The 54,406-nt window shown below is 74.5% G+C and carries 53 protein-coding genes; 23 read left to right on the forward strand and 30 right to left on the reverse strand.

The features are described from left to right. Positions 1-54: 54 nt before the first annotated feature. The gene (locus ACI795_RS12890) at positions 55-546 is read left to right on the forward strand and encodes a bifunctional nuclease family protein (protein ID WP_457075917.1); all 492 of its coding nucleotides are present in this window, start codon (positions 55-57) and stop codon (positions 544-546) included. Between the two features lie 235 nt (positions 547-781). Further along, complete coding sequence (locus ACI795_RS12895) at positions 782-1,381, forward strand: MerR family transcriptional regulator (RefSeq protein WP_457075918.1); 600 nt, start codon at positions 782-784, stop codon at positions 1,379-1,381. Between the two features lie 60 nt (positions 1,382-1,441). On the opposite strand, the gene coaA is transcribed toward ACI795_RS12895, so the two are convergent. Next, entirely contained in the window at positions 1,442-2,407 is a 966-nt protein-coding gene (coaA, locus tag ACI795_RS12900) for a type I pantothenate kinase (RefSeq protein ID WP_457075969.1), read from the reverse strand. A gap of 91 nt (positions 2,408-2,498) precedes the next feature. Between coaA and ACI795_RS12905 the strand changes: the two genes are divergently transcribed. Beyond that, on the forward strand, positions 2,499-3,338 hold the full coding sequence (locus ACI795_RS12905; protein ID WP_457075919.1) for a GNAT family N-acetyltransferase: 840 nt from the start codon (positions 2,499-2,501) through the stop codon (positions 3,336-3,338). Between the two features lie 36 nt (positions 3,339-3,374). Here the strand turns inward: ACI795_RS12905 and ACI795_RS12910 are convergent, their stop codons facing one another. Continuing rightward, positions 3,375-3,920 carry a YbhB/YbcL family Raf kinase inhibitor-like protein gene (locus ACI795_RS12910; RefSeq protein WP_457075920.1) on the reverse strand — a complete coding sequence of 182 codons (546 nt, stop codon included), beginning with the start codon at positions 3,918-3,920 and terminating at the stop codon, positions 3,375-3,377. A 246-nt stretch (positions 3,921-4,166) separates the two neighbouring features. Here ACI795_RS12910 and ACI795_RS12915 point away from each other — a divergent pair, with 246 nt between their 5' ends. From ACI795_RS12915 to ACI795_RS12925, 3 genes are read left to right on the forward strand one after another with little or no spacing between them, the layout of a single operon-like run. Next, a complete protein-coding gene (locus ACI795_RS12915) occupies positions 4,167-4,898 on the forward strand; it encodes an HAD family hydrolase (RefSeq protein WP_457075921.1) in 732 nt (243 codons plus the stop codon). Further along, a complete protein-coding gene (locus ACI795_RS12920; protein ID WP_457075922.1) occupies positions 4,895-7,267 on the forward strand; it encodes a glycoside hydrolase family 65 protein in 2,373 nt (790 codons plus the stop codon). Before ACI795_RS12915 ends, ACI795_RS12920 begins: the two co-directional genes overlap by 4 nt. Before the next feature lie 22 nt (positions 7,268-7,289). Continuing rightward, complete coding sequence (locus ACI795_RS12925) at positions 7,290-8,003, forward strand: hypothetical protein (protein WP_457075923.1); 714 nt, start codon at positions 7,290-7,292, stop codon at positions 8,001-8,003. Between the two features lie 10 nt (positions 8,004-8,013). On the opposite strand, the gene ACI795_RS12930 is transcribed toward ACI795_RS12925, so the two are convergent. Then, entirely contained in the window at positions 8,014-8,736 is a 723-nt protein-coding gene (locus ACI795_RS12930) for a M50 family metallopeptidase (protein WP_457075924.1), read from the reverse strand. Between the two features lie 94 nt (positions 8,737-8,830). Here ACI795_RS12930 and ACI795_RS12935 point away from each other — a divergent pair, with 94 nt between their 5' ends. After that, entirely contained in the window at positions 8,831-9,442 is a 612-nt protein-coding gene (locus ACI795_RS12935; RefSeq protein ID WP_457075925.1) for an antibiotic biosynthesis monooxygenase, read from the forward strand. Positions 9,443-9,536: 94 nt separating this feature from the next. On the opposite strand, the gene ACI795_RS12940 is transcribed toward ACI795_RS12935, so the two are convergent. Together ACI795_RS12940 and ACI795_RS12945 are read right to left on the reverse strand one after the other, a co-directional pair. After that, positions 9,537-10,205, reverse strand: a complete 669-nt coding sequence (locus ACI795_RS12940; RefSeq protein WP_457075926.1) for a response regulator — start codon at positions 10,203-10,205, stop codon at positions 9,537-9,539. Beyond that, positions 10,202-11,533: a sensor histidine kinase gene (locus ACI795_RS12945; protein ID WP_457075927.1), complete on the reverse strand. Its 1,332-nt coding sequence runs from the start codon at positions 11,531-11,533 to the stop codon at positions 10,202-10,204. Before ACI795_RS12945 ends, ACI795_RS12940 begins: the two co-directional genes overlap by 4 nt. 139 nt (positions 11,534-11,672) lie before the next feature. Here ACI795_RS12945 and ACI795_RS12950 point away from each other — a divergent pair, with 139 nt between their 5' ends. After that, positions 11,673-12,578, forward strand: a complete 906-nt coding sequence (locus ACI795_RS12950) for an ABC transporter ATP-binding protein (protein WP_457075928.1) — start codon at positions 11,673-11,675, stop codon at positions 12,576-12,578. After that, positions 12,575-13,360, forward strand: a complete 786-nt coding sequence (locus tag ACI795_RS12955; RefSeq protein WP_457075929.1) for a hypothetical protein — start codon at positions 12,575-12,577, stop codon at positions 13,358-13,360. Before ACI795_RS12950 ends, ACI795_RS12955 begins: the two co-directional genes overlap by 4 nt. A gap of 41 nt (positions 13,361-13,401) precedes the next feature. Here the strand turns inward: ACI795_RS12955 and ACI795_RS12960 are convergent, their stop codons facing one another. Then, complete coding sequence (locus ACI795_RS12960) at positions 13,402-15,192, reverse strand: glycoside hydrolase family 15 protein (protein ID WP_457075930.1); 1,791 nt, start codon at positions 15,190-15,192, stop codon at positions 13,402-13,404. A 232-nt stretch (positions 15,193-15,424) separates the two neighbouring features. Further along, positions 15,425-16,684, reverse strand: a complete 1,260-nt coding sequence (locus tag ACI795_RS12965; protein ID WP_457075931.1) for a cation:proton antiporter — start codon at positions 16,682-16,684, stop codon at positions 15,425-15,427. A gap of 177 nt (positions 16,685-16,861) precedes the next feature. Between ACI795_RS12965 and ACI795_RS12970 the strand changes: the two genes are divergently transcribed. Further along, positions 16,862-17,422 (forward strand): isochorismatase family protein, encoded by a 561-nt coding sequence (locus ACI795_RS12970; RefSeq protein ID WP_457075932.1) that lies wholly within the window; start codon positions 16,862-16,864, stop codon positions 17,420-17,422. On the opposite strand, the gene ACI795_RS12975 is transcribed toward ACI795_RS12970, so the two are convergent. Next, positions 17,406-18,206 (reverse strand): NAD(P)H-dependent oxidoreductase, encoded by an 801-nt coding sequence (locus ACI795_RS12975; protein WP_457075933.1) that lies wholly within the window; start codon positions 18,204-18,206, stop codon positions 17,406-17,408. The genes ACI795_RS12970 and ACI795_RS12975 overlap by 17 nt on opposite strands. Before the next feature lie 242 nt (positions 18,207-18,448). Here ACI795_RS12975 and ACI795_RS12980 point away from each other — a divergent pair, with 242 nt between their 5' ends. Then, entirely contained in the window at positions 18,449-19,471 is a 1,023-nt protein-coding gene (locus ACI795_RS12980) for a cupin domain-containing protein (protein ID WP_457075934.1), read from the forward strand. A 405-nt stretch (positions 19,472-19,876) separates the two neighbouring features. Next, the gene (locus tag ACI795_RS12985) at positions 19,877-20,131 is read left to right on the forward strand and encodes a hypothetical protein (protein ID WP_457075935.1); all 255 of its coding nucleotides are present in this window, start codon (positions 19,877-19,879) and stop codon (positions 20,129-20,131) included. A 94-nt stretch (positions 20,132-20,225) separates the two neighbouring features. Here the strand turns inward: ACI795_RS12985 and ACI795_RS12990 are convergent, their stop codons facing one another. Beyond that, complete coding sequence (locus ACI795_RS12990) at positions 20,226-20,621, reverse strand: hypothetical protein (RefSeq protein ID WP_457075936.1); 396 nt, start codon at positions 20,619-20,621, stop codon at positions 20,226-20,228. 115 nt (positions 20,622-20,736) lie between these two features. Here ACI795_RS12990 and ACI795_RS12995 point away from each other — a divergent pair, with 115 nt between their 5' ends. From ACI795_RS12995 to ACI795_RS13015, 5 genes are all read left to right on the forward strand, one after another. Then, the gene (locus ACI795_RS12995) at positions 20,737-21,513 is read left to right on the forward strand and encodes a glycerophosphodiester phosphodiesterase (RefSeq protein ID WP_457075937.1); all 777 of its coding nucleotides are present in this window, start codon (positions 20,737-20,739) and stop codon (positions 21,511-21,513) included. Further along, entirely contained in the window at positions 21,510-22,418 is a 909-nt protein-coding gene (locus ACI795_RS13000; RefSeq protein WP_457075938.1) for a lysophospholipid acyltransferase family protein, read from the forward strand. The genes ACI795_RS12995 and ACI795_RS13000 overlap by 4 nt, the downstream gene beginning before the upstream one ends. A 46-nt stretch (positions 22,419-22,464) precedes the next feature. Continuing rightward, entirely contained in the window at positions 22,465-23,841 is a 1,377-nt protein-coding gene (locus tag ACI795_RS13005) for an MFS transporter (protein WP_457075939.1), read from the forward strand. Further along, a complete protein-coding gene (locus ACI795_RS13010) occupies positions 23,838-24,575 on the forward strand; it encodes a thymidine kinase (protein WP_457075940.1) in 738 nt (245 codons plus the stop codon). The genes ACI795_RS13005 and ACI795_RS13010 overlap by 4 nt, the downstream gene beginning before the upstream one ends. Before the next feature lie 195 nt (positions 24,576-24,770). Beyond that, positions 24,771-25,115, forward strand: a complete 345-nt coding sequence (locus ACI795_RS13015; RefSeq protein WP_457075941.1) for an RNA polymerase-binding protein RbpA — start codon at positions 24,771-24,773, stop codon at positions 25,113-25,115. A 64-nt stretch (positions 25,116-25,179) separates the two neighbouring features. Here ACI795_RS13015 and ACI795_RS13020 read toward each other — a convergent pair whose 3' ends face one another. From ACI795_RS13020 to kdd, 8 genes are all read right to left on the reverse strand, one after another. Next, positions 25,180-25,746 (reverse strand): FxsA family protein, encoded by a 567-nt coding sequence (locus ACI795_RS13020; RefSeq protein WP_457075942.1) that lies wholly within the window; start codon positions 25,744-25,746, stop codon positions 25,180-25,182. Positions 25,747-25,787: 41 nt separating this feature from the next. Further along, positions 25,788-26,588: a polyprenol monophosphomannose synthase gene (locus ACI795_RS13025; RefSeq protein ID WP_457075943.1), complete on the reverse strand. Its 801-nt coding sequence runs from the start codon at positions 26,586-26,588 to the stop codon at positions 25,788-25,790. Beyond that, positions 26,585-28,189 carry an apolipoprotein N-acyltransferase gene (lnt, locus tag ACI795_RS13030; protein ID WP_457075944.1) on the reverse strand — a complete coding sequence of 535 codons (1,605 nt, stop codon included), beginning with the start codon at positions 28,187-28,189 and terminating at the stop codon, positions 26,585-26,587. The genes ACI795_RS13025 and lnt overlap by 4 nt, the downstream gene beginning before the upstream one ends. A 451-nt stretch (positions 28,190-28,640) precedes the next feature. Beyond that, complete coding sequence (gene kal, locus ACI795_RS13035) at positions 28,641-29,036, reverse strand: 3-aminobutyryl-CoA ammonia lyase (protein ID WP_457075946.1); 396 nt, start codon at positions 29,034-29,036, stop codon at positions 28,641-28,643. After that, positions 29,033-29,776: a lysine 5,6-aminomutase subunit beta gene (gene kamE, locus ACI795_RS13040; protein WP_457075947.1), complete on the reverse strand. Its 744-nt coding sequence runs from the start codon at positions 29,774-29,776 to the stop codon at positions 29,033-29,035. The genes kal and kamE overlap by 4 nt, the downstream gene beginning before the upstream one ends. Then, a complete protein-coding gene (gene kamD, locus ACI795_RS13045; RefSeq protein ID WP_457075948.1) occupies positions 29,769-31,355 on the reverse strand; it encodes a lysine 5,6-aminomutase subunit alpha in 1,587 nt (528 codons plus the stop codon). The genes kamE and kamD overlap by 8 nt, the downstream gene beginning before the upstream one ends. Positions 31,356-31,422: 67 nt before the next feature. Then, positions 31,423-32,937: an amidohydrolase gene (locus ACI795_RS13050; protein WP_457075949.1), complete on the reverse strand. Its 1,515-nt coding sequence runs from the start codon at positions 32,935-32,937 to the stop codon at positions 31,423-31,425. After that, a complete protein-coding gene (kdd, locus tag ACI795_RS13055) occupies positions 32,934-33,974 on the reverse strand; it encodes an L-erythro-3,5-diaminohexanoate dehydrogenase (protein ID WP_457075950.1) in 1,041 nt (346 codons plus the stop codon). The genes ACI795_RS13050 and kdd overlap by 4 nt, the downstream gene beginning before the upstream one ends. Positions 33,975-34,115: 141 nt before the next feature. On the opposite strand from kdd, the gene ACI795_RS13060 reads away from it, so the two are divergent. The 3 genes from ACI795_RS13060 to ACI795_RS13070 all read left to right on the forward strand — a co-directional run bounded on the left by ACI795_RS13060 (position 34,116) and on the right by ACI795_RS13070 (position 37,573). Next, the gene (locus ACI795_RS13060; protein ID WP_457075951.1) at positions 34,116-35,480 is read left to right on the forward strand and encodes a KamA family radical SAM protein; all 1,365 of its coding nucleotides are present in this window, start codon (positions 34,116-34,118) and stop codon (positions 35,478-35,480) included. 139 nt (positions 35,481-35,619) lie between these two features. Beyond that, complete coding sequence (locus tag ACI795_RS13065; RefSeq protein ID WP_457075952.1) at positions 35,620-36,132, forward strand: GNAT family N-acetyltransferase; 513 nt, start codon at positions 35,620-35,622, stop codon at positions 36,130-36,132. A 7-nt stretch (positions 36,133-36,139) separates the two neighbouring features. Beyond that, positions 36,140-37,573, forward strand: a complete 1,434-nt coding sequence (locus tag ACI795_RS13070) for a lipase maturation factor family protein (protein WP_457075953.1) — start codon at positions 36,140-36,142, stop codon at positions 37,571-37,573. Position 37,574: 1 nt separating this feature from the next. Here the strand turns inward: ACI795_RS13070 and ACI795_RS13075 are convergent, their stop codons facing one another. Together ACI795_RS13075 and ACI795_RS13080 are read right to left on the reverse strand one after the other, a co-directional pair. Further along, complete coding sequence (locus ACI795_RS13075; RefSeq protein ID WP_457075954.1) at positions 37,575-38,441, reverse strand: lysophospholipid acyltransferase family protein; 867 nt, start codon at positions 38,439-38,441, stop codon at positions 37,575-37,577. A gap of 38 nt (positions 38,442-38,479) precedes the next feature. Beyond that, complete coding sequence (locus ACI795_RS13080; RefSeq protein ID WP_457075955.1) at positions 38,480-39,622, reverse strand: glutamate--cysteine ligase; 1,143 nt, start codon at positions 39,620-39,622, stop codon at positions 38,480-38,482. Positions 39,623-39,825: 203 nt separating this feature from the next. Here ACI795_RS13080 and ACI795_RS13085 point away from each other — a divergent pair, with 203 nt between their 5' ends. Beyond that, positions 39,826-40,638 carry a hypothetical protein gene (locus ACI795_RS13085; RefSeq protein WP_457075956.1) on the forward strand — a complete coding sequence of 271 codons (813 nt, stop codon included), beginning with the start codon at positions 39,826-39,828 and terminating at the stop codon, positions 40,636-40,638. A gap of 5 nt (positions 40,639-40,643) precedes the next feature. Here the strand turns inward: ACI795_RS13085 and ACI795_RS13090 are convergent, their stop codons facing one another. The 3 genes from ACI795_RS13090 to ACI795_RS13100 form a co-directional block, all read right to left on the reverse strand. Further along, positions 40,644-41,756 carry an Rv2578c family radical SAM protein gene (locus ACI795_RS13090; RefSeq protein WP_457075957.1) on the reverse strand — a complete coding sequence of 371 codons (1,113 nt, stop codon included), beginning with the start codon at positions 41,754-41,756 and terminating at the stop codon, positions 40,644-40,646. An 88-nt stretch (positions 41,757-41,844) separates the two neighbouring features. After that, positions 41,845-42,318: an Lrp/AsnC family transcriptional regulator gene (locus ACI795_RS13095; RefSeq protein WP_457075958.1), complete on the reverse strand. Its 474-nt coding sequence runs from the start codon at positions 42,316-42,318 to the stop codon at positions 41,845-41,847. After that, positions 42,293-43,438: a M24 family metallopeptidase gene (locus tag ACI795_RS13100; protein ID WP_457075959.1), complete on the reverse strand. Its 1,146-nt coding sequence runs from the start codon at positions 43,436-43,438 to the stop codon at positions 42,293-42,295. Before ACI795_RS13100 ends, ACI795_RS13095 begins: the two co-directional genes overlap by 26 nt. Positions 43,439-43,513: 75 nt before the next feature. Here ACI795_RS13100 and ACI795_RS13105 point away from each other — a divergent pair, with 75 nt between their 5' ends. After that, positions 43,514-44,431 (forward strand): 5'-3' exonuclease, encoded by a 918-nt coding sequence (locus tag ACI795_RS13105; protein ID WP_457075970.1) that lies wholly within the window; start codon positions 43,514-43,516, stop codon positions 44,429-44,431. Positions 44,432-44,437: 6 nt separating this feature from the next. Here ACI795_RS13105 and ACI795_RS13110 read toward each other — a convergent pair whose 3' ends face one another. From ACI795_RS13110 to ACI795_RS13140, 7 genes are all read right to left on the reverse strand, one after another. Further along, positions 44,438-44,707 carry a DUF4333 domain-containing protein gene (locus ACI795_RS13110; protein WP_457075960.1) on the reverse strand — a complete coding sequence of 90 codons (270 nt, stop codon included), beginning with the start codon at positions 44,705-44,707 and terminating at the stop codon, positions 44,438-44,440. Positions 44,708-45,094: 387 nt separating this feature from the next. Further along, the gene (locus ACI795_RS13115) at positions 45,095-47,926 is read right to left on the reverse strand and encodes a DEAD/DEAH box helicase (protein ID WP_457075961.1); all 2,832 of its coding nucleotides are present in this window, start codon (positions 47,924-47,926) and stop codon (positions 45,095-45,097) included. 75 nt (positions 47,927-48,001) lie between these two features. Further along, a complete protein-coding gene (tatC, locus tag ACI795_RS13120) occupies positions 48,002-48,886 on the reverse strand; it encodes a twin-arginine translocase subunit TatC (protein WP_457075962.1) in 885 nt (294 codons plus the stop codon). Positions 48,887-48,979: 93 nt separating this feature from the next. Then, a complete protein-coding gene (gene tatA / locus ACI795_RS13125) occupies positions 48,980-49,306 on the reverse strand; it encodes a Sec-independent protein translocase subunit TatA (RefSeq protein ID WP_457075963.1) in 327 nt (108 codons plus the stop codon). Positions 49,307-49,415: 109 nt separating this feature from the next. Further along, positions 49,416-49,634, reverse strand: coding sequence for a hypothetical protein (locus ACI795_RS13130; protein WP_457075964.1), 219 nt, complete (start codon positions 49,632-49,634; stop codon positions 49,416-49,418). A 9-nt stretch (positions 49,635-49,643) separates the two neighbouring features. Then, positions 49,644-50,636 (reverse strand): helix-turn-helix transcriptional regulator, encoded by a 993-nt coding sequence (locus tag ACI795_RS13135; RefSeq protein WP_457075965.1) that lies wholly within the window; start codon positions 50,634-50,636, stop codon positions 49,644-49,646. After that, positions 50,633-51,610 (reverse strand): helix-turn-helix transcriptional regulator, encoded by a 978-nt coding sequence (locus tag ACI795_RS13140; protein WP_457075966.1) that lies wholly within the window; start codon positions 51,608-51,610, stop codon positions 50,633-50,635. Before ACI795_RS13140 ends, ACI795_RS13135 begins: the two co-directional genes overlap by 4 nt. Before the next feature lie 56 nt (positions 51,611-51,666). Between ACI795_RS13140 and ACI795_RS13145 the strand changes: the two genes are divergently transcribed. Further along, positions 51,667-52,785 (forward strand): DUF3866 family protein, encoded by a 1,119-nt coding sequence (locus ACI795_RS13145; RefSeq protein WP_457075967.1) that lies wholly within the window; start codon positions 51,667-51,669, stop codon positions 52,783-52,785. A gap of 129 nt (positions 52,786-52,914) precedes the next feature. On the opposite strand, the gene pafA is transcribed toward ACI795_RS13145, so the two are convergent. Next, positions 52,915-54,273 (reverse strand): Pup--protein ligase, encoded by a 1,359-nt coding sequence (pafA, locus tag ACI795_RS13150; protein ID WP_457075968.1) that lies wholly within the window; start codon positions 54,271-54,273, stop codon positions 52,915-52,917. Between the last annotated feature and the right edge of the window lie 133 nt (positions 54,274-54,406).

A 54,406-nucleotide genomic window follows, 5' to 3' on the forward strand; every position in this document is an offset into this window, starting at 1 on the left:
GGGTCGTCGTCGGTGCGGTCCGGGAGGGTCAGCGGAGCGGGAGGGGAGCCAGCCGTGCAGGAGCTCAGAGTCGTCGGCGTCCGGGTCGAACTGCCCGGCAACCAGCCGATCCTGCTGCTGAAGGAGACCTCGGGGGAGCGCTACCTCCCGATCTGGATCGGCGCGGTCGAGGCCGCCGCGATCGCCTACGAGCAGCAGGGCGTGCGCCCGGCCCGGCCGATGACGCACGACCTGCTCAAGGACGTCGTCGCCGCACTGGGGGCCGCCGTCGAGGCGGTGCACATCACCGAGATGCGCGACGGGATCTACATCGCCGAGCTGCAGCTGGGGGAGGGGCGGACCGTCAGCGCCCGGCCGTCCGACGCCGTCGCCCTGGCCGTCCGCACCGGGGCGCCGATCTTCGGGGCCGAGACCCTGCTCGACGAGGTCGGCATCGAGATCCCCGACGAGCAGGAGGACGAGGTGGAGAAGTTCCGCGAGTTCCTCGACAACATCAGCCCCGAGGACTTCGGCGCCGGGTCCGGCTCCGGCGGGGGCCCCGCCTGAGACGGTGCCGCCTGAGGCGGTCCCGTTCGCGCGTGGGACTGCCGAGGACGGTGGGGGCCACCCCTCCGGGTGAGCGGGGCGACACGCCGCCCCCCGCGGTTGACCGGTGTCCTGCCCCGGCCTACCGTCAGTCCAAATCACCCAGCTGTGACTCCACGGTCGCGCCCGGGTGGCCGTCCCGGCACGAGCGGGCGACGGCCCTCGTGCTGGGTGCTGATCTGGAGGAGGCGCTGACGTGAGCGACCTGGACAACGGTTCCGGCCGCCGGCCGTTCAGCGGGGGTCAGCAGGGCCAGCTCTTCAGCGACTCCGCGGTCGGCGCACCCGCCTACGACGAGGTCGACACCGACGAGGTCGGCTACCGCGGCCCGACCGCGTGTGCCGCCGCCGGGATCACCTACCGCCAGCTCGACTACTGGGCCCGCACCGGCCTGGTCGCCCCCTCGGTGCGCACCGCCACCGGGTCGGGCACCCAGCGGCTGTACTCCTTCCGCGACATCCTCGTGCTCAAGGTGGTCAAGCGGCTGCTGGACACCGGCGTCTCGCTGCAGAACATCCGCAAGGCCGTCGACCACCTGCGCACCCGCGGGGTCAAGGACCTCGCCAACATCACGCTCCTCTCCGACGGCGCGACCGTGTACGAGTGCACCTCGGCCGAGGAGGTCGTCGACCTGCTCGCCGGCGGGCAGGGCGTGTTCGGCATCGCCGTCTCCGGGGCGCTGCGTGAGCTCTCCGGCGAGCTGGCCGAACTGCCGGCCGAGCGGCTCGACGGCAACGGCCAGCAGGTGGACGACGAGCTCTCCGCCCGCCGCCGGCGCCGCGCCGCCTCCGCCTGAGCACGGCCGCAGCCGCAGTGCTGCGGGAACGGGTGGACCACCTCCGCAGGTGACCGGCGCCTAGATCTTGCGCAGCAGCACCCTGCGCACCGAGTGGTCGGCCGACTTCTGCAGCACCAGCCGGGCCCGTGAGCGGGTCGGGGCGATGTTCAGCCGCAGGTTCGGCTCGTTGACCGCCGCCCAGATGCCGCGGGCGGTGGTCCGGGCCTCGTCGTCGGTGAGCTCGGCGAAGCGGTGGAAGTAGGCGGCGCTGTCGGCGAAGGCGGTGCGCCGCAGCGCCAGGAACCGCTCGACGTACCACTGCTGGATGTCCGCCTCGGTGGCGTCGACGTAGACCGAGAAGTCGAAGAAGTCCGACAGGAAGACCTCCGGCACCCGCCCGTCGCCCCGGCCACCGCGGGCCTGCAGCACGTTGAGGCCCTCCAGCACCAGGACGTCGGGGCGGTCGACCACCTGCCGGCTGCCGGGGACGATGTCGTAGGCGTGGTGGGAGTACGTCGGCGCGCTCACCGCCGGCTTGCCGGACTTCACGTCGGCCAGGAACCGCAGCAGCGCCCGCCGGTCGTAGCTCTCCGGGAAGCCCTTGCGCCCCAGCAGCCCGCGGGCCTCGAGCTCGGCGTTGGGCAGCAGGAACCCGTCGGTGGTCACCAGGTCGACCCGCGGGGTGTCCGGGGCGGCGGCGAGCAGCGCCTGCAGCAGCCGGGCGGTGGTGCTCTTCCCGACGGCGACGCTCCCGGCCACCGCGATCACGAACGGCACCTTCTCCGTGGGCGTGCCGAGGAACTCGGTCTGCGCGGCCCAGAGCCGGCGGCTGGCGGTCACGTGCAGGTGCAGCAGCCGGGCCAGCGGGAGGTAGACCGTGGCCACCTCGTCGCGGTCGATGCGGTCCCCGAGCGTGGCCAGGGAGCGTACGTCGGCGTCGTCGAGCGGCAGCTCGCCGCCGGCCGCCAGCGCCCGCCAGGAGTCGCGGTCGAAGGCGGTGAAGGGCGAGACCTGGGCTCGCGTTCCGGCCGTCACGCCGCCCATCGTGCCGTCCGGCCCGGCCCGGCCCCCCGACGGGGTGGTCCGTGCCGCCTGCGCGCCCACCCGGGGCAGCGGGGCGTCTAGGGTCCACGACGTGTCGTCCACCGGGCTCCTCGACCGGATCGAGCGCTACTTCACCCTCGCGCCGGAGGCTGACGGCCTGACGCGCATCGAGTCCGTCGGCGGGCTCGTCGTGCCGATCGGGTCGCCGGAGTGGCCCTACCCGGCCCGGCCGCGGCCGGGGCAGGAGGACGCCGTGGCCGTGGCGGACGTGCGTGCTGCGGTGGAGCTGCAGGAGTCGGCGGGGCTGCCGGCGTCGGTCGAGTGGCTGGGCGACCGCTGCCGCGGTCTGGCCGGCGTCGCCCGCGCGGCCGGGCTGCACGTCGAGGAGCTGCCGCTGCTCGTCGTCGACGACCCGGTGGAGATCCTGCTGCCGGACGAGGTCCGGCTGTACCTCGTCGGGGCCGACGACCCGCAGCTCGGGCTCTACCAGCGGCTGGCCGCCCTCGCCTTCGCCACGCCGGCGGCCCGGCCGGACGTCGGCGACCACCCTCCGGGCGTCCCCGAGGTGGCCGCGGCCGATCCCGGCCCGGCGGAGCTCCCGCCGACGGAGCTGCTGCGCGAGCGGGTGGCCTCCGGCCGCACCGTGATGATGGTCGCCGTCGACGACGGCGAACCGGTGGCCATCGGCTCCCACCAGCCGGTCGACGTCGACGGCACCGAGGTCAGCGAGGTGGTCGGGGTGGCGACACTGCCGCGCTTCCGCGGCCGTGGCCTCGGCGCCGGGCTCACCTCGGCGCTGGTCGACCACGCCCGGCAGACCGCCGACCTGGTGTTCCTCTCCGCCGGGGACGACGACGTCGCCCGGGTGTACGAGCGGGCCGGCTTCGCCCGGGTGGGCACCACCTGCGTGGCGGAGCGGCCGTCCCGCTGAGCCCGCCGACGGGCGACCCCAGCGGGACGGCGCCGGTCACTCGACGTCGTAGGTGGCGACGATCTCGCCGCGGGCGAGGGTGTGGCTGAACAGGGTGAAGCCGAGGAACGCCGGGGTCGCGTCGGCCGGGACGCCGAGGTCGTCGGTGTCCAGCGCGTGCACCACGACGTGGTAGTGGTGCGTGCCGTGTCCGGCCGGCGGGGCGGCGCCGACGAACCGGGCGAGGCCGGCGTCGTTGCGCAGCTGCACGGCGCCCTCGGGCAGCCCGGAGCCGGCGTCGTCGCCGGCTCCGCGGGGCAGCTCGGTGACCGAGGCGGGGATGCCGAACACCGCCCAGTGCCAGAAGCCGCTGCCGGTCGGGGCGTCGGGGTCCAAGACGGTCACCGCGAAGCCCCGGGTCCCGGCGGGGAAGCCCGACCAGGACAGCTGGGGGGAGACGTCCTCGCCGCCGGCGCCCATCAGCCCGCTGACGTGCGGCTGGCCCAGCCGCTCGCCGTGGGCGACGTCGGTGCTGGTGACGGTGAACGAGGGCACCTGGGGGAGGAAGTCGTAGGGGCTCGGAGGCGACGGGCGGTCGGCCATGCGGTCTCTCCTGGGCTGGTAGCTGCCCGGCCGGGTGCCGGGGGAGCAGCGGGTGCCGCGCCGGGACCGACCCTAGGCAGCCCGGCGGAGACCCTGCTCGCCGACTGCGCCCGCGCGCGTTCCACGCCCGTTATCCCCAACAGGCCTGCGCCGATGGCCGGTGGTCACCCGGAGCGGCGCCCTGCGGGCGAGGAGCAGTTGCCGCCCGAGAGGTCACGAGGTCGATCTCCCCGTAGCGTGATCACCGTGCTGGGACTCCCCGACGACATCCAGGCCTGCCTCTTCGACCTCGACGGCGTGCTGACCCGGACCGCGACGGTGCACCAGGCCGCGTGGAAGCGCACCTTCGACGAGTTCCTCCTGCGCCGCGACCCGGCGGCGGGGGAGTTCACCCTCGACGACTACAACCGCTACGTCGACGGCAAGCCGCGCGAGGACGGCGTCCGCGACTTCCTGGCCAGCCGGGGCATCACCCTGCCCCAGGGCGCCACGGGCGACCCGGCCGACGCGGCGACCGTCGTGGCGGTCGCCACCCGCAAGAACGAACTGCTGATGCGCGAGCTCGAGGAGCACGGCGTGGAGGTCTACGAGGGGTCCATGCGGTACCTGCGGGCGGTCAAGGACGCCGGCCTGGCGACCGCGGTGGTCACCGCGTCGGCGAACGGCGAGCACGTCGTCGCCGCCGGTGGGTTCGCCGACCTGATCGACGCGCGGGTCGACGGCCTGGTGGCCAAGCGCGAGGGGCTGCGCGGCAAGCCGGCGCCGGACACCTTCCTCGCCGGGGCCCGCCTGCTGGGCGTCGAGCCGGCGCGTGCGGTCGTCTTCGAGGACGCGCAGTCCGGGGTGGCCGCGGGGCGGGCGGGAGAGTTCGGGTACGTCGTCGGCGTGGACCGGGTGGGCCAGGCGGAGGAGCTGCGTGCGCGTGGCGCCGACGTCGTCGTCACCGACCTGGCGCAGCTGCTGGACGGGCAGCCGTGACGGAGGGGCGCGCGCACTTCCTGGTCGAGCCCTGGTCGTTGACCGAGGTCGGTGTCGACATGGCCTCCCTGGCGGTCAACGAGTCGGTCTTCGCCCTGGCCAACGGGCACATCGGCATGCGCGGCACGTTCGACGAGGGCGAGCCGATCGTGGTGCCCGGCACCTACCTCAACGGCTTCTTCGAGGAGCGTCCGCAGCCCTACGCCGAGGCGGGCTACGGCTTCCCGGAGATGGGCCAGACCGTCGTCAACGTGACCGACGGCAAGCTCATCCGGCTGCTCGTCGGCGACTCCCCGCTGGACCTGCAGTACGGCGACGTGATCGCCCACCGGCGGACCCTCGACCTGCGGGCCGGGGTGCTGCGCCGGGTCACCGACTGGCGGTCCCCGGCCGGCCGGGAGGTGCGGGTCACCAGCACCCGGCTGGTGTCGCTGGTCCGCCGGTCGATCGCGGCGGTCGAGTTCCAGGTCGAGTGCACCGACGACCAGGGTGACCTCTACATCGCCCTGCAGTCGGACCTGCTGGCCAACGAGGACATCCTCAGCGGCCCGTCCGGCGACCCGCGCGCCGGGTCCGCTCTGGCCAGGCCGTTGCAGTCCGAGCTGCACGTCGGGCGCGGCCGGCACGCCGTGCTCGTGCACCAGACCTCCCTCAGCCGGCTCCGGATGGCCGCCGGCATGGACCACGACGTGGAGGTGCCGTCGGCGGCCACCGAGGACCTGGAGGTCTCCCCGGACCTGGCCCGCTACACCCTCGCCGCCCGGCTGAGCAACGGCTCCCCGGTGCGGCTGCGCAAGTACCTGGCCTACGGCTGGTCCAGCCGCCGTTCGGCGGCGGCGGTCCGTGACCAGGTGGAGGGTGCGCTCGCGACGGCGAAGCTGGCCGGCTGGGACCGGCTCGTGGCGGAGCAGCGCGAGCTGCTGGACCGGCACTGGGACGAGGCGGACGTCGAGATCGAGGGCGACGACGAGCTCCAGCAGGCCGTCCGGGTGGGCATGTTCCACGTCCTGCAGGCGGGCCTGCGGGCCGAGCGGCAGCCGATCCCGGCCAAGGGCCTGACCGGCGACGGCTACGACGGGCACACCTTCTGGGACACCGAGACCTACGTCCTCCCGGTGCTCACCTACACCGCGCCCGGCGCCGTGCGCGACGCGCTGCTGTGGCGGCACTCGATCCTGGACATGGCCCGGGAGCGGGCCCGGGTGCTCGGCCACGACGGTGCGGCGTTCGCGTGGCGCACCATCCGCGGCGAGGAGACCTCCGGCTACTGGCCGGCCGGGACGGCGGCCTTCCACATCAACGCCGACATCGCCGACGCCGTGGCCCGCTACTGGTGGGCCACGCTGGACACCGAGTTCGACCGGGACCACGGCACCGAGCTCCTGGTCGAGACCGCCCGGCTGTGGGCGTCGCTGGGGCACCTCAACGGCGACGGCGAGTTCCGCATCGACGGGGTGACCGGGCCGGACGAGTACACCGCGGTGGTCGACAACAACGTCTACACGAACCTGATGGCGCAGCGGAACCTGCGCGAGGCGGTGGCCGCGGTGGCGCGCCAGCCGGAGACCGCCGGCCGGCTGCGGGTCGACCCGGAGGAGGTCGACTTCTGGACCCTGGCGGCGGACAGCATGCGGGTGCCGTTCAACGAGAAGCTCGGGGTGCACGAGCAGAGCGAGGGGTTCACCCACCACGAGGAGTGGGACTTCGACGGGACGACGCCGGACCAGTACCCGCTGCTGCTGAACTTCCCCTACTTCGAGATCTACCGGAAGCAGGTCGTCAAGCAGGCCGACCTCGTCATGGCGCTGCACCTGCGCGGGGACGCGTTCACCCTCGCGGAGAAGATCGCCGACTTCGCCTACTACGAGGCGCGCACGGTCCGGGACTCGTCGTTGTCCGCGGCTCAGCAGGCGGTGGTGGCCGCAGAGACCGGACACCTCCAGTTGGCCCACGACTACTGGGGCGAGGCGGCGCTGACCGACCTGCAGAACCTGCACGGCAACAGCGGCCACGGGCTCCACATCGCGTCCCTGGCCGGGGGCTGGACGGTGGCCGTGGCCGGGTTCGGTGGCATGCGCGACCACGACGGGAAGCTGACCTTCGCCCCGCGGCTGCCCCCGCGGCTGCGCCGGCTGGCCTTCCGGGTGGTCTTCCAGGGCCGGTGCCTGGCGGTCTCGGTGACGGACCGCCAGGCCACCTACCGGCTGGTGTACGGCGACGAGCCGCTGGAGATCGCGCACCACGGGGAGCCGTTCACCGTCACTGCCGAGCCGGTCACCCGCGACGTCCCGCCGCCGCCGGACGTCGAACCGGTGCACCAGCCCCCGCACGCCTCGCCGCGGCGCCGGCACCGCCCCACCAGCGACTGACGACGGGCGGGGGCGCGACGCCGTGACCGGCTCCGGCGGGTACGACGAGCCCGAGCACCCGCACGTCGGGCAGCCGCAGCGGGCGTTCGGGGGACCCGGCCGGAACGGCCTGGGCATGAGCCGCGGGCACCGCCGCGGTCCGGCGGACGACGTCTTCGCCAGCCGAGCCGACCGCGCCGGGACGACCAGCTGGTCCCGCCGGGCAGGGTGGGCCGCGGCCGAGCGCACCGACGCCCGGCACCGGATCGCCGAGGAGCTCGTGCGGTCGGCACCGGCTCGGCGCATCGACGCCGACCACCACCCTCGCGGCCTGGTCGCCGGCTCCACCGGTGGTCTGGAGCTGCTGGCCTTCGACATCGCGGTCAGCGCGCGGACGGGGGCGGTCCCGGAGTGGGCCGTGACAGCGGTCGCGGTCCCGGAGGGTGTCCCGACCGTCCGGATCACCCCGGCCCGGCTGTGGCGGCACGACCCGCGGGAGCTGGTGCAGCTGCCGACGGACGACGAGGCCCTGGACGCCCGGTGGCGGTTCCTCGGGGGCGACGAGCGTGCCGTGCGGGTGGCCGCCGACCCCGCGCTCCGGCAGACGCTGCTCGCCACCGACGACGGCGACGACATCTGGACGGCGGCGGGGCACGTCGCCGCTCTGCGTCCGGACGGCCATCGACCGCAGCTGCTGGAGCACCACGTCCGCCTGCTCGCCGTCGTCCACGGCGCCCTCACCCGGCACGCGGGCTGACGGGCGCGCGTCAGGAGAGCAGCGCGCTCTCGCCGATCAACCACCAGGTGCCCAGGACGAGGGCACCGACGTCGACGAGGAGGAAGAGCCCGACCCAGACCAGCCCGGGCAGCCGGGTGAGGCGGGCCAGCTGGTCGGCGTCGGAGTCCCGGGCCGCGCCGCGGCGCCGCTTGGCCTGCAGCTCCCACACGGTCACCGGCGCGGCCAGCAGCAGGAACCACGTGACGCCGTGGGCGAAGACGGCCTGCCACTGCGCGGGCAGCCACCAGGTCGCGGCGAACACCAGCGTGCCGGTGACCAGGACCGACCAGAGGCCGTACCAGTTGCGGATCTGCACCAGCAGCAGCGCCAGCAGGGCGAGCAGCGCCCAGAGCAGGCCGACGGCGTACCCGGCGGCCAGCAACGCGGCGGCGCCGAGCCCGAACAGCCCGGGTCCGGTGTAGCCGGCCGCGGCGGTGAGCACCATGCCGGCCCCGGTGGGCCGGCCGGCGGAGACGGTGACCCCCGAGGTGTCCGAGTGCAGGCGGATGCCGGCCAGCCGGCGTCCGGTCGCCAGCGCCGCCAGCCCGTGCGCTCCCTCGTGCGCGATCGTCACCGCGTGGCGGGCGTGCCGCCACAGGCCGGGGACGCGGACCAGCAGCAGCGCGACGGCCGCGCTCAGCGCGAGCAGTCCGGCCGTCAGCGGGGGAGAGGTGGCGCTGACCTGGCGCCAGAACTCCTCGATGGCGGTCACGCCGGGCATCATCACCGCTCCGGCTGTGCAGGAGCGGTGCGCCGCGCGGGACCCGCGTCACCCGGTCGTCACAGTCGGGCGCGATGCTGCCCCCATGACGAGCACGCAGCAGGCGGTGACCGCGGACGATCTCCCGGTCACCGTCTCCTTCACCCGGCGCGCCGACCCGGCGCACGCGGTGCAGATGAGCGCCTGGATCCGGGCGGGGCTGACCCTGGCCGAGGGGTTCCCCGGTTTCCTCGGTGGGGGCTGGGTCCAGCCCCGCAACGGCGCGGACGAGTGGCACATGCTGTGCCGGTTCGACTCCCCGGCCACGCTGGCCGCCTGGGAGGCGAGCCCGGAACGACGCTGGTGGCTGGGCTCGGCACAGGGGCTCGCCGAGGTGACCCGCACCGAGCGGCGCACCGGGATCGAGGGCTGGTTCGACGCCCCGGTCGCCGCCGCCGCGGAGGTGGCACCGCCGGCCGCTCCGCCCCGTTGGAAGCAGGCCACGACCATCTGGCTGGTCTTCTTCCCGCTGAACCTGCTGGCCACGGTGACGCTGGGGGCGCTGCTGGCCGACGTCCACGTGATCGCCCGGGTCGCGGCGATGACGCTGGTGCTGACCCCGCTGATGACCTACCTGCTGCTGCCCTGGGTCACCCGGCGGTTGTCCTGGTGGCTGGCCGGCCGGCGCTGGGGCGACCGCCGCCCCGGGATCAGGTGACCTGATCGTGCGGTGCTCCTGGCTCACGGTGGACGTGAGCCAGGAACACCGGCGGTCAGCCCGGACGGCGTCGGCTGACCTCGGCGGGCGCCGGTCAGACCAGCTCGGCGTCGTGCATCAGCAGCGCGATCTGGACCCGGTTGGTCAGCTCGAGCTTGACCAGCAACCGGGACACGTGCGCCTTCACCGTGGCCACGCTCAGGTACAGCTGCGCGCCGATGTCGGCGTTGGACAGCCCCCGGCCGACGGCGAGCGCCACGTCGCGCTCGCGGTCACTGAGCACGGCCAGCTGGGCGCGGGCACGGTCGCGGCGGTCGTCGGCCGGCGGGACGGTGGTGGCGGCGACGTGGCACATCAGCCGCCGGGTGACGGTGGGGGAGAGCATCGGCTCGCCCGCGGCGACGCGGCGCACGGCGTCCACGATCGCCCCCGGCGGGGTGTCCTTGAGCAGGAAGCCGCTGGCGCCCGCCCGCAGTGCGCGCAGCACCTGGTCGTCGGCGTCGAACGTGGTCAGCACGATCACCTGCGGGGCGTCCCGCCCGGCCTGCAGCCGTTCGGTGGCGGTGAGGCCGTCGACGCCGGGCATCCGGATGTCCATCAGCACGACGTCGGGGGAGGACCGGGCCACCGCGGCCGGCACCTCCGCACCGCCGGCCGCCTCGCCGACGAGCGTCAGCCCCTCGGCGCCGCCGAGGACCATCGCCAGGGCGGCGCGGACGAGCGGGTCGTCGTCGACGACGAGCACCCGGACCGGGGCGGTCACGCCGGCTGCCCGGCCACCGGCACCGCCGGGTGCGTCACCGGCCAGGGCAGCTCGGCGCACAGCCGGAACTCCCCGTCGGCCGTCCAGCCGTGCTCCAGGTGGCCGCCGGCCAGGCTGACCCGCTCCAGCAGGCCGACCAGCCCGGTGCCGCCCCCGGGCAGCGCGGTGGCGGCCCCCCCGCCGGCCGGGACGGGGTTGCGCACCTCCACGACGAGCCCGGCACCGGGGCCGCCCTCGACCAGGACGGTGGCCACCGTGCCGGGCGCGTGCTTGCGGACGTTGGTCAGCCCCTCCTGCACCACCCGGTAGGCGCTGCGGCCCGCCGCGCTGGGTGCGGTGGCGAGCTCGGGCACCCGGTACTGCGCCCGCACCCGGACCCCGGCCCGCCGGCTCTCCTCCACCAGCGCCGGGACGTCGGCCAGCGTCGGCTGCGGCCGCGTGCCCGGGTCGCCGTCCGCCTGCCCACCGTCACGCAGCACCCCGATGACCTCCCGCAGGTCCTCCAGCGCCTGCCGGGCGCTGGACCGGACCACGCCGGCGGCCTGGGCGACCTCGGCGGACGGGGCACCGGGGCGGAACTCCAGCGCGCCGGCGTGCATGCTCAGCAGCGACAGCCGGTGCGCCAGCACGTCGTGCATCTCGCGGGCGATCCGGGTGCGCTCGGTCTGCCGGGCCTGCTCCACGCGGAGCTGCTGCTCGGTCTCCGCGCGCACCGCCCGGTCGTGCAGCGACACGACGAGCTGCCGGCGGGCCCGCTCGAACATCCCCCAGGCCACGACGGCGGCGGTGAGCACGGTCCCGATCACCGCGAACACCCAGGACGGCAGCTCCGGGTCGGGCCGGACGGCGACGTACACGGCGAAGGACGCGAGGCTGACCGCGGTGACCGCCACGACGGTCGGCCACCGGCGGTGCACCGCGACGGTGAACAGGCTGAAGAGGCAGGCGACCGCGACCATGTCGGAGAACGAGGCGAGCAGCGACAGGGCGACCGCGAGGCCGACCGGCCAGCGCCGCCGCAGCCACAGCGCGGCGCAGCCGAGCGAGCCCAGCGCCAGGTCGGCGAGCAGCAGGCCGTCCGGCGGCGGGACGGGCTGGTCGAGCACGCTGCCCACGAGGAGCAGCCCGGCCAGCGTCGAGATCAGGAAGGCGGCCAGGTCGACCGCCCAGTCCCGGAGCGAGCGGCGTACCCGGCGGCGGCCAGCGGTGCTGCTGCCGGTGTCCGGACTGCGCTGCGGGGCCGCACCGGGACCGGCCAGGAGCTGGGCCGGCACGAGCGAGGGATGCTCGACGCCCTCGGGCGCGGCCGGCTGGATGGACACGCTCACCTCCCGGAGGCTACGGACGCCGGACCGCTGCCGGAACCGACCAAGGTCTACCTCTCCGCCGCCGCCGGCCGGAGCGCAGCGACGATCAGCTACTTCCGGCCGATGCGCGCGGCCGGCCGGCCGGAGCAGGATCTGGGCCATGATCACGATCGAGCACCTGACGAAACGGTACGGCGCGCAGGTCGCCGTCTCCGACGTCTCCTTCACCTGCCAGCCGGGCACGGTCACCGGCTTCCTGGGCCCGAACGGTGCCGGCAAGTCCACGACCATGCGGGCGCTGGTCGGGCTGGCCGACCCGACCAGCGGGACGGCGACGATCGCCGGCAAGCACTACCGCGAGCTGCCCAACGCCGGCCGCGAGGTCGGGGTCCTGCTCGACGCCGGTGCCCAGCACGCCGGCCGCACCGGCCGGGAGGTGCTCACCCTGTCGGCGATGGTCCTGGGGGTCGGCCGCGAGCGGGTCGACGAGGTGCTCGGCCGGGTGGGCCTGGCCGGCCGTCCGGCGGGCAAACGGCTGGGCAACTACTCGCTCGGGATGCGCCAGCGGCTCGGCCTCGCGACCGCGCTGCTCGGTGATCCCCAGGTGCTGGTTCTCGACGAGCCGGCGAACGGGCTGGACCCCGAGGGCATCTTCTGGATGCGCGGACTGCTGCGCGGCTTCGCCGACCGTGGGGGCACGGTGCTGCTCTCCTCCCACCTGCTGCACGAGGTGGAGGCGGTCGCCGACCAGCTGGTGGTCATCTCCGGTGGCCGGATCGTGGCGCAGGGCAGCAAGTCCGAGCTGCTGGCCGGCACCGGCGGCACGCTGGTGCGCGGCCCCGACCGGGCCCTGCTGGCCAAGGCGCTGGAGGTCGCCGGCATCGGCGTCTCGCCCGGCCCGGACGACGCCCTGGTGGCCGACGCCGAGGCCCTCGCCGTCGGGCAGGCGGTGGCGGCGGCGGGCGTCGTCCTGACCGAGCTGCGGCCGGCCGGGGGAGCGGGGCTGGAGGACCTCTTCCGTTCCCTCACCGGCTCCGAGCACCAGGTCCAGGAGGTGCAGGCATGAGCACCACGACGCTGGACGCCGAGCGTCCCCGCACCGGGGCCGCGCCCAGCGCGCCGTCCCTGTCCACGCTGGTGCGGGTGGAGTTGCGCAAGTCCTACGACACCCGGGCCGGGCGCTGGCTGCTGATCGTCATCGGCCTGGCCGTGCTCGCCGTCGTCGCGCTCTCCCTCTTCGTCGAGGACACGCCGAAGACGTTCACCGACCACTTCGGCTTCACCCAGCTGCCGATCAGCCTCCTGCTGCCGGTGCTCGGGATCCTGCTGGTCACCAGTGAGTGGTCGCAGCGCACCGCGATGACGACGTTCACCCTGGTGCCCCGGCGGTCCCGGGTGCTCGTCGCGAAGGTGCTCGCCGCCGCCGTGCTGGCCGTGCTCGGCGTGGTCGCCGCGGCGATCGCCTCGGCGCTCGCGACGGTGCTCACCCCGGTCTTCACCGATGCGGAGAGCGACTGGGGCATCAGCGCCGCACTGGTCGGCCAGGTGCTCGTCGCCCAGGTGGTCACCGTGCTGGCCGGGGTGGCCTTCGGCATGCTGCTGCTCAGCTCGCCGCTGGCGATCGTGCTGTTCTTCGTGCTGCCGACGGTGTTCACCATCCTGGTCAGCCTGGTGTCTGCGCTGGACTGGGTGCGCGACTGGCTGGACCTGTCGACCACGTCCATGCCGCTGTTCGAGGACGGGCTGGACGGGCAGGGGTGGCTGCAGTTCGGCACCTCGGCGGCGCTGTGGGTGGCGCTGCCGATGGTCCTGGGTTGGCTGCGGATCCAGCGCAGCGAGATCAACTGACCCGTCGGCCGGCGGCGGGAGAGCTCCCGCCGCCGGCCGGCTCACGCGTTCTCGCCGGGCATCCGCAGCGCGCCGCTGAGGTGCCGGGCGGTGTTGACCAGCCCGACGTGGCTGAACGCCTGCGGGGTGTTGCCCAGGTGCCGGCCGGTGCGCGGGTCGTACTCCTCGCTCATCAGCCCGAGGTCGTTGCCCAGGCCCAGCAGCCGCTCGAACAGCTCACGGGCCTCGGCGGTACGGCCGATGCCGTTGAGCGCGTCGGCGAGCCAGAAGCTGCACAGCAGGAACGGCGCCTCCTCACCGGGCAGCCCGTCGACCCGCCCGTCGGCATGCGTGTGGTACCGCAGCAGGAAGCCGTCGGAGGTCAGCTCGCGCTGCACCGCCTCGACGGTGCCGACGACCCGCTCGTCGTCCCACGGCAGGAAGCCCACCCGGGGGATCAGCAGCAGCGCGGCGTCCAGCCCCTCGGAGCCGTAGAACTGGGTGAACGTCCGGCGCTCGGGGTCGTAGCCCCGGGTGCAGACGTCGTCGTGGATGCGCTGGCGCAGCTCCCGCCACCGGTCGACCGGTCCGTCGAGGCCGTGCCGCTCCACCGCCTCGATCGCGCCGTTGACACCGGCCCAGGCCAGCACCTTGGAGTGGACGAAGTGCCGGGGCTCGCCGCGGACCTCCCACAGGCTGGCGTCAGGACGGGCCCAGGCGCCCTCCAGGAAGTCCAGCAGCTCCTTCTGCACGGCCCAGGCGTCCGCCGTGGGGGAGAGGCCGGACTCGCGGGCCAGATGCAGCCCGTCGAGCAGCTCGCCCCAGACGTCGAGCTGGAACTGGCCGGCCGCGGCGTTGCCGACCCGCACGGGCGCGGAGCCCTCGTACCCGGGCAGCCATGGCAGCACGTACTCCGGGATGCGCCGCGACCCGTCGAGGGCGTACATGATCCGCAGGTCGGCCGGGTCGCCGGCGACCGCGCGCAGCAGCCACTCGCGCCAGGCCCGGGCCTCGGCGAGGTACCCGGTGCCGAGCAGTGCCTGGAGGGTGAAGGTGGCGTCGCGGAGCCAGCAGTAGCGGTAGTCCCAGTTGCGGCTGCCGCCCAGCTCCTCCGGCAGCGAGGTGGTCGCGGCGGCGACGATCCCGCCGGTGGGGCGGTAGGTGAGCGCCTTGAGGGTGATCAGCGAGCGGCGGACCGCCGGTGCCCACTCACCGTCGTAGGTGCACTGACCGATCCACTCGGCCCAGAACGACTCGGTGCCGGCCAGCGCCTCCTCGGCGTCCACCGGTTCCGGCCGGGGCAGGTGGGAGGGGGAGTGGGTGAGCACGAAGGGCACCCGGTCGCCGGCCGCCACCTCGAACTCGGCCGAGGTGGTGTGGTCCTGGCCGTGCAGCTGCACCGGCGTGGTCAGGGAGACCGCGTCCGGACCGGCGACGGCGACCAGGTCGCCGTCCACCGTGCGCACCCAGGGCACCAGGTGGCCGTAGTCGAAGCGGAGCACCAGGTCCATCCGCATCGGCACCCGTCCGGAGACGCCCTCCACGATCCGGACGACGTCGGGGTCGGTCCCCCGCGGCGGCATGAGGTCGATGACCCGGACCATCCCGGTCGGGGTCTCCCACTCGGTCTCCAGCACCAGGGAGTCGCCCCGGTACCGGCGGCGCGTACAGGGGCCGCCGTCGGCCGGGGCGAGCTGCCAGCGGCCGTTGCGCTCGTCGCCGAGCAGCGCGGCGAAGCAGGCCGCGGAGTCGAACGACGGCAGGCACAACCAGTCGATCGAGCCGTCCTTGCCGACCAGCGCGGCCGTCTGCAGGTCGCCGATCAGGCCGTAGTCCTCGATCGGGCTGGGCATGCTCGTCCTCCTGGGGGTGGGTGGCCGGGGCTGGGCCGCACCGGTGGCGCGCGGACGACGCCCTGGGGCACCTACCGACCTGCCTCCCGCGGCAAACCCGACCCCTTCCCTCAGACCGTTATCCCCAACAACGCGCCAATCTCTACTACGAACAGCAACTGCCAGCCCCTGGGGGACCGCCGCGGCGACCCGGGGGGCGACTGTCCGTGCGCTCCCTTGCGCCGAGCGGGTCTCAGCTGCGGTCGGGGCGCGCTGGGTCAGCATGTGGGGTGGTGTCGGCACCGGTGCCCGGGGCATCGTCCGGCCCGCCGACGGGGCCGCCGTCCTGGTCGCCGTTGCGCTTGCGCAGCCACCTGGCCACCGGCACGTCGGTGGAGCTGTGCACGATGATCGAGACGGCGACGACCGCCGCGATGATGGCGAACTCCTCCTGTGCCTCCGGAGCGCCGCCCTCCAGCACCAGCAGCCCGTAGACCACCGAGGCGAACCCCTTCGGCCCGAACCACGCCGCCACCAGCCGCTGGTCCTTGGGCAGCCGCGACATGGTGAGCGAGGCGAGCAGCGCCGCCGGCCGGATGAGCACGAGCGAGAGGGCGGCCAGCACCCAGCCACCGATGGGCACGCTGCCCAGCAGCGTCGGGGTGAGCAGGCCGCCGAAGACCAGCAGGGCCAGCAGCTTGGCCGCCTCGGACAACTGCTCGCCCAGCTCGGCGAAGGCCACGCGGACCTCGGGGAGGATCGTCGCGAAGGTCACCCCACCGACGAAGGCGGCCAGGTAGGGGTTGGCGTGGGTCAGCTCGGCCACACCGAACAAGGTCAGGCCGGCAGCCAGGACCAGCAGCGCCGGAGCAGCGCTGGCGTTGAAGCCGGGCAGCTTCGTCAGGCCCTTGACCGCGAAGGGGACGGCGACGCCCAGCGCCACGCCGCCGACGAGCTCGCCGATCAGCACGAGGGGCTCGGTCTCGCCCTGCGGCGTCCCGCTGTGCGCCAGCAGGATCAGCACCACGGGCAGGGCCAGGCCGTCGTTGATGCCGCTCTCGACGTTGAGCAGCCGGCGCAGCCGCTGCGGGATCTCGTCGCGCTGCACGATGGCCGCAGCGAACACCGGGTCGGTGGGGGAGAGGACCGCCCCGATCAGCAGCGCCGGGATCCAACCGAGATCGGTGACGAGCACGGTGAGCGCGGCGATGCCCAGCGCGGTCAGCGGCATGGCGAGCAGCAGGGCCCGTCCGGCCAGCCGCGCGGTGCTGCGCACGTGGCCCACGGACAGGTGCTGGCCGTCGGTGAACAGCACGGTGACCAGCGCGATCGAGGCGAGCGTCGAGACGATCGGGTTGTCGGCGTGCACGTCGACGACGCCCAGCAGTCCCGGTCCGAGCAGCGCGCCGGCCACCAGCACCAGCAGCGACGTCGACAGCGGGGTTCGCGCCGCCAGCCCGGACAGGAGGGCCGCCAGGGCGAGTACGACGCCGAAGGTCGCCAGGAGGTCCATGCCGTCCTGCCTACCGGAGATCCCGCCGACGGCGCACCTCGGCGCCGGCGACCGACCCGGCCCGTGCGCTCATCCGTGCGGTGCGGTGAGCGCAGTCCTGTCGGTGGCCCGGTCTAGCGTCACCGACATCACACGGGCCGCTGGACATGGGCCTGCTGACCAGCAGGGGAGACCGTCATGACCACGCTGCCCGACCGCCCGAACACCGCCCTCGTCGTCATCGACGTGCAGAACGGTGTGGTGGGCGGAGCCCACCGCCGGGACGAGGTGGTCGCCGCCATCAGCGGCCTGGTCGACCGGGCCCGGGGGGTGGACGTGCCGGTCGTCTGGGTGCAGCACTCCGACGAGGAACTGGTGCGGGGGAGCGACGCGTGGCGGTGGGTCCCCGAGCTGTCCCGGCGGGAGGCGGAGCCGCTGGTGCACAAGTCCTACGGGGACTCGTTCGAGGGCACCGACCTCGAGGCCGTGCTGGCCGACCTCGACGTAGGGCACGTGGTCGTCACGGGAGCCGAGACCGACGCCTGCATCCGGTCGACCATCCACGGGGCGTTCACCCGGGGCTACGACGTCACGCTGGTCGGCGACGCGCACACGGCGGGCGACAAGAGCGCCTGGGGAGCGCCGCCGGTCGACCAGGTCATCGCGCACACCAACCTGTACTGGCAGTTCCAGGCAGCACCCGGGCGGACGGCGGCGGTGACCCCGGCGGCCGACGTCACGTTCAGCCGGGTCCGATGAGGTGGATGCCGAGGTCGGTGCGCCCGGGCAGGAGGTCGGCGCGCAGGGCCCGGGTTCCCTGGTAGTCGCCGTCGCGCAGGCGCCGGAACCGGCGAGCGGGTTCTGCGTCGATGCTGCGCAGCCTCTCGCGCAAGCGCTCGACCTCCCGGTCCACCCCGCCGGTCTCCAGCGTGTCGGCGTCGTGGACGACGTGCAGGTCGAGGGGCTCGATGCCGACGTACCAGAGCACCCCGTGAGTGAGGGGGAACAGCAGGGACTCCAGGTCGCCACTGATGCCGCGCGCTCCGATCGAGCGGGCATCCTGTCCCGCGGTCACCACCACCAACGCCTTGCGCCCCACCAGCCCGCCGTCGCCGTAGCGTCGCGGCACGCCGAGGTCGGGGTCGAGGTCGCCGTAGGCGAAGCCGGCGGTGAGGACTCGGTCGAACCAGCCCTTCAGGATGGCTGGTGGCCCGTACCACCACAGGGGGAACTGGATGACGAGCAGCTCCGCCGCGGCGAGCTTGGCCTGCTCGGCGCGCACGTCGGCGGGCAGTCGTCCCCCGGCGTACGCCTCACCGACGAGCTCGGCGATGTTCCCGGGCTCCTGGGCGCGCTCGCCGAGGTCGCGATCGCTGAGGACGGGGTCGAACTGCTGGGCGTACAGGTCCGAGGTCGTCACCTCGTAGCGCCCGGACAGTTCCCGGACCCCCTCCTCGAAGAGGCGGCCGTTCAAGGACCGGCGGCGGGGGTGCGCGTGCACCCACAAGGCGGTGTCCGGCGTCGGGGGATGGGCGATGGTCACGGGTTCACCTCTCGCGCGGCAGGGGTCGGCGGTGCGAACCGGTGCCAGTCGGCGGCGGCCCGGACGACATGGTCGTCGGAGGTCCGCGGCGCTCGACCCAGGTGCGTGGCGAGCACGGGAGTGGGGCCCACACCGGTGTCGTGGGTGGTGTTGCCGCTCATGGTCCTCAGTCAACGCCGCCGACGTGGACGATGACATGGCTCAGACGCCGAAAGACCTGCGTGATCGTCTAGGTTGCACGAGTGGACGCCGTCAGCGATGTGTTGCGGGGGGTGCGGGCCCAGGGCTCGTTGTTCGGCCGCTCGATCCTGACCCCGCCCTGGTCGCTGCGATTCGTGGACGGGGCGCCGCTGACGTTGTGCACCCTCGTGTCCGGCGCGGGGTGGATCGTGCCCGAGGGAGAGCCGCCCCAGCGGATCGGCGCCTACGACACCGTCCTGGTCCGCGGGCCGGGGACCTTCAGCTTCGTCGACGAGGTCGACACGGATGCGGTTCCCATCCTGTGCGGGGTGGAGTGCGCGACCCCTGAACAGGGCGGCACCCGCCACCGGCTGGGCTGGCACGACCCCGGTGAGCCCAGCGAGCGCGGAGCTGGGGCCAGCGGTGACTCTGGACGTGGAGACGCTGCGACGACGTTGATCGTCGGGGCGTACCCGCTGCGCAGTGAGATCAGCCGTCAGCTGGTCGAGGCGCTCCCGGTGCTGCTGCGCGTGGGCGCCGGCGGCAGCGCTGATCCGGTTCTGGACCACCTCGCCGCCGAGGCCGCGATCGATGCCCCCGGCCAGCAGGTCGTGCTGGACCGCCTGCTGGACTGGATGCTGGTCTGCACGCTGCGCGAGTACTTCGACCGCCCCGGTGCCCGGCCACCGGCTTGGTGGGCCGCCCAGCGTGACCTGGTCGCTGGAGAGGCGCTGCGGGTGCTGCACGCCGAGCCCGCAGCACCGTGGACGGTCGCAGCGCTGGCCGAGCGGACCGGGGTGTCGCGCGCGACGCTGGCCAAGCGTTTCGCCGATCGGGTGGGGGAGCCGCCGATGACCTACCTGACCCGCTGGCGCATGGCGCTGGCCGCGGACCTGCTCCTGGACCGGCCGGACGCGACCATCGCCGAGGTCGCCCGCACCGTGGGCTATTCGGATCCCTTCGGTTTCAGCGCCGCGTTCAAGAGGGTGCGTGGCGTGAACCCCAGCGAGTTCCGCGGTGCCGCGGCCGCTGCTGATCAGGGCAGTCGGGAGACGCGAAGATCGCTGCCGCTGGCCTCTACTTGACATAATGTCGATTATCGGCGCGATGGTGACCTGCGGAGATGCCAGCTGGGTGCCCGGCTCGTCGCGACCGGCCGCCCGGCTCGACATCACGTCGTCCCGGTGTCGTGCCTCCCGGCCGGCGCGGTGCTCGAGTCGCCGACCGAGCCGGCTGGTTGCCGTCCGAGCGCCATCCGGTCCGGCTCGCCGACCGTTCGGCCCCCTGGTCGGCAAAGATGATCATGACCCCGCGGGTCGCCTGCTCGGCTCGTGGATCTTGGTCTTGCGCCCGTTCAGCACTGCCCCTCCGATCCGGCGCCCCCTCGTCTGGTGCGCCAGTGCACCCGTCATTACGTCACGCTGACGTAATGACGGGTGCACTGGCCGGTTCGACGGGCGGTCCGCGCCTGTCGTACTTAGGGTCGGGCCATGAGGATCCGACGCCCGGTTGCCGCTCTGTTCGCCGCGCTCACCCTGGCCGGCGGTCCGGCTGTGCTGACGTCCTGCGCCGACCCCAGTGGCGGCCCGAACAGCTACGAGCGCAACGACGGCACCACGGATGACGAGAGCACGAACACCTCGGGGAACGATGAGAACGACGTCGAGCAGGGCAACCTCCCCGACGTGCACGACTCGGACGTCGAGCAGGGCAACGAGGACCGGAACCAGGACTCCGACGGCTGAGTCCGGCGGCCCACCGCTCCCCCGAGCGCCCGGTCCTCTCCGGTGACTTACGTCACTGTGACGCTTTCGTCGGGTGCTCCCCCGGTCAGCTGGCTCAGCCGGCGCTACGACCGTTGAGCCACAGCCGGTCCAGCCGGCCGGTCGCGCGCACCAGCTCGTCCAGCGAGCGCTCCAGCTCGGCCTTGGTCGGCTTCTCGGTGAGCAGGGTCTGCACGTCCTCGATCGAACAGCGCAGCTGGTACAGCCGGTCCTGGAGGGCGTCGAGCTCCGCGCGGGTCACCAGCACCACGTCGTCGGACAGCCCGGCCTTGGTGCTGGCAGAGCGCTGCTCGTAGGCGCGCTGCCGGCAGGCCTGCCCGCAGTACAACCGGGGCCGACCCACCGTCTCCTGGGTCGGGAGCAGGCTGCGGCACCAGCCGCAGCGACGCTCCTCTGCGTCGCGCTGCCGCCGGCGTGCCGGGCGGGTTCCGGTGCGCTGCTCGACCCCCACGGCGACGACGGTAGACGGCCGGTCCGACAGGTCCGGAGGGACACGCCCGAGGTCGGTCCCGCGGCGGCTCGACACCCTGCGCAGGGCCGCCGGAGGACGCCGCTAGCGTGATGGGGTGCCCGGCTCGCGTTACGCCTTCCTCGACGGGCCCACTCCCATCGCCATGGCCCACCGAGGCGGGGCCATCGAGCACGTGGAGAACACCGCCGGCGCCTTCGAGTCCTGCGTGGCGCTGGGCTACCGGTACCTGGAGACCGACGTCCGGGTGACCTCCGACGGCGTCCTCGTGGTCTTCCACGACCCGACGCTGGACCGGGTCACCGACCGCACCGGCCGGGTGGAGAGCATGCCGTGGCGGGAGGTCCGGACGGCGCTGATCGGTGGCCGGGAACCGATCATGGCGCTGGAGGACCTGCTGGGCGCCTGGCCGGACGTCCGCTTCAACCTCGACATCAAGGCCGCCGGCGTGGTCGCCCCGCTGGTGCGGCTCGTGCGCCGGCTGAACGTCGAGGACCGGATCTGCCTCGGGTCCTTCTCCGACGCCCGGATCGCCGCCGCGCGCCGGCTGTTCGGCCCCGACGTCTGCACCTCGCTCGGCCCCAAGGGCGTCGCGGCCCTGCGGTTGTCGTCCTACTCCCCCCGAGCCGCTGGGCTGGTGCGCATCCAGGCCGGCTGTGCCCAGGTGCCGCTGGCACTGGGCGGCCGTCCGCTGGTGGACGAGCGCTTCCTCGAGGCCGCGCACGCGCGCAGCCTGCAGGTGCACGTGTGGACCGTCGACGACGAGGGCGATGCGAAGCAGATGCTCGACCTGGGCGTCGACGGGGTGATGACCGATCGGCCGGCGATGCTCCGCGACCTGCTGGTGGCCCGCGGGCAGTGGACCGGCGCATGACCAGCCGGCGGGTCGCGCTGGCCGCCCGCCTGCGCTCCTGGCGGCCGGCGGCCCCACCGCTGCCTGCCGAGCTCGCCGGCCTGGTCGGCCCCGGGGACCCCGAGTGGTTCGCCCGGGAACTGGCCATCGCCGCCGCGCCGCCGTGGTGGTTCTGGCGGGCGCTGCTGCGCACCCTGCACCGGGTGCCGGGGATCTTCGGGCGCCTGGAGGTCACCGGCGGCATCCCCGGCGAGTGGTTGGACGGCCCACTGCTGCTGGCGGTCAACCACATCGGTGACTTCGACACCTTCGTCGTCGCCGCAGCGCTGCACCGGGCCGGGGTCACGCCCCGGTTCATGGCGACGCGCGGCATCATGACCGCCCCGGTCGCCGGTGCCCTGCTGGAGCGGGCCGGGGGCATCCGGGTCGACCGGGGCACCGACGTCGCCGCGCACGCCCTGCGGGTCACCCAGGTGGCGCTCGCCGCCGGTGGCCACGTCGTCGCCTACCCCGAGGGGCGGGTCGGGCTGACCGCCGACGGCTGGCCCGAACGAGGACGCACGGGGCTGGCCCGGATGGCGCTGGCCGCTGACGTGCCGGTCATCCCGGTCAGCCAGTGGGGCGCCCACGAGGTGCTCCAGTACGCCAACGACTGGGGGAAGCTCCGCACCCTGCTGCGGGCGCTCTGGCGCCGGCCCGCCCTGCGGGTGCACATCGGTGCCCCGGTGCACTTCGAGGACCTGGAGCCCGGCCGGGTGGGTGACGCCAACCGGGCGCGGGTGCGGATCGCCGCGGCGCTGACCCGCGGCCTGGCCCCGCTGCGGGCCGGGGAGCCGGCCGACCACATCGCGTTCGTCGACCCGACCCGTCCGACCAGCGCGGTGGCCGCCTTCCCCGGCGGCGTGGTGCCCGAGGACATCCCGTGATCTCCCGGTGCTGGACCCGCCCACCGGCGGCTGACACCCTGCGCCCGTGACCGACGCACCCCCCGCCCCAGCCGGGTCCGCCGTCCCCCGCGCCGACCGGGCCCTGCGCCGCGAGCGCGCCGGCTGGTACTCCTACGACTGGGCGATGTCGGTCTTCAACACCTCGGTGACGACCGTCTTCCTCGCCCCCTACCTGACCTCGATCGCCGAGGCGGCCGCCGACGCCGAGGGCCGGATCCACCCGCTGGGCATCAGCGTCCCGCCGGGCAGCTGGTTCGGGTACGTGCTGTCGCTGTCGGTCGTGCTGCAGGTGCTGGTGCTGCCGATCACCGGCGCGATCGCCGACCGCAGCGGGCGCAAGCGCCAGCTGCTGGCCGGGTTCGCCACCCTCGGCTCGCTGGCCACCATGGCGATGTTCTTCGTCGCCGGCGAGCGCTACCTGCTGGGCGCGGCGCTGTTCGTCGTCGCCAACCTCTGCTTCGGCGCGGCCACCGTCGTCTACTACTCCTGGCTGCCCGACCTGGCCGGCCCCGACGAGCGGGACGCCGTCTCCAGCCGCGGGTGGGCCTTCGGCTACCTCGGCGGTGCGCTGCTGCTCGCGGCCAACCTGGCGCTGTTCACCCAGTACGAGTCGCTGGGGCTGACCGAGGGCGAGGCGGTGCGGATCTGCCTGGCCTCGGCCGGCCTCTGGTGGGCCGGGTTCACCGTGGTCAGCGTCTCGCTGCTGCGCAACCGGCGGCCCCGGGAGGACGCCGTCGTCCCGGCCCGCGGTGGCGCGCTGTCGGGCGGCTTCCGGCAGCTGGCCGCCACGCTGCGCGACATGCGGCGCTACCGGCTGACGCTGTGGTTCCTCGGCGCCTACCTGCTGTTCAACGACGGCGTGCAGACGATCATCGGCGTCTCCGCCCAGTACGGCGCCGAGGAGCTCGAGCTCTCCCAGACGACGCTGGTGTCCACCATCCTGCTGGTCCAGGTGGTCGCCTTCTTCGGCGCGATGGGGATGGGCCGGATCGCCGCGGCGGTCGGGGCCAAGCGCACCGTGCTCGGCGGCCTGGTCGTCTGGACCGGCGTGCTGGTGGCCGCCTACTTCGTGCAGGCCGGCGCGGCGGTGCAGTTCTACCTGCTCGCCGTCGTCATCGGGTTCGTGCTCGGTGGCACCCAGGCGCTGTCCCGGTCGCTGTTCAGCCAGCTGATCCCGCCGGGCAAGGAGGCCGAGTACTTCGGCTTCTACGAGCTCAGCGACCGCGGCACCAGCTGGCTGGGCCCCTTCCTGTTCGCGCTGACCTACCAGCTGACCGACTCCTACCGGTACGCGATCTTCAGCCTGGTCCTGTTCTTCGTCCTCGGCGGCTGGCTGCTGGCGCGGCTGGACATGCGCCAGGCGATCGTCGAAGCCGGCAACACCCCTCCGGAGCGCCTGTGACACCCGCCCCCCTCGACGGCCCGACCGACCTGCTGGAGGTGGTGCCGGTCGCCGGCGACCGGCGGCGGCACCCGGCCCCGGCGCACCTGACGTTCTTCCACGGGCCGATGGACTGCGGGAAGTCGACCCTGGCGCTGCAGGTCGACCACAACCAGAGCCGGCAGGGCCGCCACGGCCTGCTGCTCACCCAGGGCGACCGGTCGGGGCCCGCGCAGATCAGCTCCCGGGTCGGGCTGCGCCAGGACGCGGTGGAGGTCGACGCCGGCACCGACGTGCGGCTGCTGGTCCGCGACCGGTGGGCGGTCGGCCAGCGGGTCGACTACCTGATCGTGGACGAGGCGCAGTTCCTCACCGGCGCGCAGGTCGAGCAGCTGGCCGAACTGGTCGACGAGTCGCACGTCGACGTCTTCGCCTTCGGCCTGACCACCGACTTCCGCGCCCGGCTCTTCCCCGGCACGCAGCGGCTGTTCGAGCTCGCCGACGACGTCCAGCGGGTCCAGGTCATGGTGCTGTGCTGGTGCGGACTGCCCGGGCTGCTCAACGCGCGGGTGGTCGACGGCGAGATGGTCCGCGAGGGCGCCACCGTCGTCGTCGCCGACACCGAGCCGGCCCCGCCGCCGGACGGCGCCACCGGTGACCCGGCCGTGCGCTACCAGGTGCTGTGCCGACGCCATCACGCGAACGGTCAGCTGGGCCCGACGCCGACCGGGCCGGGGCAGCTGGCCCTGCGCTGAGCGGTGCCCCTCCCCCGCCGGGGGTGGTTGAACGTTGGTTCATCACCCCATGCGATGATGAGCAGTCGGACGACACGGAATCTCTTTCCGTCATCTGTCGTTGACCTCTGCGACACCCCGAGCCGGATGCGTGAGCAGTCGGCTGTCCGGGCAGTCCCAGACCAGACCGAGATCAGCACGAGAGGACGGTGTGCCATGGGCGAGCGTTCCCTGCGCGGAAGCCGACTGGGCAGCGTGAGCTACGAGACCGAGCGCAACACCGCGCCGATCGAGCGGCAGTACGCCGAGTACAAGTGCGCTCAGGGCCACCTGGTCACGGTGCCCTTCGCCGACGACGCGGAGCTCCCCGACACGTGGGAGTGCAAGTTCGACGGTTCGGCGGCCAAGCTGGTCGGTGGCTCCGAGCCGGCCCCCAAGAAGGTCAAGCCCCCGCGCACGCACTGGGACATGCTCCTGGAGCGTCGCTCGGTGGACGACCTGGAGGAGGTGCTCGCCGAGCGCCTCGAGGTGCTCCGCGGGCGGCGCACCCGCGCCAGCTAGTCGAAGGACCCCGGAACGGCCCCGGTGGGATCTCCCACCGGGGCCGTTCTGCGTCCGGGGGGCGTCAGCGCCCGGACGGACCGTCCTCGACCTCGCCCTCGACGACGCGTCCCTCGATCACCCGGTGAGCGGGGCCGGCGCGGTGGACGTCGTCCGGGGTGTCGGCGACCGTCCCGTCGACGGTGCGCGTCGCCCGCACCCGCACCGGACCCAGCCAGCGGTCGGGCAGCCGGCGGGCGATCCCCCGGGCGATCAGCGCCCGGGGCAGGGCCCGGGTGCCGGGCAGCAGGCACATCAGGCCGAGCAGGTCACCGATGAACCCGGGCAGGACCATGAGCAGCCCGCCGAGGGCCACCAGTCCGGCGTCGCCCAGGGCGCGGCCCGGTGCACGGTGTTCCTCGGCGCGCAGTCGCAGCTCGGTGAGCGCGCGGGTGCCCTGCCGGGCCAGCAGCAGCCCACCCAGGGCGCTGGTCGCCAGCGCCAGCAGCAGCGTCCAGCCCACGCCGATCCAGCCGGCGACCAGGACGAAGACGACGACCTCGGCCAGTGCACCGAGCCCCAGCGCCGTCCGCCAGCGTGAGGACGCCCGGCGCCTCGTGTCGTGCCCGCCGATCGCGGAGCCCATGGCCATGTCCCACTCCTCTCCGGCCGCGGAGCGGACGGCCGGCGCCCCTACTGGAGCGCCCGTGTCCGTCCGCCGCGGCTGCGCGCGGGCACCGGACGGGGCACCCGCCCGGGCAGCCGGTCGGCCAGCCGGTCGAGCACGCCCCACCAGGTGACCCGTGCCAACGCCTCTCCAACGATCGAGCCGCTCATCTTGCTCCGGCCCACCGTTCGTTCGGTGAAGGTGATCGGCACCTCCACCACCCGGGCGCCGGAACGGACCGCCCGCCACGCCCAGTCGACCTGGAAGCAGTAGCCCTGGCTCGCCACCTGGTCGAACGGCAGCCGGGCCAGCAGGTCGGCCCGGGCCGCCCGGAAGCCGCCGGTCGCATCGGCCAGCGGCAGGCGCAGTGCCCAGCGGGTGTAGAGGTTGCCGACGCGCGAGATGACCTGCCGGCGGCGGGGCCAGTCCACCACCCGTCCGCCCGGCACCCAGCGCGACCCGAGCGCCAGGTCGGCGTCGGCCAGCGCGGCCAGCAGGGCGGGCAGCCGCTCCGGCGGGTGCGAGCCGTCGGCGTCCATCTCCACCACCACGGCGTAGCCGTGCTCCGCGGCCCAGCGGAAGCCGGCGACGTAGGCACCGCCCAGCCCCTGCTTGCCGGTCCGGTGCAACACGTGCACGCGGGCGTCGGCCGCGGCGCGGGCGTCGGCGAGCTCGCCGGTGCCGTCGGGCGAGGCGTCGTCGACGACGAGGACGTGCGCGGCGGGGACGGCGGCGTGCAGCCGGTCCAGCACCGCGCCGAGGCTCCCCACCTCCTCGTAGGTGGGGACGACGACGAGCACCGGCTCCAGCCCGCCGGGGACGCTCACCGGGTGCCCCGCCGGCGGGCGACCACGGCGACGAGCACCGCCCCGACGCCGACCGCGGTGAGCAGCCACTCCGGTCCGGCGCCCAGCCGCTCGGCGACGGTGCGCTGATCGCGCTGGGCGATCGGCTCGACGAAGGAGTCGGCGGTGAAGAGCTCCGAGCGGTGGACCAGCGACCCGTCGGGGGCCACGATCGCGCTCACCCCGCTGGTGGCGGCCACCACGACGGTGCGGCCGAACTCGACCGCGCGCAGCCGGCTCATCGCCAGCTGCTGTTCGGTCTCGTCGGTGTAGCCGAAGGTGGCGTTGTTGGTCTGCACGACGATCATGCCCGCGCCGTCGTCGATGACGTCGGCGACCAGTCCGTCGTAGGCGACCTCGAAGCAGATGACGTCGCCGACCCGCGCTCCCCCGATGTCCAGGGTGCCCACCTCGGTGCCGTGCGCGAAGTCGGTCACCCGGTCGACCAGCGGGCTGAAGAAGCGGAAGAACGGCCGCGCGGGCACGTACTCGGCCAGCGGCACGGGGTGCCGCTTCACGTAGGTCTCCCCCGGGCCGGTGACCGGGTCCCAGACGATGCCGGTGTTGGAGATCAGCTCCCCGGGCCCCCGGACGACGGCGCCCACCAGGATCGGCGCGTCGACGGCCCGGGCGGCGCGGCTGATCACCCGGGCGGCGTCGGCGTTGGTGTACGGGTCGATGTCGGAGCTGTTCTCCGGCCAGATCACCAGGTCGGGCTGCGCCGCCTCCCCCGCGGCGACGGCGTCGGCCAGCCGGATCGTCTCGGCGGCGTGGTTGTCCAGCACCGCCCGGCGCTGGGCGTTGAAGTCCAGGCCGGCCCGCGGCACGTTCCCCTGGACCACGGCGACGGTGCGGGTCGGGCCGCCCTCGGCGAGCGAGGGGCCGGCCAGCGGCAGCCAGGCGAGCCCCCCGACGGCGGGGACGGCGACGGCGCCTCCGACCGCGACCGCGGCCGCGCGCAGCGCCGTCCGGCGGGCACTCCCCTCCCCCACCCGGGCGGGCAGCACCCGGACGACGGCGGCCGCCAGCAGCGTCCCGGTCAGCGCGACGGCGAAGCCGACCAGCGGCACCCCGCCCCAGGCGGCGAACGCGGTGAACGGTCCCTCCGCCTGGCTGAAGCCGAGCCGGCCCCAGGGGAAGCCGCCCAGCGGCCAACGGCCGCGCAGCGCTTCCTGGGCGACCCACAGCGCCGCGGCCCAGACCGGCCACCCGGGCAGCCGGGAGGTCAGCGCAGTCGCGCCGCCGAGCAACGCGAAGTACAGGGCCTCGGTGACCGCCAGCGCCAGCCAGGGGAAGGCGCCGACGTAGATCCCGCTCCAGGACAGCAGCGGGACCATGGTGACCAGCCCGAGCACCAGGCCGAGCCACAGCCCGCCCCGGACCCGCTGACCGCGCACGGCCAGCGCCAGCGCAGCCGGCCCGAGCACGGCGAGGGCGGAGAGGTCGTGCCCGGGGAACGCCAGGTAGAGCGCCAGCCCGCCCAGGGCGGCGAGCGCCGTGCGCCAGGGCCACCGCCGGTCGGGTGCGGGCTCCGGGCGCTGGGCCGGGACCCCGGCCGCGTCGGCGGTCACCGTGCCGCTCACCGTCACTGCCGGCACCGCCGCCCTCCACGCTGTCCCGGGCCACGGCCCGGGGAATGGGCCGGCCGCGTGGGACGGGGCCGGGAGCCACCACACCCGGTGCGGCGGCCTCCCTCCAGCATCCCATCCCGGGACGACGTCCCGGCTGGCCGTGGCCGGCCCGCCTCGGGGCCCCGCGCCTTCGGGCCGGTGCAGCGGCGGCTGGGTGCGACCGCTGCGCCGTTGTCTGGTGACGCGGGGCCCCGGAGGGGGGACCGGAGTCGGACCCGGTCCCCCAGGACGGACCGCGCCGAGAGTAGGGACCGGCAACGCGGGAGGGAACCACCGGGGGTCCTCCGGTGACGAACGGGTCAGACCGTTACCCGACCGTTACCTCGATCCGGCGTGCCGTGTCGACATGGCGACTCGTGGCCGGTGCCCGTGTCGCCATGTCGACACGGATCGACGTCACGGGTCACCCGCCGGTCGCCGGGACCACCAGCGTCGCGACCGCTTCGACCACCCGCAGCGGTGGGTCGAGCAGCCGGGCCGCCGACGCGCCCCGGGCCGGTTCGGCCCGGGCGACGACCTCCGCCCAGCAGCGCAGCTCCCGGCTGCGCCGGCCCACCCGGACGACCTCGCAGGAGGCCTCGAGCACGTCACCGGCCTGCACCGGGGCGAGGAAGCGCACCTCCGAGTACCCGGCCAGCAGGCCCTCGTCACCGTCGGTGCGGATCGCCACCTCGGTGGCGACGTCGCCGAACAGGCCGAGGGTGTACGCGCCGTCCACCAGGTCCCCGCCGTAGTGGGCGTGCGCGTACGGCACGTAGCGGCGGTGGGTGACGACGAGGCCCAGGCGGGGGTCGGTCATGCGGTTGCCTCCTCGGGGACGAGTGCGTGCACCAGGTAGCTGGCCACCTCGCCGGGCGTCGTCCCCCGGCCGAAGACCTTGTCCACGCCGAGCTCGGCGGCCATCGCGGGGTCGAAGCGGGGCCCGCCGACCACCAGCAGCGGTCGCGACTCCCCCATGGCCTCCCGGAACGCCCCGGCGAGCTCGCGGGTGTTGCGCAGGTGCGCGTCCTTCTGGGTGACCACCTGGGACACCAGGACGGCGTCGGCCTGCCGGGTGCGGGCAGCGCGGACCAGCTCCGGCACGCTCACCTGGGCGCCGAGGTTGGCCACCTGCAGCTCCCGGTAGTACTCCAGGCCCTTCTCCCCCGCGAACCCCTTGAGGTTGAGGATCGCGTCGATGCCGACGGTGTGCGCGTCGGTGCCGATGCACGCCCCGAGCACGACCAGGCTGCGCCGCAGCCGGGTCTTGATCGCGGCGTTCACCTCGCTCGGCGACAGCAGCGGGTAGGCCCGCTCCTCGACCTGCACGGCGTCCAGGTCGACCAGGTGCCGCACGCTGCCGTAGACGACGAAGAAGGTGAAGGAGCCGCCGATGCCGTGGCTGTGCACCACCATCGCCGGCTCGATGCCCATCTTCTGCGCCAGCTGCAGCGCCGCACCCTCGGCCCTCGGCCCGGGCGGCACGGGCAGGGTGAACGAGGTCTGCACCATCCCGTCGCCGGTGGTGTCCCCGTACGGCCGCACGATCCCCTCAGGCATGGACGCGCTCCAGCAGCTCGGTGGCCGGGTCGTAGTGGTCGGCGGCCTTGACGACGACGCCGTCCAGCCCCTTCCCGCCGTCCGGGGACCGCTTGGTGATGCCGAACGTGCCGTCGGCGATCGCCTGGATCAGCCCCAGCGGCTGGTCGGCGATCCGCTCGAGCAGCGCCACCGCCTCGGTGAGCACGGTGTGCGCCCGGCGGTCGATGAACCCGCCGGGCTGCGGGGCGAAGTCCTCGTGCAGGTTCCCGGCGGCCTCCAGCACGTACCGCACGTTGCGCAGCGCCAGGTCGCGGTCGGACAGCCAGGGGGTGACCACGGCCTCGGTCATCATCCCGACCAGCAGGATGCCCTGGCCGGTGAGCGCCCCGGCCAGGTTGAAGAAGCCGTCGAGCAGGTAGCCGCCGAACACGTCGCCGGTCATGTGCTTGGTGGGCGGCATCCACTTCAGCGGCGCGTCGGGGAAGAGCTCCCGGGCCAGCAGGGCGTGCGCCAGCTCCAGCCGGAACGACTCCGGGACGGCGGGGTCGATCTCGAACGCGTGCCCCAGGCCCAGCTGCCAGTCGGCGAGCCCGGCCTCCTTCGCCAGCGTCTCGTTGAGCAGCTGGCTGACGGTGACGGTGTGCGCCTCGTCGACGGCGTCGGCGGTGGTGAGGTAGTTGTCCTCGCCGGTGTTGATGACGATCCCGGCGCGGGCGTGCACCATGCGGCTGAACCGCTGGTCGACGAAGGTGCGGCGGGGGTTGATGTCGCGGAAGAGGATCCCGTACATCGCGTCGTTGAGCATCATGTCCAGCCGCTCCAGACCGGCCAGCACGGCGATCTCGGGCATGCACAGCCCGGAGGCGTAGTTCGTCAGCCGGACGTAGCGGCCGAGCTCCGCGCTGACGTCGTCCAGCGCGGCCCGCATCAGCCGGAAGTTCTCGCCGGTGGCGTACGTGCCGGCGTACCCGGTGCGGGTGGCGCCCTCGGGCACGTAGTCCAGCAGCGACTGCCCGGTGGAGCGGATCACGGCGATGACGTCGGCGCCGGCGCGGGCGGCCGCCTGCGCCTGCGGGATGTCCTCGTGGATGTCGCCGGTGGCCACGATCAGGTAGATCCACGGACGGCGGGGTGGGTCGCCGTGGGTGGCCACCAGCTCGTCCCGTCGGGCCCGGTTGGCGTCGATCCGGCCGATCCCGGCTCCGACGGCGGCCCGGGCGGCCTCGCGGGCGTGCTCCGCAGCCGCCCCTTCGGGGACGGTGAACCGGGCGGTGCCCGCCCCCACCCGCTCGGCGAGGTCGTGCAGGGTGCCGCCGTCCCGCAGCGCGTGCCAGACCGGCAGCGCGACGCCGTGCTCCAGGCCGACCTGGTCCCGGACGGCGTCCACCACGCGGTTCACCCAGGGCACCCGGTCCTGCTGCTCTCCCCCACCGCCGGTGACCGGGTCGGTGCCGGTCAGGCCGGCGAGGCGCAGCACCGCGCGCTCGACGGAGACGGTGGTGTGTGCCGTGGCCAGGTCGACCACCGGCGCGGCCGCCCGCGCGGCCAGCTCCCGGGCCCGCACCACCAGCTGCGGGTCCAGCGCCAGCTTGCTCACCGCAGTCCCCGGGCTCTCTGTACCGAGAGCTCCGGGCTTTCGGTGCAGAAAGCCCGAGGTGGGTGGGTCATCGGGGGTCTCCGATCGGGTGGCCGGCGACGATCAGCCGGCGGCAGGCCGGGCGGGCGCGGGCGCTCAGGACGGCGGAGAGGGTCAGCTCGGTCGCCCACAGGGCGAGGTCCGCCGGCGCACCGACCGCCAGCGGCCCTTCGGGGTGCTCGGCGCGCGCGGCCACCCAGCCGCCGTGGGTTGCGGCGTCGAAGGCGTCGAAGGGGCGCATCCCCGAGCCGGGGGTCGTGTGGTCGACCGCTGCGTACACCCCGCCCCACGGGTCCATCGGGGTCACGGGTGCGTCGCTGCCCAGGGCGACCGGGACGTCGGCGTCGACCAGGTCGGCCAGCGGGTTGGTCGCCACCGCCCGGTCCACCCCGAGCCGCTCGGCGTACATGCCCTCCGGGCCGCCCCACAGCGCGTCGAACGCCGACTGGACGCTGGCGACCATGCCCCAGCGGCGCAGCTGGTCCATCGCGTCGAGGTCGACCATCTCCAGGTGCTCCAGCCGGTGCCGGCAGGCCCGGACGGCGTCCCGCCCCAGCTCGTCGACGACGGCGCCGACGGCGGTGAGCACCTGGGCCACCGCGGCGTCGCCGATGACGTGGAAGCCGGCCTGGACCGAGGCCTCCGTGCAGGCGCGCAGGTGCTCGACCAGCTGGCCGGTGTCGAAGCGCAGCGCCCCGGTGGTCTCCGGCCGGTCGGTGTAGGGGCTGCTCAGCGCCGCGGTGTGCGAGCCGAACGCCCCGTCGCAGAACAGGTCGCCGCCAGCACCGGCCAGGCCCAGGTCGGCGACGACGTCCAGGCCGCCCCGCTCGAACAGCTCGCCCCAGTAGCCGAGCACCCGGGGTCCGGGCTGCTCGGCGGCCAGCTGCAGCAGCCCCGCCAGGTCGTCGGCGCCGGAGACCTCCGGACCGGCCATCTCGTGCACCGTCCCGATCCCCAGCGCCGCGGCCGCGTCGAGGGTGGCCCGCTGGGCCGTGCGCCGCTGCACCGGGTCGACCGAGCCGTAGGCCAGCTGCCGCGCGGCGTGGTGCGCGTCCAGCCGCAGGCGGCCGTCCGCGGAGAAGCCGGCCAGCTCGGTGACCCGCGGCAGGCGGTCCAGCAGCGCGGTGGAGACCGTCGCCGAGTGGACGTCGATGCGGGCCAGGTACGCCGGCCGGTCCCCCACCACAAGGTCCAGGTCGTGCCGGGTCAGGCCACGCCCCTCCGGCCAGGCGGTCTCGTCCCAGCCGGTGCCCAGCACCACGCCGGTCGGGGTCGCCGCGGCGTGGTCGGCGACCCGGGCGAGCGCCGACCGCAGGCTGTCGGCGCCGGCCAGGTCCAGCCCGGTGAGCGCCAGCCCGGTGGCGGTGGCGTGCACGTGGGCGTCGACGAACGCCGGCGTGAGCAGCGCTCCCCCGCCGTCCAGCACCCGGTCGGCCGACGGGGCGTCGGTCGCGTCGCCCAGCCAGGCGATCCGGCCGTCGACCACGTGCACCGCCCGCCCCGGCCGGTCGCCCACGGTGACGTCGGTGACCAGCAGGTTCACCGCACCACCCGCGGGTCGATCAGGGCCCGCACCCCCGGCGTCCGCCGGTACAGGTCGATCGCCAGGGCCGCGTGCCCCGGCGTGTAGCCGTTGCCGACCAGCATCGTCACGTCTGCTGCCATCCCCTCTGCTCCGAGGGCCGCCGCCGAGAAGGAGGTGGCCATGGAGAAGAAGACCACGGTGCCGCCGTCGGCCGTCGCGAGGACCGCTCCGTGCTCCGCGCCGGGGACGTCGACGCAGACGACGGTGACGTCGACCGGCTCCCCCACCGCGGCCGCGACCGCCAGCGGGTCGGTGGCGTCGGCGACGACGACCTCGTCGGCCAGGCCCGCCGCCCGCAGGGCCGTGGCCTCGGCGTCGTCCCGCACGACGCCCACCAGCCGGCCGGCGCGGGCGTCCCGGGCCGCGGCCAGGCTCAGGCAGCCGGACTTGCCGGCCGCGCCCAGGACGGCGACCGAGGGGCGGTGCCCGGCCCGGTGCACGACGCGCTCGGTGGCGGCCGGCGCCCCACAGACGTCGAGCACCGCCAGCGCGACCGGATCGGGCACGTCCTCGGGGAGGACGGCGGCGATCGAGCGGGCGAACAGGATCGCCGTTCCGGAGGTGGGCACCTGCTCGCTGCGCCCGTCCCAGCGGGCCAGCCCGTCAGTGATCCGCAGCGGGGTCAGGGTGAGCGAGACCAGCGTCGCCACCGGGTCGCCGGGCACCAGGCCCAGGGGCGACCGGTCGCCGACCTCCGCCACGACGCCGACCAGCATCCCGCCGGAGCCGGTCACCGGGTTGTGCATCTTCCCGCGGCTCTCGACGATGCCGAGCACGGCAGCCCGGACGGCGTCCCCGTCGCCGCCGTGCGCCTCGGACAGCTGGCGGAACGAGGCGGCGTCGAGGTTGAGCCGGGAGACCGCGATGCGCACCTCGTCGGGGCCGATGCGCGGGTCGGCGTCGAGCCGGGTGGCCGCCTGCGGCAGCACCCCGGGCGGGTCGAGCACCCGGTGGACGCCCAGGGTGCGGTGCAACGCGTCGATCACCACCGGCACCCGTCCTTCGTCTTGCGTACGGAGTTGGTGGAGAACCTATCGCGGATCCGACCGATGACCGAAGGAGTTCCCGTATGGTCGCCGCACGGAGTCGCCAGGGTGTGTGCGTGCGCGTGCACCCCCACGGAGGACGGAGCAGCGGTGCTGGAGCAGCCCTACGAGTACCTCGCCCGGGAGCTCGTCGAGCCGGACTGGCGCCGGCTGCCCGGCTTCGCCGGGGTGACGGCGGCCGAGTGGCGCAGCGCCCAGTGGCAGCGTGCGCACTGCGTGAAGAACCTGCGGCAGCTGCGTGGCGTCTACGGGGACCTGCTGGACGAGCCGTTCTACGCCGACGTCGAGGCCGACCAGGCCGGACGGGCGACGATGTCCCTGCTCCTGCCGCCGCAGGTGCTCAACACCATGGTGCCGGCGGCGGTGCCCACCACCGCGGCGATGCTGGCCGACCCGGTGCGCCGGTACATGCTCCCGGTGGCCTCCGACCGGCTGCCCGGTGAGCTGGCCAGTCACCCGCACGCCTCCCGCGACTCGCTGCACGAGCACGAGATGTGGGCCGTCGAGGGGCTCACCCACCGCTACCCGACCAAGGTGCTCGCCGAGCTGCTGTCGACCTGCCCGCAGTACTGCGGGCACTGCACCCGGATGGACCTGGTCGGCAACTCGACCCCCGCGGTCGCGAAGCTGAGGTTCGAGCTCCGGCCGGTCGACCGGCAGGGCGCGATGCTGCAGTACCTGCGCGACAACCCGGGCGTGCGCGACGTCGTCGTCTCCGGTGGTGACGTCGCGAACCTGCCGTTCCGGAACCTGGAGGCGTTCGTCGCCGGGCTGCTGGAGATCGAGTCGGTGCGCGACGTCCGGCTGGCGTCCAAGGCGCTGATGGGGCTGCCGCAGCACTGGCTGCAGGACGACGTGGTCGCCGGCATGACCCGGCTGGCCACCACCGCCCGCGAGCGCGGGGTGGCCCTGGCCGTGCACACCCACGTCAACGCCGCCCAGTCGGTGACCCCGCTGGTCGCCGAGGCCGCGCGGGCGCTGCTGGCCGCCGGGGTGCGGGACGTGCGCAACCAGGGCGTTCTGCTGGCCGGGGTCAACGCCACCGCCGGGCAGCTGCTGGACCTGTGCTTCGCCCTGCTCGACGGCGCCTCGATCACGCCCTACTACTTCTACATGTGCGACATGATCCCCAGCGCCGAGCACTGGCGGGTCTCCCTCGCGCACGCCCAGACGCTGCAGCACGACCTGATGGGCTACCTGCCCGGTTTCGCCACCCCGCGGATCGTCTGCGACGTGCCCTACGTCGGGAAGCGCTGGGTGCACCAGGTCGCCGAGTACGACCGGGAGCGCGGCATCAGCTGGTGGACGAAGAACTACCGCACCGGGATCGAGCGCACCGACGCCGCCGCGCTGGACCGCCGGCACGTCTACTACGACCCGGTGCACACCCTGCCGGCGTCGGGGCGGGCCTGGTGGGCCGAGCAGCGCGCCGGCGCCCTCTCCCCCGTCGGCTGAGCCCGGGATCAGGTGACCTGATCGTGCTTGCTCCTGGCTCATGCCACACCGTGAGCCAGGAGCGAGCACGGTGAGCCAGGACGCCGCCGCTCGGCCCGACAGGCGTTTCCGGCCCGGACGACAGCGGTAGCCAGGACCGGTGGACCTGCTGTGCACCGACCGGCTGCGGCTGCGCGCCTGGACGACGGACGCCGCCGACCTCGCCCGGCTGGCCGACCTGTACAGCCGGGACGAGGTGACCCGCTGGCTCGGCGGCCCGCCGACGGTCCCGCCGGCGGAGCTGGTGCAGCGCTGGGAGCTGGTGCACCAGCTGGACTCCCGGCACGGGTGCTGGGCGATCGAGCCCCGCGACGGCGGCCCGGTCGCCGGCACGCTGCTGCTCAAGCCGCTGCCCAACGGGGTCGGGGAGGTGGAGGTCGGCTGGCACCTGCACCCGGACAGCTGGGGCTCCGGTTACGCCACCGAGGCCGCCCGCGCCGTCGTCGACCGGGCCTTCGACGAGGGGCTGGCCGAGGTGTACGCGGTGGTGCGGCCGGACAACACCCGCTCGCTGGCCGTCTGCGACCGGCTCGGCATGACGCCACTGGGCCGCACGCGCCGCTGGTACGGCACCGAGGTCGAGGCGTTCCGGCTCAGCGCGCCGGAGGGGTGAGCGACCGGTGGAGTGGTTCAGCGACCCCGACGCCTGGCTCAGCCGGCTGGTCGTCACCCGGGGCGTGGCGGTGGTCTACCTGCTCGCGTTCGTCGCGGCGCTGCGCCAGGGTCCGGCGCTGCTGGGCACGCACGGGCTGACCCCGGTACCCCGATTCCTGCAGCACAGCTCGTTCCGCCGTGCGCCCAGCCTCTTCCACTGGCGCTGGTCCGACGGGCTCTTCGCCGGCGTCTGCTGGGCGGGCATCGCACTGTCGCTGGCCGCCGTCGTCGGCCTGGCCGACCGGTTGCCGGTGGCCGGCTGGATGGCGCTGTGGCTGGCGCTGTGGGCGCTGTACCTGTCGATCGTGAACGTCGGCCAGATCTGGTACGGCTTCGGCTGGGAGACCCTGCTGCTGGAGACCGGCTTCCTGATGGTCTTCCTCGGCCCGGCGCACGTCGCGCCGCCGACGCTGGTGCTGTGGCTGCTGGCCTGGCTGCTGTTCCGGCTGGAGTTCGGTGCCGGGCTGATCAAGCTGCGCGGCGACCGGTGCTGGCGCGACCTCACCTGCCTGGACTTCCACCACGAGACCCAGCCGATGCCCGGCCCGCTGAGCTGGTGGTTCCACCGGCTGCCGCCGCGACTGCACCGCGTGGAGACGCTGGCCAACCACGTCACCCAGCTGGTGGTCGTCTTCGGCCTGCTGGCGCCCCAGCCGGTCGCCGGCGTCGCCGCGCTGGTCGTCGTGGTCACCCAGGGCTACCTGGTCATCAGTGGCAACTTCGCCTGGCTCAACTGGCTGACCCTGGTGCTCGCCCTGGGGCTGGTCGACGGCAGCTGGTACGCCGCCGTGCTGCCGGTCGACCCGCCGGCGCAGCTGGCCCCCCCGACCTGGTTCGCGGCCGTCTCGATCGCGCTGACGGTGCTGGTCGCCGTGCTCAGCGTCGCCCCGGTGCGCAATCTGCTGTCCCGGCAGCAGCGGATGAACACCAGCTTCGACCCGCTGCGGCTGGTGAACAGCTACGGAGCCTTCGGGTCGGTCACCCGGGTGCGCCGGGAGCTGGTGGTCGAGGCGACCGACGAGCCGGGGCCGGACGCCGTCTGGCGGGAGTACGAGTTCCGCGGCAAGCCCGGTGATCCCCGCCGTCGCCCGCCGCAGTGGGCGCCGTACCACCTGCGGCTGGACTGGCTGATGTGGTTCGTCGCCCTCTCCCCCGCCTACGGCCGCAGCTGGCTCACCGCGTTCCTGGGCAAGCTGCTGGCCGCTGACCCGGCCACGCTGCGCCTGCTCCGCTCGGCGCCGTTCGGGGACCGCCCGCCGGCCGCCGTCCGGGTGCTCCTCTACCGCTACCGGTTCACCACCCGCGCGGAGCGGCGGGAGACCGGCGACTTCTGGCACCGCACCCTCGAGCGCGAGCTCGTGCCGCCGCTCACCCGGGAGGAGCTGGGGCCGGTCCGTTGAGTCAGCGGCCGCGGCGGGTCAGGCGGCGGCGCAGGCGGGCCGCCGGGTGCGGCGTCTCCGGCTGGCCCTTGCGGCCCTGGGCGTGCTCGGTGTCCCCCGCCGCGACCTGCTCCGGCGTCGGTGCGGAGCCGCCGAGGTGGGCGGGCAACCACCAGCGGTCGTCGTCCCCGGACGGCTGGTCTGGGTAGGTCCGCTGGGCCTCGGCCACCAGCTCCTCCATCGCGGCCCGGGTGCGCCGCAGCAGGACCTGCGCCTTCTCCCCCGGCTCGGGGACGATCGGCTCGCCGACGACGACGGTCACCGCCACCCCGCGCTTGAGCACCACCCGGTGGCCCTTGGTCGCGATCCGCTGCCCGCCCCACACGGCGGCCGGCAGGATCGGCACCCCGGCGTCCAGGGCCATCCGCGCGGCGCCGGCCTTCAGGTCCTTGACGGTGAACGAGCTGCTGATCGTCGCCTCCGGGAAGACGCCGACGACCTGGCCGTCCTTCAGTGCCCGGACCGCGGAGTCGAAAGCCGCGGCGCCGGCCTTCCGGTCGACCGGGATGTGCTGCATCGCCCGCATGAACGGCCCGGCGAACCAGTGCCCGAAGACGGAGGCCTTCGCCATGAACCGGACCAGGCGGTGCTGGGGCAGGGCCGCCAGGCCCAGGAAGGTGAAGTCGAGGTAGCTGACGTGGTTGCTGCACACGATCGCGCCGCCGGAGGCGGGCACGTGCTCGCCGCCGCGGACGTCGAACCGGAAGCCGAAGAGCCGGAACACGACCAGCGCCATCCGGATGACGAACCGGTAGGGCCGGTCACGGGGGTCCGGACGGGGCCCGAAGAGGTCGCGACGGACGATGTCGCCCCAGCTGGCGGTGTACATGAGCGGACCCTAGCCAACGGTTCCGTAGGTTGGCCCGCTCACCTGGTGTGGGTGGCTGCGACCGCCTCCCGGACCACGGCGGTGAGGTCGCCGGTCCCGGTGAACACCGCCCGCTGGAGGCGCGCCCCGGTACCCCGGCTGCGGACCTCGGCAAGGCCGTCGGTGACGCGCTCGAGGTCCCCCGCGTCGTCCAGTGCGGAGCGGACGTGCGCCAGCAGTGCGGCGACCACCTGCCCGGCGGGCGCCGGGCGACCCGACCGCGGGTCGACGAGGACGTCGTCCAGCCCGGACCGACCGGCGCGCCAGGCGGCGACGCGCACCAGCTCGGTGGGGACGTCGGGCGCGGCCATCCCGGCCCGCCACTCGCGCGCGGCGGTCTCCACCAGGGCGCGGACGAGCCCGGCGTGCAGCACGGCGTCCGCCACCCGCAGCACCACGTCGGCGACCCGCACCTCGACCGTGGGCCAGGAGGCGGACAGCCGGGCGTCGAAGTAGACCATCCCCTCATCCAGCACGGTGCCGGTCGCGGTGAGGTCGGTGATCAGCCGGTGGTAGGCCTCCGGGCTGCCGAACCGCCCGGTGGGGCCGGCGGAGGGCCAGCGGTTCCAGACCTGGGAGCGGAAGCTGGCGTACCCGGTGTCCCGGCCGCCCCAGAACGGGGAGTTGCTGGTCAGCGCCGTCAGCACCGGCAGCCAGACCCGGATCCGGTCCAGGACGGCGACGCCCTCCTCGTCGTCGTCGACCGAGACGTGCACGTGGCAGCCACAGGTCAGCACCTCCTCGGCGGTGACGCCGAACGCCTCGACCATCCGGGCGTACCGCCGGCCCGGGGTGGCGACCGGCTGCACCGGCACCGGCGAGGTGGCCAGAGCCGCCACGCGCGCGCCCACCGACGCTGCGGCGGCATCGGCGCGGGACCGCCACCAGATGAGCTCGGCGGTGACGTCGTCCAGGTCCCGGCACACCCGGGTGCCCAGCTCGATCTGCTGCTCCTTCAGCTCGGGCACCAGGTGCGCCTCGGCCGAGCCGTCGTCGTCCCGCTGTTCGGCTCGGTCGTGGTCGTCGACGGTCTCCGCCTCCCCGCGGCGGGCCGCCGTCTCGAGCGCCTCGGGGGCCAGTGGTACCGGGGTCCCCGACTCGGCGACGACCAGCAGTTCCTCCTCGACTCCCACGGTGCGCACGTCGCCATGATCACCGGTGCGGCGGCTGAGGTGCCTCATCGGGCCCGCGGTGCGCTCACCAGCGGGTGGCGTCACTGCTGCGGCGCCCGGAGGGTGCCGTGACGTCGGTCTCGGCAGGTGACCACGACGAGATGTCGCGACATTGTTGGGGATAACGGTAGTGTCCGGTCATGTCGGGTCGCTGGCACCCACCCTTGCCGGACATGCCTGTCCCGCCGCCGGAGCGCGCCTGGGGGCGGCTGTCGGCCCCACGGGGGTACGAGGTGCAGTGGCGCCGGCTGGTCGAGGCCGCGCTCGAGCTCGACCTGGGGCCGGACGACCTCGCGGCCGGCGGGCTCGAGGAGCTGGCCGCCGCGCGGGAGTGGAAGCCGGCGACCGTCACGCTGTACAGCAAGGTCGCCCGCTACGGCGGGCTGGACCTCCCGCTCCCCGCCACTCCTGAGCCGGATCCCCCGGTGCTGGACCTGCGGCCGCTCACCGAGATGCGCAGCGACGACCCCGAGCACCTGCGCACCGTGGCGTGGTGCGCCCTGGCCTTGCAGTGGCCGGCGACGGTGGGCCAGTTCCGGTCACTGCGCCGGGACCAGGTCGAGGTGTCCGGGCGAGGGCTGCGGATCAGCACCGACGACGGCGACTGGACCGTCCAGGGCGCCACGCAGGCATGGACGGCGTGGGAGGCGACCCGGGACCGCTTTCCCGCGCTGGCCGCCAGCCCGTGGGTGCTGCCCGCGCTGCGCCGGGGACCCGGCGTGGACAGCCGGGTCGGCGGGCGGTTGTCCACCCAGGCGCTGCAGACCACGTTCGCCAAGCACGCCGCCAACACCGGGCGCCACCTGCAGGCGACCGCGCTGCCCCGGCACCGCCCGGCGGCCGATGCCCTGGCCGTGGTGTACCTGACGCTGTCCTACGACTCCTACCGTCGCCTGGCGCTGGCGGCGGGTGCGCCGCCCGTCGCCGTCCGCGGCACGGTTCGGGCGCTCCGCAGCGTGCACCGGTCGTCCCGGCTGGCCGGCTGACACCGTCAGCAGAGGGCCAGCTGCTCGGGTTCCGCGGCCGGCGTCCGGGCCCGATCCGCAGCCGGGGACGGCAGGCTGCCGGCGGGGAAACCGGCCGACTCGTCGCCGGGCAGGCCGGTCGCCGAGCCGGTGGCCAGGCCGCGGGCCGCGCCGCCGCTCTGCCGGTCCAGGCCGTGGCGGGCGAGCAGCGGGGCGACCCGGCCGGCCAACCAGGACCGGTACTCCGCGGGGACGTAGGCACCCCGGCCGTAGAGCTTCCGATAGCGCGGCACCAGCGTGGGGGGCTCCCGGGACAGCCAGGCGGTGAACCACTCCCGCGCGCCGGGGCGCAGGTGCAGGGGCAACACGGTGACCCCGGTGGCACCGGCGGCGGCGATGGCCGCGATCGCGGTCTCGAGGTGGTCGACCCGGTCGGTGAGCCCGGGGAGCACCGGGGCGAGGAACACCCCGCACGGCAGCCCGGCGTCGGTGATCGCCCGGACCAGGTCCAGTCGCGCCCGCGGGGTGGGGACGCCGGGCTCCAGCGCCCGGTGCAGGTCGTCGTCCCAGATGGCCATCGACACCCCCATCCCGATCGGCACGTCCCGGGCGGCGGCGGCCAGCAGCGGGACGTCACGGCGGGCCAGCGTGCCCTTGGTGAGGACCGAGAACGGCGTCCCCGACCCGGCGAGCGCAGTGATGATCCCGGGCATCAGCCGGTAGCGGCCCTCGGCCCGCTGGTACGGGTCGGTGTTGGTGCCCAGTGCAACGTGCTCCCGCTGCCAGGAGGGGCGGGCCAGCTCGCGGCGGAGCACCTCGGCGATGTTGGTCTTGACCACGATCTGCTCATCGAAGTCCTTGCCGCTGTCGAACTCGAGCCATTCGTGCGTGCTCCGGGCGAAGCAGTAGGTGCACGAATGGGAGCAGCCCCGGTAGGGGTTGATCGTGTGCCCGAACGGCATGGCCGAACCGGCCGGGACGGCGTTCAGCGCGCTCTTGGCCCGCACCTCGTGGAAGGTCAGCCCGGGGAACTCCGGCACCTGCACCCGGCGCAGCAGACCGCGGACCGTGGGCAGCCCGGGCAGCGTCGTCGGCTCGTCGAGGTCGAGCTTCTGGGCGTCCCACCGCATGCCGCCCATCCGAACACACGTTCGAACCGCTGTCCAGTGACCCCTCGCAGGGCCCCGCCGCGAGCGTGCGAGGGGCGGGGGGCGAGGAGGCCCTTTCTCAGATCGGCGGGCGCTTCTCGTAGGCGGTGGAGAGCACGACCGTCGTCCGGGTCGTGACGTTGGCCGCGGCCCGGATCTCCTGCAGCAGCACCTCGAGCGCGTCGGGTGAGGCCACCCGCACCTTGAGGATGTAGCTCTCCACGCCGGCGACCGAGTGGCACTCCTCGATCGCGCTCAGGTGCGCCAGCCGGGCCGGGGCGTCGTCGGGCTGCGCGGCCTCGATCGGGGTGATCGACACGAACGCCGTCAACGGCAGGCCGAGCAGCTTGGCGTCCAGGTGGGCGCCGTACCCGGTGATCAGCCCGCGCTGCTCCAGCCGCCGTACCCGCTGGTGCACCGCGGAGACCGACAGCCCGACCCGCTCGGCGAGGTCGGTGTAGCTGGCCCGCCCGTCCCGGGCCAGCGCCGACAGCAGCGCCCGGTCGACGTCGGGGGCCGGGCCGGGGTCAGCCGGGGAGTTCGACGAGCTCACGGGGGCCCTCGTTCAGCGTGCGGACGCCGTCGTCGGTGCAGACCACGATGTCCTCGATCCGGGCACCGCATCGGCCGGCCAGGTAGATGCCGGGCTCGACGGAGAACGCCATCCCCGGCTCCAGCGGCAGGTCGTTGCCGGCGACGACGTAGGGCGCCTCGTGGGTGTCCAGCCCGATGCCGTGCCCGGTGCGGTGGATGAACTGCTCGCCCCAGCCGGCGTCGGTGATCACGTCGCGGGCCACCGCGTCGATCTGCTCGCACGTCGCGCCCGGGCGCACCGCCGCCGTCGCCGCCTCCTGCGCGCGCTGGAGCACCGCGTACCACTCGGCGGTCTCGGCGTCGGCCGAGCCGCCCACCACGTAGGTGCGGGTGCAGTCCGAGCGGTAGCCGGTGGCGGTCTCCCCGCCGATGTCCACCACCACGAGGTCACCGGCCTGCACGACCCGGTCGGAGAGCTCGTGGTGCGGGCTGGCCCCGTTCGGCCCGGAGCCGACGATGGTGAAGTCGACCCCGACGTGCCCCTCGGCCAGGATCGCCGCGGCGATGTCGGCACCCACCGCGGCCTCGGTGCGCCCGACCCGCAGCCACTCCCCCATCCGGGCGTGCACCCGGTCGATCGCGGCACCCGCGAGCGCCAGCTCCTCGACCTCGGCCGGCGTCTTCACCATCCGCAGCCGGTCGACCACCGGGGCGGCGAGCTCCAGGGTCGAGCCCGGCAGCGCGCGCTGGATGCCCAGGGCGTGCTCGGCCCAGGTGCGGTTGCCCACCGCCACCCGCTGCGGCGCGGACCCCAGCCGCCCGGTGAGGGCGTCGGCCAGCCGGGCGAAGGGATCGTCGGTCTCGTCCCAGGCCAGCACCTCCAGGCCCAGCGCGCCGGCCGGGGACGCCTCGACCATCGGCGCCTCCAGCCGGGGCACGACCAGCAGCGGCTCGCCCCGGCGGGGCACGGCCAGGGCGGTCAGCCGCTCCATGGCGTGCGCGTCGTACCCGCAGAGGTAGCGCAGGTCCGAGCCCGGCGTGACCACGACGACGTCGACGCCGACCTCGTCGGCGACCGCTCGGGCGGCGTGCACCCGGTCGATGGAGACCAGCGGGGACGAGGCAGCAGATCCGGACACCTCGGCAGACTAACCACGGCCACCGGCGTGGTCCCCCGTCGTCACCAGGCCGTTACCGTCGCGCGCGTGACGACGATGCTGCTGGACGCCGCCAGCCTCTACTTCCGCGCGTTCTACGGCGTCCCCACCTCGGTGACCTCACCCGACGGGCGGCCGGTCAACGCGGTGCGCGGGTTCCTGGACATAACCGCCCGGCTGGTGGTGGCCCACCGGCCGCAGCGGCTGATCGCCTGCTGGGACGACGACTGGCGGCCGGCGTTCCGGGTCGCCGCCGTCCCCTCCTACAAGGCGCACCGGGTGGCGCCGGAGGGCGGGGAGGAGACCCCGGACGAGCTGGCGCCGCAGGTGCCGGTGCTGGTCGAGGTGCTCGCGGCCGCCGGGCTGGCCCGGGTGGGTGCGCCGGGGTACGAGGCCGACGACGTCATCGGCACGCTGGCCGCCCGCGCGCGGGGCCCGGTCGACGTCGTGACCGGTGACCGCGACCTCTTCCAGGTGGTCGACGACGCCCGTGGCGTGCGGGTGCTCTACACCAACCGCGGGATCACCGACCTGGAGTTCGTCGACGAGGCCGCGGTCGCGGCGAAGTACGGCATCCCGGGCCGCGCCTACGCCGACTTCGCGGTGCTGCGTGGCGACCCGAGCGACGGGCTGCCCGGCGTCGCCGGGGTGGGCGCCAAGACCGCGGCCGCGCTGATCAACGAGTTCGGGTCCCTCGCCGGGATCCGGGCGGCCGCCGCCCGCACCGTCGTGCCGAAGGCGCCGCTGACCAAGGCGGTGCTGGCGAAGCTCACCGCCGCCGCGGACTACCTGGCCGCGGCACCGGCGGTGGTCGCCGTCGTCACCTCGATCGACCTGCCGCCGGTCTCCGGTGACCTGCCGGCCCGCCCGGCCGACCCCGGCACCCTCGCCGCGCTGGCCGAGCGCCACGGGCTGGAGTCCTCGGTCCGCCGGCTGGGCGCGGCCCTGGGCTGGCCGGAGGACGCGCTGGGCTGAGTCGGGTCAGCGGTCGGCCCAGGTGTAGGCGCCGTCGGCGCCGGTGACCTGGATCGTCACCGTCACCGGATCGCCCTCGGCGGTGGTCCCCGCGCACTCGTAGGTCCCGCCCTCCGCCACCGGCATCGGCTCCTCGCAGCGCAGCTCCAGCGGGACACCGCGCAGCTCCTCGTACTGCGCGGCGACATCGCGCTCGACCGCGTCGGGGTCCAGCCGGGTCGAGCCGAACCCGGGCGTGAGCAGCACCACCAGGGCGAACAGGGCGACGGCGAGCACGGCGAGGACCCCCCGGCGTGAGCGGCGGGGCGGAGGCGTCGGTGGGGCTCCCCAGCCAGGCTGCCCGTACTGGAACTGCCCGTACGGGGGTTGCCCGTACGGGGGTTGCCCGTACGGGGGTTGCCCGTACGGGGGTTGCCCGTACGGGGGCTGTCCGTACGGGGGTGGCGCCCACTGCTCGCCGTGCGGTGGCTGTCGGTACGGCGGTGGAACCGGGGCGGGCCGCCCCGCGGGCGGCCCCCAGCCGCCCTGCCCGACCCAGCCGGGCGCCGCCGGACGAGGGTCCCGATCGGGCTCCGGCGGGCCCTGCGGTGGCTGGCTCATCGGAGTTCCTCCGTCGAGGGATCGGGCGGCTGCGATTGTGTCCCACGCCGGGACGCCGTGCCGTCAGCCGGTGACCGCCACCGCCACGACCCCGCGCCGCACCCGGCCGACGGCGGACCGGGCCACCCCGGCCAGCGGCTCGTCGGCGACCTTGGCCAGCTGGTCGAGCAGGTCGATCAGCTGGCGGGCCCAGCGGACGAAGTCCCCGCCGGACAGCTCGGTGCCGGCCTGCTCGGCGCCGGCGAGCACCCGGTCCAGCGACTGCCCGTCGGCCCACCGGTAGGCCGCCCAGACGAACCCCAGGTCCAGGTCGCGCGTGGCCGGCACGCCGTGCTCGGTCTCCACGTCGAACAGCCGGGTGCGCACGCGGCGCATCTCGGCCAGTGCGCCGGCGACCTTGCCGGCCGGCACCGACGGGGTGGCCAGGCTCTCCCGACGGGCCTCGAACACCAGCGCCGAGACGCAGGCCGCGAGCTCGGCGGGGGTGAGACCGCGGAACGCCCCGGCGCGCAGGCACTCGGCCGCGAGCAGGTCGGTCTCGGTCCACAGCCGGGCCAGCTGCCGACCGGCGTCGGTCACCCGGTCGGGCTCTCCCTCGTCGGCGGCGGGCTGCGCCTCGGGCACCAGGTAGCCCAGCTCGGTGAGGACGTCGCAGGTGCGGTCGAACTGGCGGATCAGGGAGCCGGTGCGCTCGGCCATCTGCCGGTGGAGCCGCTCGGCGTCCCGCACCTCGCGCAGCCAGCGGTCGGCGGCGCGCACCCGCTCCTCCCGGTCGGGCAGCCCGTGCACGGGGTGTGCGCGCAGGGCGTGCCGCAGGTCGGCGAGCACCGGGTCGTCGTCGGCGGCCGAGCGGCTCTTGGTGCGGCGCGCACCCAGCCCGTTCTCCGCCCGCGCGTTCCGCAGCGTGGAGGCGAGGTCGCGGCGGGCGTGCGGGCTGCGGTGGTTGAAGTTCTTCGGCACCTTGACCCGGGCCAGCGCGCTGACCGGGCTGGGGAAGTCGACCGCCGCCAGACGACCGGCCCAGCGGTCCTCGGTGAGCACCAGCGGCCGGGGGTCGGCGAGCTCGGTGACGCCCGGGTCGAGCACCACGGCGAGGCCCTGGCGGCGCCCGGACGGCACCCGGATGACGTCGCCGGGGCGCAGCGCCTCCAGCGACTCCGCGGCCTCGAGCCGGCGGCGGGCCTGGGTGTCGCGGGACAGCGCCTTCTCCCGCTCCGAGATCTCCAGCCGCAGCTTCGCGTAGCCGGCGACGTCCAGGGCGGCGTCGGTGAGCCCGCCGCTCATCTCCCGCTGCAGCTGGGCCGCCGTCTCCTCGTGCCGGGCGGCGGACCGGGCCAGGCCGACCACCGAGCGGTCGGCCTGGAACTGGGCGAAGGAGGAGCCGAGCAGCTCCCGCGCCCGCGCCCGGCCCAGCGTGCCGACCAGGTTGACCGCCATGTTGTAGCTGGGCCGGAAGGAGGACTTGAGCGGGTAGGTGCGGGTGCTGGCCAGCCCCGCGACGGCCGCCGGGTCGACGCCGGGGGCCCAGACCACCACCGCGTGGCCTTCGATGTCGATCCCGCGCCGTCCCGCGCGGCCGGTGAGCTGGGTGTACTCCCCCGGCGTGACGTCGACGTGCGCCTCGCCGTTCCACTTCACCAGCCGCTCGAGGACGACGGTGCGCGCGGGCATGTTGATGCCCAGCGCGAGGGTCTCGGTGGCGAAGACGGCCTTGACCAGGCCGCGGACGAAGCACTCCTCGACGGTCTCCTTGAACGCCGGCACCAGCCCGGCGTGGTGCGCGGCGAACCCGGCCAGCAGCCCCTCCCGCCACTCCCAGAAGCCCAGGACGTGCAGGTCCTCCTCGGGCAGCGACCCGGTGCGCCGGTCGATGACCTCGGCGATCGCCGACCGCTCGACCTCGTCGGTCAGCCGCATGCCCGAGGCCAGGCACTGGTGGACGGCGGCGTCGCAGCCGTTGCGGCTGAAGACGAAGGTGATCGCCGGCAGCAGCCCGGCGCGGTCCAGTCGTTCGACGACGTCGGGCCGTGACGGCGGCCGGAAGCGCGGCTTGTGGCTGAACCCGCCACGGGAGCCGCCCCCGCCGCCGGAGAAGGAGTCGTACCGGCGCTCCTGCTCGTGCACGAAGCGGACCAGCTCCGGGTCGACGACGGCCCGGCCGCGCTCCCGGGTCGACTGCCCGCGCGGGGTCTGCTCCCACTCCCCCGCGTGCGCGGCGGGGCGCAGGGCGAACAGGTCGAAGACCCGCCCCCCGACGAGCATGTGCTGCCACAGCGGGATCGGCCGCACCTCGCTGACCACGACGGCGGTGTCCCCGCGGACGCTGACCAGCCAGTCGGCGAACTCCTCGGCGTTGCTCACCGTCGCCGACAGCGAGACCAGCCGGACGTGCTCGGGGAGGTGGATGATCACCTCCTCCCACACCGCGCCGCGGAACCGGTCGGCGAGGTAGTGCACCTCGTCCATGACCACGTAGCCGAGGTCGGTGAGCGCCGGGGAGTCGACGTAGAGCATGTTGCGCAGCACCTCGGTGGTCATGACCACGATCGGTGCGTCGCCGTTGATGGCGTTGTCGCCGGTCAGCAGGCCGACCCGCGCCTGCCCGTACCGGTCGACGAGGTCGTTGTACTTCTGGTTGGACAGCGCCTTGATCGGGGTCGTGTAGAAGGCCTTCCGGCCCTCCTGCAGCGCCTTGTGGACGGCGAACTCCCCCACGACCGTCTTGCCGGCGCCGGTGGGCGCGCAGACCAGCACGCCGGAACCGCGTTCGAGCGCCTCGCAGGCCTCGACCTGGAAGGGGTCGAGGCTGAAGCCGAGCTCTGCGGTGAAGTCGGCGAGGGTGGGGTGCGCGGCACGCCGGCGGGCAGCCGCGTACCGCTCAGCCGGGCTGGACATGCCCCCACAGTAAGGACCTCCCTGCCCCCCGCCACTCGCACGCTCGCGGCGAGCCCCTGCAGGAAGGCCGTCAGGTCAGGAGCGCTCGACCGGGTCCGGCTCGTCGAGTGGGCTCGCGGTGGTGTCGAGGCCACTGGGGGTCGTGTCCAGCGCCGACGGTCCGCCGACGAACGGGGAGGCCTCGTCGTCGTCGAGCCCGGCCAGGCCCGCGGCGGCTGCCTTCTTGGCCCGCCGCCGGTCGACGAAGCGGGCGATCTGGATGGCGAGCTCGAACAGCACGATCATCGGCCCGGCCATCGCGAGCATGGTGAACGGGTCCTGGGTGGGGGTGATGAACGCGGCGAAGACGATGGTGAGGAAGAAGATCCACCGCCGGCCCTTGGCCAGCGTCTCGTGGCTGAGGACGCCCACCAGGTTCAGCGCCACCGCCAGCAGCGGCACCTCGAAGCTCACCCCGAAGGCGATCAGCAGGGAGAGCGCGAAACCGATGTAGTCCTGCGCGGTCAGCGCGATGACGGTGCCGCTGCCGGCCAGACTGAGCAGCAGCTCCAGGCCGGCGGACAGCGAGATGTAGGCGAGCGCCGCCCCCAGGGCGAACAGCGTGGAGGAGACGGCGACGAAGCCGAACCCGTAGGCCTTCTCGTTCTTCTTCAGCCCCGGGGTGACGAATGCCCACAGCTGGTACAGCCAGAACGGTGCAGAGAGGACCGCCCCGCAGAGGAAGCTCACCTTGAGCCGGATGAAGACGCCGCTCAGCACGTCGGTGATGAGCAGGCCGCACTCCTGCTCGCTGCCGCCGTTGAACCGGAGGTCGTCCGGCAGGCCGCAGTAGGGGGCCCGGATGAAGTCGCCGAGCCCGTGCTCGTACCACCAGAACGCGACGGCGGTGCCGACCAGCAGGGCCAGCAGCGCCTTGGCGATCCGGTTGCGCAGCTCGCGGAGGTGGCCGATCAGGGACATCGTCGCCGCGGCGTCCCGAGGGGGACGCCGCGGGCGGCGGTCACGCGTTCGCCCTGCCAGGGTCACGGGCGGGTGCTCCGAGGGTGCGGTGGATCAGCGACCGTCGGCGGCAGCCGACGCGCGGGCCTGCTCGGCGCGGGCGCGCGCCTCGGCGGCCCGTGCCTCGGCGGCGCGGAGCTCCGCCTCGTAGTCGACGGCGGCGGGGGTGACCGGCGTCGGGGGGACGATCTCGCCGCGGACCGGGGTGGTCTTGGCCTCGTCCTTGGTGCGGACGTCGTCGTCCTTCATGCCCTTCATCTCGCTCTTGAAGATGCGCATCGAGCGCCCCATCGAGCGGGAGGCCTCCGGCAGCTTCTTGTAGCCGAAGAGGAGCAGGACGGCCAGGATGATCAGGCCGATCTCCATCGGGCCGAGGTTCATCGGGTCCTCCGAGTGGTCGTGGTGGCGCTGACTCTACGCCGGGGAGACGGTCGGACAGCCCCTCGACGAGGGTGTGCAGCCGCCGTCCACCTGTTGTTCAGCCAGCTGGTCAGCGGGGCGCCGACGCGGGGTCGGTCGGGCTCGCGGCGCGCTGGGCGGCCGCCCGGTCGAGGGTGGCCTGGACCTCGGCGAGGACCGGCCGGACCTCACCGTCGAGGCGGCGCAGCTCACCGGTGAGCCGGCCCAGCGCCCCGATCAGGGTGTAGGTGATGCTGCCGAGCACCACGACGGCCAGCACGGCGACGACGATCCAGACGACCAGCAGCACGGGAAGACCCTAACCGGACCGGTGGTCGCTGTCGCCGGCATCCGCATAGCGGGCCAGGGCGGCCCGGGCCTCGGCGGCGACCTGGGCGGCCAGCCCGGCCGGCTGGTCGACCACGGCGGCGCCGCCGAGGGAGGCGACCAGCCGGCGGGCCCAGGCGAGGTCCGACGTGCGCACCGCGATCGCCAGACCACCCGGCGGGTCGTCGACCTCGGTCTGCTCCTCCACCGGGTAGTAGTCGGCCACCCAGCGGGCGGCGCGGGCCAGCCGGAGGCGGACGAGCGGTTCCGTGCCGCTGGGCTGGTAGAGGCCGGACTCCAGGTCGCGCTCGTGGGCCTGTGGCGGCGGGGCCGCCGGGGAGTCGAGCACGGTGACGTCGTCGATGCGGTCCAGCCGGAACAGCCGCACGCCCTCGACGTTGCGGCACCAGGCCTCCAGGTACCAGTGGCCGTCGACCAGCAGCAGGCGCATGGGGTCGACCACCCGATCGGTGCGCTCGTCGCGGCTGGGCACGTAGTAGCGCAGGTGCAGCGCGCGCCGGCGCTCCAGCCCCTGCCGGACGACGGCGAGGGACTCCTCCCCCGCGCCCACGCTGACCGCGACCGGGGCGGCGAGCTCCGCGGGCTGCCCCGCGGCGGTGGCGACCTTGGCCAGCGCGCGGCTGACCGCCTCGCCCTCGGCCAGCCCGGGCAGCTCGAGCAGCGTCCGCAGCGCCACGATCAGCGCGACCGCCTCGTCGGTGGTCAGCCGCAGCGGGCGCACCATGCCGGCGGTGAAGGTGACCCGCACCCGGTCGCCCTCGAACGCCAGGTCGATCAGGTCACCGGGCCCGTGGCCGGGCAGCCCGCAGACCCACAGCAGGTCCAGGTCGCGGCGCAGCTGGGCCTCGGGGACGCCGAAGTCGGCAGCGGCGTCGGCCAGCCGGACGCCGTCCGGGCGGGACTGCAGGTAGGGCACCAGGGCCAGCAGGCGGGTCATCCGCTCGGCGGTGCTCGCCGCCGTCATGCCCGCTCCCCCAGCGCGGCCAGCCGGGTGAGGCGTTCGACGACTGCCTCGCGCATGCGGGGTGGGGACTCGACGAGCACGTCGGCACCGTAGGCGGCCAGCTGGTCGGCCAGCGCCCACGGCTCGGTGGTGCGCAGCTCCAGCCGGTCGTCGCCGTCCTCGCTGGTGCCCAGGACCGTGGCGTGCCGGCGCAGGCCGATCGCCGTCCCCGGGCGGGCCCGGACGACGACGACCTGCTCCTCGCGCTGCTCGGAGCCGGCCACCACCGACGCCAGGTCGAGGTCCGGCGGCGGGGCGAAGGCCCCCGCCGGGCCGCTGGCCTTCGGCGTCCCGGCGACGCGGGAGAGCCGGAAGACCCGCGGGGCCTGCCGGTCCAGGTCGTGGCCGACCAGGTACCAGCGGCCGTGCCAGGCGACGACGCCCCACGGCTGCACCCGGCGGCGGGCCGGGCGCTGCTCGTCGGGACGGCGGTAGTCGAAGGTGAGCACCCGGCGGTCGCGGGCCGCGGCGTAGCAGGGCTCGAAGGCCGGCTCGCCGGCGTCCAGGCGCGGCTGGATGGGCAGCACCCGGCCCGGGTCGACGTCCACCCCGGCCGCGCGCAGCTTCACCAGCGCGCTCTGCGCCGCGCCGGCCAGCTGGGCGGACTGCCACAGCCGCAGGGCGAGGCCGACCGCGGCGGCCTCCTCGCCGGTGAGGGTGATCTCGGGCAGCTCGTAGTCGGCGCGGGCGATCCGGTAGCCGTCCTCGGTGTCGAAGACGCTGGTGCGGCCGGTCTCCAGCGGGACGCCGATCTCGCGCAGCTCGGCCTTGTCCCGCTCGAACATCCGCTTGAACGCCTCGTCGGCGCGGTCGGTGCCGTCGTCGGGCTCGTAGCCGGGGACGGTGGCCCGGATCTTGGCCGCCGACACGTACTGCCGGGTGCCGAGCAGGGCGATGACCAGGTTCACCAGTCGTTCCGCCCGCTTGGCTGCCACGGGCACAGGTTAGTGCTCCGGCTGCCCGTGGCTCGCCCGCTGGTTAGCCTGCGACGGTGACGACTCCCCCCTCCCCTGCCCCGGCCTCCCGGATCCGCTGGCGACGCGGGCGGGTCACCGAGCTCGGCCGGGCCTGGCGCGACGCGCAGGAGATGACCGTCAAGGTGTTCGACGACGGCGCGATCCGCGCCCTCGCGCATCCCTCGCTCGTGGGCAGCCCCGAGGTCGGCGACGAGGTGCTGCTGAACACCACCGCGTGGGCGCAGCAGCTGGGCACCGGCGGGTACGCGCTCGTGGTCGCGGTGCCCGACCGGCTGCCGCCGGACCCGGAGGGCCCCGGTCACCTGGTCAAGGGCCGGTACACGCCGCTGCAGGTGACCGTGCAGGGCGTCGACGAGCAGGAGACCGAGCACCACGAGGCGATCGCTGCCGCCGAGGACCTCGGTGGGATGCCGGTGGTCGTGGCCGACCTGCACTCGGCGCTGCCGGCCGTGCTCGCCGGCGTGCACGTCACCGACCCGGCGTTGCGGGTGGCCTACGTGATGACCGACGGCGGGGCGTTGCCTGCGGCGTTCTCCCGGACGCTGGACGCCCTGGGCCCGTCACTGGCCGGGGTGGTCACCGTGGGGCAGGCGTTCGGCGGCGACCTGGAGGCGGTCACGGTGCACACCGGGCTGCTCGCCGCGCGGCACGTGCTGCGGGCCGACGTCACCGTGGTGGCGCAGGGCCCGGGCAACCTGGGCACCGGGACGCCGTGGGGCTTCTCCGGGGTCGCCGCCGGGGAGGCGTGCAACGCGGTGCACGTCCTCGGTGGGCAGACCATCGGGGCGCTGCGGATCTCCGACGCCGACCCGCGGCCCCGGCACCGCGGCGTCTCCCACCACTCGCTGACCGCCTTCGGCCGGGTGGCGATGGGCGGGGTGACCCTGGTGGCGCCGCGCGGCATCGGGTCGGAGCTGGGCGCTCAGGTCGAGGAGGACCTGGCGAGCCAGCCCGAGCGCAACGTGGTCGAGTGGGTGGACACCGAGGGGCTCGACGACGCGCTGGCCGGCTCGCCGGTGCAGATGTCGACGATGGGCCGGGGCGTCGCCGAGGACCGCGCGTACTTCCTGGCCGCGGCCGCCGCGGGCCGGTTCGCCGCCCAGCTGGCCCTGTTCGGCGCCCCGCCGGCCTGATCTACCCCGCCGCTCCCCCGGTCTTCCCACGCTCTCCGTGGGCTTCCCCCGCGCTGCAGCACGTGGGAAGCGGGTAGGGGCCGTGGAAGGCGGACGGTCAGCGCCAGCCGCGGAAACCGCCGCACCGGCTCACATGCTGGAGATGAGCTTCTCCACGCGCTCGTCGACGGACTTGAACGGGTCCTTGCACAGCACGGTGCGCTGAGCCTGGTCGTTGAGCTTGAGGTGCACCCAGTCGACGGTGAAGTCGCGGCGCTTCTCCTGCGCCCGCCGGATGAACTCACCGCGCAGCTTGGCCCGGGTGGTCTGCGGGGGCACGTTCTTGGCCTCGAAGATGAGCGGGTCGTGCGCCACCCGCTCGACCTGCCCGGCCTTCTCCAGCAGGTAGTACAGCCCGCGGCCGCGGCGGATGTCGTGGTAGGCGAGGTCGAGCTGGGACACCCGCGGGCTGGACAGCGGCAGGTCGTGCTTGGCCCGGTACCGCTCGATGAGCCGGTACTTGCTGGCCCAGTCGACCTCCCGGTCGATGAGGCCGAGGTCGCCGGTGTCGACCGCCTTGAGCGTGCGGCCCCACAGCTCGAGCATCTGCCGGTGCACGGGGCCGAGGCCCTCCCGGTCGACGAACTCCGCCGCCCGGTCGTGGTACTCGGTCTGGATCTCCAGGGCCGACATCTCGCGGCCGTTGGCCAGCCGCACCTTGCGCCGTCCGGTCATGTCGTGGCTGATCTCGCGGATCGCCCGGATCGGGTTCTCCAGCGTCATGTCCCGGATCACGACACCCTGCTCGATCATGCGGAGCACCAGGTCGGTGATGGCGACCTTGAGCAGCGTCGTCGTCTCGTTCATGTTGGAGTCGCCGACGATGACGTGCAGCCGGCGGTACTTCTCGGCGTCGGCGTGCGGTTCGTCGCGGGTGTTGATGATGGGCCGGGAGCGGGTGGTGGCGCTGGAGACGCCCTCCCAGATGTGCTCGGCGCGCTGGCTCACGCAGTAGACGGCGCCGCGGGGGGTGTGCAGCACCTTGCCGGCGCCGACCACCATCTGCCGGCTGACCAGGAACGGGATGAGGACGTCGGCGAGCCGGCCGAACTCGCCGTGCCGGCCGACGAGGTAGTTCTCGTGGCAGCCGTAGCTGTTGCCGGCCGAGTCGGTGTTGTTCTTGAACAGGTAGATGTCGCCGGTGACGCCCTCCTCCTCGAGGCGCTGCTCGGCGTCGACCATCAGCCCCTCGAGGATCCGCTCGCCCGCCTTGTCGTGGACGACCAGCTCGGTGAGGTCGTCGCACTCGGCGGTGGCGTACTCGGGGTGGCTGCCCACGTCCAGGTAGAGCCGGGACCCGTTGCGCAGGAAGACGTTGGAGCTGCGCCCCCAGGAGACGACCCGGCGGAAGAGGTACCGCGCGACCTCGTCCGGGGAGAGGCGACGCTGCCCCCGGAAGGTGCAGGTGACGCCGTACTCGGTCTCGATGCCGAAGATCCGTCGTTCCACCTCACCGAGCCTATGCCGCCGCGGGGGGGGGGGGGGGGGGGGGGGGGGGGGGGGGGGGGGGGGGGGGGGGGGGGGGGGGGGGGGGGGGGGGGGGGGGGGGGGGGGGGGGGCGGGGGGGGGGGGGGGGCGGCGG

This window comes from Modestobacter sp. SYSU DS0290, assembly GCF_054050955.1.

Excerpts from the sequence above, each read along its gene's own strand:
- coaA (WP_457075969.1), bottom strand. The coding sequence starts at position 2,407 with ATGGGCGGCGTGACGGCCGGAACGCGAGCCCAGGTCTCGCCCTTCACC.
- ACI795_RS12910 (WP_457075920.1), bottom strand. The coding sequence starts at position 3,920 with ATGGCCGACCGCCCGTCGCCTCCGAGCCCCTACGACTTCCTCCCCCAG.
- ACI795_RS12935 (WP_457075925.1), top strand. The coding sequence starts at position 8,831 with ATGACGAGCACGCAGCAGGCGGTGACCGCGGACGATCTCCCGGTCACC.
- ACI795_RS12950 (WP_457075928.1), top strand. The coding sequence starts at position 11,673 with ATGATCACGATCGAGCACCTGACGAAACGGTACGGCGCGCAGGTCGCC.
- ACI795_RS12955 (WP_457075929.1), top strand. The coding sequence starts at position 12,575 with ATGAGCACCACGACGCTGGACGCCGAGCGTCCCCGCACCGGGGCCGCG.
- ACI795_RS12960 (WP_457075930.1), bottom strand. The coding sequence starts at position 15,192 with ATGCCCAGCCCGATCGAGGACTACGGCCTGATCGGCGACCTGCAGACG.
- ACI795_RS12965 (WP_457075931.1), bottom strand. The coding sequence starts at position 16,684 with ATGGACCTCCTGGCGACCTTCGGCGTCGTACTCGCCCTGGCGGCCCTC.
- ACI795_RS12970 (WP_457075932.1), top strand. The coding sequence starts at position 16,862 with ATGACCACGCTGCCCGACCGCCCGAACACCGCCCTCGTCGTCATCGAC.
- ACI795_RS12985 (WP_457075935.1), top strand. The coding sequence starts at position 19,877 with ATGAGGATCCGACGCCCGGTTGCCGCTCTGTTCGCCGCGCTCACCCTG.
- ACI795_RS13000 (WP_457075938.1), top strand. The coding sequence starts at position 21,510 with ATGACCAGCCGGCGGGTCGCGCTGGCCGCCCGCCTGCGCTCCTGGCGG.
- ACI795_RS13015 (WP_457075941.1), top strand. The coding sequence starts at position 24,771 with ATGGGCGAGCGTTCCCTGCGCGGAAGCCGACTGGGCAGCGTGAGCTAC.
- ACI795_RS13020 (WP_457075942.1), bottom strand. The coding sequence starts at position 25,746 with ATGGCCATGGGCTCCGCGATCGGCGGGCACGACACGAGGCGCCGGGCG.
- kal (WP_457075946.1), bottom strand. The coding sequence starts at position 29,036 with ATGACCGACCCCCGCCTGGGCCTCGTCGTCACCCACCGCCGCTACGTG.
- kamE (WP_457075947.1), bottom strand. The coding sequence starts at position 29,776 with ATGCCTGAGGGGATCGTGCGGCCGTACGGGGACACCACCGGCGACGGG.
- ACI795_RS13075 (WP_457075954.1), bottom strand. The coding sequence starts at position 38,441 with ATGTACACCGCCAGCTGGGGCGACATCGTCCGTCGCGACCTCTTCGGG.
- ACI795_RS13085 (WP_457075956.1), top strand. The coding sequence starts at position 39,826 with ATGCCTGTCCCGCCGCCGGAGCGCGCCTGGGGGCGGCTGTCGGCCCCA.
- ACI795_RS13090 (WP_457075957.1), bottom strand. The coding sequence starts at position 41,756 with ATGGGCGGCATGCGGTGGGACGCCCAGAAGCTCGACCTCGACGAGCCG.
- ACI795_RS13105 (WP_457075970.1), top strand. The coding sequence starts at position 43,514 with ATGCTGCTGGACGCCGCCAGCCTCTACTTCCGCGCGTTCTACGGCGTC.
- ACI795_RS13115 (WP_457075961.1), bottom strand. The coding sequence starts at position 47,926 with ATGTCCAGCCCGGCTGAGCGGTACGCGGCTGCCCGCCGGCGTGCCGCG.
- tatC (WP_457075962.1), bottom strand. The coding sequence starts at position 48,886 with ATGTCCCTGATCGGCCACCTCCGCGAGCTGCGCAACCGGATCGCCAAG.
- tatA (WP_457075963.1), bottom strand. The coding sequence starts at position 49,306 with ATGAACCTCGGCCCGATGGAGATCGGCCTGATCATCCTGGCCGTCCTG.
- ACI795_RS13135 (WP_457075965.1), bottom strand. The coding sequence starts at position 50,636 with ATGACGGCGGCGAGCACCGCCGAGCGGATGACCCGCCTGCTGGCCCTG.